We start from the raw sequence: 57,671 nt of genomic DNA, 5'->3' as shown, positions 1-57,671 counted from the left end.
AGGCTCACGTCTGTCTCCGTGGCGGGCGCAACCGCGTATTACGACTACGACGCGGCGGGCAATATAACGGCGATCCGTCGGCAGGCAATGGTGTCCTCCACATCTTCTGCGCCCGGCGCGACGGCTGCGCAATCTCCTGGCGCTCAAGTCCCTGTTTCCGCGCTCGCCTCTACGGCAACCAGCCTGCGCTAGCCGAGCGCGTCACCTCTTTTCCTCCCGGGAACCCCATGCAAGTCTTTGATGCCCTGGTGGCGCGTCGTGCGCTGCGGCGTCCGTTCGTTCTGTTGCTGTTCTTCATGTTGCTGTCGTGGTTCGTGGTGCCGCATGCGCATGCCAACGACTATTGCAACAGCCGATACATTGCCGCCGGTGCTTATCCCGCCGATCCGCAATGTCCGCTGAAGGCGGCGGCCGCAGACTTCGGCGGCATGGGCGGATACGTGTGTGGCGATCCAAACGTGATCGCGGAATATTGCAGCGGCCCGGCGGGGACCGACACCACCGAACCAGCGTCGCCTGAAGGCAGCATGCCCGACGTGGGAGGGAACGACTGTTCGAGCGACGCCACGGCCGGTTGCGGCAACAGCACCTCGGGCGCCGATCCGGTGAACCTGTACACAGGCCAGTTCTACCAGTACGCGCATGACCTGTCGGTTGCAGATACAGCCGGAAGCTTCGATCTCACGCGGGTCTACCGTAGCGGCGCTTACGATGCGTCGGGCAATCCGTTGACCGGTGCCTTTGGCGTCGGGATGAGTTTTACCTACGACACGATCCTTGCCATGAGCACTGATCGTCAGCGGTTCGAGTTGCGCGAGGCGTCAGGCATTCGCGTGCCGTTCACGCCGCGCGCGGGTAGCAGCAAGATCTGGGACGACCTGACAAGCCCGGGAGAATACTACCGCGCGCGGATCGATGCCGTCGGCAGTTCGGGCATGACGCTGACGTTGCGCGATGGGCGGACTCAGCAGTTCACGATGATTGCCGGCGTCTATCGTCTGGTCCGGTTGCAGGACCGCAATGGCAACGCTGTCGTGATCGCACGCGACAGCAAAACGGGCGCGGTCATGACCGTCAGCAGCCCGAACGGCCGATTGCTCGATTTCACTTCGGTCACTGGCAGCCGCGGCACGCCGCTGGTTTCGCGCGTCAGCGATCCGCTCAAACGTCAAGTGAACTACCAGTACGACGGTCAGGACCGGCTGATCCAGTTCACGGACGCGGGCGGTGGTGTATGGCGATACGGCTGGGACAACCAGAGCCGTCTTGTCACTGTCACCGATCCTCTGGGCAACGTTCAGGTGAACAATACTTACGGGAATGGGCGCGACCTGAAGGACCGCGTTGTTTCGCAGAAACTCGCTGACAACAGTACGTTCGGCTTCGCATACACGGTGGTCAACGGCAAGGTTGTGCAGACCGAAGTGACGGACCGCCGCGGCAGTGTTCGCCGGCTGGAATTCGATGCGAGCGGCCACGTCGTGCGCAATACCTATCCAGCCGGGCTCGACATTGTCCAGGTCCAGACCTATGCGTATGACGCCACCGGTCGGGTGACGAACCGCACATGGGCGGATCGCCAGTACAGCTACGCCTATGACACGAATGGCAACCGCATCGGCGAGGCCGATCAATACGGCACGCTGGTTACGCGTAGCTTCGACAGTTACAGTCGGCTGCTCACGGAGGCACAGGCCGGCGACCCGCAGCGCGGCGTGAGCACGATCTACGCGTACGACGCGAAAGGCAATCTCCTGACGGTCACGGACCGGCTCGGTAACCGTACGACGCTGACGAACGATAGCCGTGGGCGCCCTCTCACGGTGACCGATGCCCTGAAGGGCTTGACGAAATATGTCTGGACCGGCGCTGATCTGACCAGTGTCACGGATCCGCTAAACCGTACTACCCAATTCACGACTGATGCCGCCGGCCGGTTGACGGCGGTACAGGATCCGCTCGGCAATAGGACGTGGCGCACGCTCGATGCACTGGACCGGACTACGGATGTCACCGACGCCGCAGGCGGGGTGAGCCACTTTACATGGGACAGTGGCGCTCACCTGCTCAGTCAGGTCGATCCAAAGGGTGTCACGACGCGCTACACGTACGACGCGATTGGCCGCCCGCGGACTAAAACCGATCCGTTGGGGCACAGTGAAACGTATACGTGGAACAGCGCCGGACAGATCGAGTCGTTAACTGACCGTAAAGGTCAGGTGACGAGCTACACCTACGATGCCGCTGGCCGCGCTTTGCAGACGGACTTCCGGACGGAGCCTGGCGCGTTGCCGGTTCGAAGCTGGGCGTATGGCTGGAACGATGCACTCGACAAGCTGAACGGCACGCGCGACTTCATTCCTACCGCGGACGGGCGGCACCAGAAGGAAGTCGATACGGTATTCCACTACGACAGCCTTACCGGCAAGCTGGTCCGCGCATTGGAGATCCCGACGTTTCAAGGAATCTGGACGTATCGCTACGCGCCCGACACCCGTGATCTGGCCGGCATCGATATGGATCGCGCAACGGTGAACTACAGCCGTGACGCGGAACATCGGGTGACCCAGATCCAGTATGAGGTAAATGATGAAGCGCCACGCACGTTCAATTACGCGTACGACCCGCTGGGGCGGCCCGGTCAGGTCACGTTTGCCAATGGCATCGTGGCAACCTATACGTGGGACGCCGCGAGCCAGTTAACGGGCATCACCTACAGGCGTGCTGACGGAAACGTACTGGGCGACCTGACATATGGCTACGACCTTGCAGGCCGGCGTACCAGAGCAGGTGGCAGTCTTGCGAAGGTCAACCTGCCGCAGGCGGTGAGTGACGCGCAGTACAACGGCGCGAATCAGTTGACGCGCTGGGCGGGGAAGACACTGTCGTACGACCTGAACGGCAATCTCGCTAGCGATGGTGTGAATCAATTTGGCTGGAACGAGCAGAATCTGCTGAGGCAGATCAGCGGCGGCGTGACGGCCAGCTTCAGTTACGACATGTTCGGCCGGCGCAACGATCGCACGGTCGATGGCCACCGCATGCAGACGGCCTGGATTGGCGATGAACTGAACTTCATGGTGCAGGATGGTGACTGGTCACAGCGTATTCGCATGTTCTCGCCTTATCAGGCAGGCGGCCCGGACGAGCTGACGTTCCGGCGTATTGGTGACGACGCGAGCCTGGACAGGTATGTGCTGCGCGATGCGAATAATAATGTGATCGCGCTCACGGATGCGGATCAGCAAAGTCAGACGCAGTACAGCTATGAGCCATACGGCGCGACTGTTCAGACAGGTGTTGCCGATCCCAACCCGCAGCAGTACACCGGGCGGGAGAATGATGGGACGGGGTTGTATTACTATCGGAACCGGTATTACAGTCCGGCGACCGCACGGTTCATTAGTGAAGACCCCCTAGGCTGGGCGAGTGGGCAGACGAATGCGTATGCTTATGTGGGTGGGAATCCGGTTCAGTTCACGGATCCGTTTGGGCTTGGACCATGGGACCAGAAGTATGGCTTGTCGAATACTTATTGGAATTGGCTCCACCGGCAAGATGGCGGTTCGTTGATCAAAGAGCTTAAAGACCCACGGACCGGGCAGGTCCCGAAAGACACTGCGTTGGAGTACTACAAGATATATCTTTTTGAGACCGGGCAATGCGGGTGAAGGCTCAATATTTGTGAGGTGATGAACTTTATGCCTGGTTGCATTTTTTGTGGATCTGGTGCGGACTTCGATGTAGACGGATTCTTGGCGTCCTCTCCGTGGTCCGGTATAGCAGACATATTTCGACGCGGGCCGACTGGGAATGCATACCGCCCCATCAGAGAGTCCTCGTCCCTACAAATCGCGGTGTCGCCAATTGACGAGCATCTCCTTGAACCGCAGACTGATGCGACGCTCAGTTTCTTGCGAAGCTACGAGGCTGAAGTGAGGCGGCTGGTCAGGTTTCCCGGGGTGGACGCGGTCGAGTTCCGCATGGGCCTCTTCTGGTTGCCCGACACAGCTATTTACCCGATTTCGCTCACGCCATCGTTTCTCAAGGCAGTTGGCGACGTCGGTGCGACCGTTGACATATATGTTTATGCAAGTGACGGCGTAAATTAGGTTGAGCGTTGCCAGTGCAATCTGAAGTTGCAGCGACAGAAGGGGCCGCATTTGCGGCCCCTTCTGTATTTAAAGCGGCGTAATGATGAGTTTCTGGTGTTCGACGGTGATACGTACGCGTGATCCGGGTTCAAAGCCGGCGGTCTCGATCCAGCGGCCGGAGAGCTTCATCCACGGAAAGGGGGCCGGCTCCTCGCGCATATGGAAGGGCAAGCGTGTCGGCCTCTAATAGCTTAACGATTAAGCCTCACTTGTTTCGAGATACAAATCATTCGACAATGGCGTTTGGAAGAAATTCTTCTGCCCGGCGCAGGCGAAGTGCCGGAAAAAATTTGCCAAATAAGGGAAGCAGGCTGGGCGAGGGTGGGTCCGTGACAAGGCGTTGTCATTACCATTATTACCACTATTGCCACTCCAGCCCGACAACCGGACGATTCCTCATTGAGGATCCAATTGACCGGACCAGTGGGCAAACGAACTCGTATGTTTACTTGGATGACAATCCGCTTCCCATAGCTACCATCCGATTAAGCTGCGTACGGCAGCCGTACTGCTTGAGCCCAATACATTGCCCACGACTGATCGCAGTACTTTTGGTGATCTTACATGCACTGTCGGATCCTGGAATTAATTCGCATGACGAATGAAACGCCGGACTATGGATGGAGTGAGGTCGGCAATGCTATCTTGCTAAAGAAAGTATTCGGTTATTGGCCTGCTTTCCATGACGCATACCTCTTGTCTATCCATACGAAGCAACGAAGGTGTGGCGTCGCGATCATTGATATCACCATCGAGTTGCGCCACTGGGGGCAGGATGATCCAGACTGGACCGTACGTGGATCCGATTGCGTCATTACGCTGACGTTCTTCGATGTAAAGATTGTGGGCATCCCTATGGCCACATTTTTTGAAGATAATTCAATAGACGAAATTCACTATGCGAGGACAGACGACGACCTACTACTTTTCGAACTTGATCCTAATACCGGCTCAGGTATATTCCTCGCATGTGTGTCTGCAGAGATTTCTCGAATAGAACCGTATCAGCCGGGCGTCGCCTCTACAACGACATGACTTCTCAGATGCGACACGTTTCAGAAGCCCCAACGCACCCGCCAATCTCGACATCCCTCTACCCCGCCCGCCGCCTGCCCCCCTCGATAACCCACACACTCATCACCCCAGCACTCACGCACGCAACAATATCCGGTTTATAAATCGCCAACACCATCCAGACCAGATTCGCATACCCACGAAAAAACGCCGGTACAGCGCCGCGCAGATCGCTCCAATGCGTCGTCGCCAGCACGCCGCCCGCTGCCGACATCACCGCAAACAAGGCCCACGCATACTGTGTCGCACGCGCTTCGCGCTGCACCAGCAACACGATCAACGCTGAAAACCCAACGAACCAGAAAGGCGCGCAAGCCCAAAACACCCGTGGTCGACGCGCAACCCATTCGCGCCATTCCGCTTGCGAAAAAGAAATAAAGAACGCGAACAACACCCCATGCGCATAAGGCATCAACCACGCGCGCGGGTCCGCAGCGATCCAGTGGCCCGCAAAGCCCAGCGCCGTCGCACTGACGGCGGCAAGTATCGCGAGTTCCTTGACTGGCGGCCACCCATACACCAACGCAGCCCAGATCGTGCAGCCCCCCAACGTAGCCATCGCGATCGATGTCGACCTGCCGCTGCCGTCGTCGCACAGCGCAACGGCGGTGGCACCGAGCCACACGGGAACCCACCCATAACGCAGCCAACCGATCGCACGCAACGCCCGCAGCTTCTGTTGCTGGGGCTCGGATAGCAACACGGTGGTAGTGGCGATAGTCACCAGAGCGAGCATGAGCGTCGACAGAAGAATGCCCAGTTGAGCAGGCGACCACTGGTCGAACCATCGCCCACGGTTGTGGTTGAGCGAAGCACTGGCAAACAGCAAACCGCACCACGCATTCAGCGCAAGCGCCGGACCAAACAATCGGCCCGCGCCGATGCGGAATTTGAGGCAGCGTCCCCAGAAATCGACCTTTCCGGCATCCAGCCGCAGCCGCACGACATTCGGATGGTAGCGGCCGAGTGCGATCAGCAACTGCTCCATTTCGGCGCGCACCCCGGCACGAAGCAGCGCTCCTGCGCCTGCGGCCATTTGAGGCACCGGCCCTTCGAGCAACGCCATTGCGTTGGTGAAGCGCAGGCGCAGCGCGTCATAGTCCTCGTCGGCAAACACGCGGTCCAGCGCAAGCGCCGCGATGGCCGCGTTGCGCCGCCGCAGATGCATCGCGTTGTCCCGCCAGCCAAGAACCGCGCTCAGGTTCATGCGCAGCCTGGCCGGCGTGTCCTCGTTCAGACAATGACAGAGCGCTTGCCATTCGAGTTCGTCGCGCGTTGCAAGGTTGACGACGGCGGCGAACAGATCCTGCAGCGAACGACGCGACCCGAGGTCATCCGCTTGCGTGACAAAGTTTTGCCAGAGCTGGACGGCGATTTCGAAAGCGTCGGGCTCGCAAGCAGCCTGGACTTCAGACGCGTTGGCCGGGACAGGTTGCGTCGCCAACCGAATTGCAGGATTTTGCGCCGGCTCGATCAACACCGCAGCTTCGGCGCCTTCAGCATTCGCCTCTCCAGGCACAGTATCGGATCCCTTTGCAGCCCCACTGCCCACCATCTGCAACGCCGACTCATACGCGTAACGCAGACGCTGAAACGCCTCGGCATCTTCATCCGGGCGTTGCTGTTTCAACAGGCGTGCATACGCACGGCGCACCGCACGTTCGTCGGCATCCGACTCGATGCCGAGCACGTCCCACGGCCAATGCGTGTTCGAGATCGTATTCATGGCCGGTCAATAAGTCACATGCACGTCGAAACGATCCAGCAGCGTGCCCAGTTCGCCGCGCGCTTGCGCGATTTCGTCCGCATTCTGACGCTCGATCACCGCCTGGAAGCGAGCGATATGCGCGGCCAGATATTGCCGATGGTCGCCCAGCGTCTCTTCGTAGACACGGTCGGCGCGCGTCAGCAGCGTGCGGTTTTCGAGTTGATCGCGCGGATGGATCTTCAATGCACTCAACGCAACAAGGCGCTCGCGGATTTCTTCCGGCGTCATCACGCCGGGGTTTTCTTCAATTACCATCGCGCGCTTCCTGCCGTCCGGAAACGCAGTGGCTTCCACTTCGAGCACGCCGTTGATGTCGTAAGTGAAGCGCACGTCCGCGCCTGCTTCTCCCGCTGGTTTGGGCGGCACGTCGAGCGTGAATTCGCCGAGCGATACGTTGTCCGCGGTCAAACGCGCTTCGCCCTGAAACACCTTGATGCTGAGTATCGGCTGACGGTCGCGCACGGTGAAAATGCGCTGCATGCGGCTCACCGGCACAATCGTATTGCGTTCGATGATCGGCAGAAAGTGACCGGGCACGAACTGACTCGGGCCGATCTGCATGGCCGTATCGATGCCGAGGCTATACGGCGCGACATCGGTCAGCACCATTTCGTCGAGCCCGGCGTCGCGTCCCACAAGGCCGGCCTGCACCGCTGCGCCCAGCGCGACCACCTCGTCAGGGTTCAGGTGTGCGGTGGGCAGGCGACCGAACATCTTCGAGACCAGCTTGCGGACCATCGGCATGCGTGAAGCGCCGCCGACAAGGATGATCTCGTCGAGCGCAGCAACGGCGATCTTCGAATCGCGCAATGCGCGTTCCACCGGTTTGCGCAGCCGTTGCAGCAAATGCTCGCAGGTGCGCTCGGCGCTCGCCGCATCGAGTTCGAGCACGTACTCGTTGCCGTCGATTGTGAGCTGAAGCGTGACGCTTTCAACGCCGTTCTGCGTGAACTGACGTTTTGCACGTTCGGCCTGCTGATGCAGACGCTGTGCCGCAACCGGCGCGAGCGCCCTGATTTTCAGGCCGTTGCGCTGGCAGAACAACCCGGCCAATGCTTCGGTGAAGTCTTCACCGCCCAGGAAATTGTCACCGGTGCTCGCGCGCACTTCCATCACGCCTTCGAAGAAGTCGAGCACGGAAACATCGAACGTGCCGCCGCCGAGATCGAAGATCAGAAACTTGCGCTCGCTATCGCGTTGATGCACGCCATACGCAAGCGAGGCCGCGGTCGGTTCGTTGACGAGGCGCAGTACATTGAGACCGGCCAGTTCCCCGGCAATGCGCGTGGCTTTGCGTTGTGCGTCGCTGAAATAGGCGGGCACGGCGATTACCGCGTCGCTCACCGCTTCGCCGAGAAAGGCTTCGGCGTCGGCCTTCAGCGATTTGAGCACCAGCGAAGAGAGCTCTTCGGGGCGCAGCGTTTGCGCGCCGAGCGACACGGTGCGGCTCGTGCCCATGTAACGCTTGAAGTTCGCGGCGGTACGCTCGGGATGCGTATGCAAACGGTCGTGAGCAGGGCGGCCGACGAGGATCGAGCCGTCGTCGTCGATGGAAACGCATGACGGCGTGAGGGTCTCGCCCAACGCGTTCGGGATGAGGACGGCGTGGCTGTCGCGCCAAATTGCCGCGAGACTATGCGTGGTTCCAAGATCGATGCCGATGATCGAAGGCATGTACAGTTTCCGATTCGTTTGCGCCCCTCCATGAGGAGATCGCCCAAGGGTTCGCTGATGAAACGCGTGGAGCCGGGTGCAGCTCCGTCCAATGGCGATAACGGCAGACCGCACGCAAACTTGAGCGGCGTGGGCAGAGGCGACGGTGAGAATCGGATCGGACAATGCGCCGCGCAGGGCGGCCGGGTGATCGGCCGGACCTGCGAATGCGGTGGGCGGTGCGACCTACACGGCACAGTGCGACAAGCTGGAAGCGCGCCAGGCGAGCGCGCTGCGCGGCATCGACATCACAGCGCTTTGCGATAGACCACGAACCCCGAACGGTCCGCGACCTTGTCGTACAGCTTCATTGCCGTCTGATTGGTTTCGTGCGTTTGCCAGTAAACGCGTTGCGCACCATCGGTTCTGGCGCGCGCATAGACCGCCTCGATCAACGCGCGGCCGACACCCTTGCCACGCTCGGTATCGAGCGTGTACAGGTCTTGCAGATAGCAGATCGGTCCCGCCATCGTCGTGTGACGGTGATACAGGAAATGCACGAGGCCGAGCAGCTTGCCATTGCGCTCGGCGACCATTGCATGCATCGGCTCGTAGCCGTCGAAGAAACGCCCCCAGGTGATTTGCGTGATCTCGCGCGGCAACGCTGTCTCACCCGAGCGGCCATAGAACGCGTTGTACGCGTCCCATAGCGGCAACCAGGCGTCGAAGTCGGCGGGTGCGGCGGGGCGGATTTGAAGCGGGCCGGACATGTTTGATTCCTCGTTAAGTGAAGAGTCTCAAACCGTCAGCATAAGAAATTTGTCGCGCCATTGTTAGCTCCACCAAACGGCCAGATTCTGGAGCCACAGGCAGCGTGATTGCCAGCGCTATGACGCGTCAGGGCATCTCTGCCCTGAGCCATCGCGCGAGCATCGCGTCGTCGCGGGTTTCCAGCGACTCCGCGATCCGGCGCCCTACTGCCGCGCCGAATTTATACCCATGCCCGGAGCATGCGGACAGCACCAGCGTGTTGCCGATCCGCTTCGAAAAGAACCGTTTGTCCGCCGTGAACGTGTACGCGCAGGTTTTTACTTCGGATACCGTATATTCGTCGATGCGGCTGAACGGCGGCGAAAATAGCCGGCGCAAACGGTCGCCTTCACCGGGCGCCGCAATGCGGTTCGCGTCGGGGTCCGGCGCGAGCGTCTTATTGACGCCGGCGCCGAACTTCAGACCCATGCCGTCGATGGGCGGCAGCACATAGCCGTCACTCGCGCCGCCTATATCCACGATCGCGGGCGCCGCCGACCACGCGTCTTCCAGATCCGCGGGCGGCCGCAGATAAGCGACGGTATTGCGATAGGTCATCAGGTTTTCGGCGAGCGCGGGGAACAGTTGCAACGTCCACGCACCCGCGGCCACCACGAGCTGGTCGGCGCGTACGACAGTGTCGTTTTCAATGCGCACGGAGGCGGCGTGCGGATCCACAGCCAGCACTTTGGTGTGCATGCGGATGTCGGCGCCGCGCATCTTGAGCCACGCTTTCATGTCGCGTGCAATGCGTTCGCTGAACAGTGCGCCGCCGTCGTGATCGAGGTATGCGTAACGAAACGAGTTCGGGTCGAGAAAGGGGTAACGCGCGGCTGCTTCGACTGGTTCGAGCATTTCATACTCGAATTCCATGCGGTCGAGTCCGGCACGGAACTGTTCGGCGCCGTCGCCTGCGAATTGCGAAATGCCGAGTACGCCGCAATTCGCGTAGTGTGATACGCCCAGGTCGTTCCACAGCAGGTCCCAGCTATCGAGAGCCTCGGCAATGGTGTGTGCGTAACCGTCTGCATTGCCGTAGGCGCGGCGTATCATGCGGTGCTGGTCGCCGGAAGCGGCGAGCGGATTGGGAATCGAGCCTTGCTCGATCAGTGTGATGTCGTGTCCCTGTTTCGAGAGCGACCACGCCGTGCTCAAGCCGGCAATGCCCGCGCCCACGATTGTTACCCGCATGCCCACTCCCCCAGTCGATCGTCGTGGGTCAGAGTCTAGCAGCGGGAAAAATAATCGGCGCACATCATCTGTATCCGCGCTCGATTCGATCGCGGCGAAACGCCGTTCGGCAAGCGGTGGTCTCCGCGCGCCGCCGTGTCAGTGTTTGCGATCCGCGCTATGGCGAAGCTGGTTGCGGACTTTTTTCGCGGCAAAGAGCGGTACGTAATCGAATACACGCGCGTCCTGCCGGTAGACGGCCACGATGTCCGCGTACAACTTCGAGACTGTTTCCGTCGGCGTGTCGGTTTCCTCGGCGATGCTTCTCATCAATTCGTCTACGTTGGGCTCGGGTTGTGACATGGGCTTCTCCAAGGTGGGCAGGCGGGTTGGACGGACAAAGCGCGGACAGCAGGAGTTTCATTAGAGGATGCGATCCGCGACCGTGCCAATTGAATCGATCTATCGCATGATTCGATTCACAGAGATTTTTGTCTTGCAGTGCAGCAAGTGCCCGCGCGGCGTGGTTTGTCGGAAAATCAATGCGTATGCCGGTGGTGAATATCGGGGAAATGCGCGTGCGCGTGCGTTATTGGTGCATGACGGTGCGGATGCGTGTGCGGCTCGGCGCCGTCCCACGCAAAATCGTGCTCGTGCTGATGATGCGCGTCGTGCCGGTGACGGTGCGTGTGGTCGAGCGCATCGTGCGCGTGTTGATGCTCATGACGCTCGCGAATGTGCAGCCACACACCCAGCGTCATCAGCGCGGCGGCGATCCAGAACAACGGCGGCGGCAGCTCCGGCCAGAGCAGCCAGGACAAGGTCACGCCGAATAGCGGAGCGACCGAGAAGTAGGCGCCGGTTCGCGCGGTGCCAAGATGGCGCAGCGCGACGACGAACAGCACGAGACTGACGCCGTAGCCCGCAAAGCCCGTGAGCATGGCAAGCATCGTGATCGAGACCCTGGGCCATGCGGCGCCGAGCGTGAGCGCGAGCGCCACGTTGACCAAACCCGCTACGAGCCCCTTTATGCAGGCGATAAACATAGCGTCGTGCGCCGACACCTTGCGCGTGAGGTTGTTGTCGACGGCCCAGCACGCGCATGCGCCGGCCAGCAGCAATGTGCCGGGCGGCAGCCCCGCCGCGCCCGGCTGCCAGGACAGCGCCACGCCGCCCGCGACGATTGCGGCCATGCCGAGGAACACCTGCGTGTCGACGTTCTCGCGAAACACGATCCATGCGATCAGCGCGGTGAACACGCCTTCCAGATTGAGCAGCAAGGAGCCGGTGGTGGCCGGCGTCGTTTTCAAGCCCAGCATCAACAAAGCGGGACCCGCGACGCCGCCAGCCACGATCGCGCCGGCCAGCCACGGCACATCGTGTAGCGGGAAGCGGCTATGGCCGGCTGGTTGCCCGGCGCCTGTGCGTTTCAGCCGGCGAGCCAGAATCAGGGCGCCGAGGCCGCCGCCGCTGCCGAGATAGAACAGCCCGGCAAGCAGGAACGGCGAGAGCGAGCCGAGCAGCGCCTTGGCGAGCGGCGTGGTCGCGCCGAACAGGGCGGCGGCGAGCAGGGCGGTAAACGCTGCGTTGAAGCGGGTGGGCATGAGCGGGTAATTCGTGAAGGAGCGGGCGTTGCAGACACGTCAATGCTAACCGGATGCAGCGGCGGGCGCGCATCCATCCGGCTACATGGAACGTAATAGGTTGATTGTCGTCACGTTCGAGGCCATTGCCATGCGCCGTGCTGTCCATGTCACCATCGCTGTTGCCGCCGCGACCGTTCTGCTGCTGTCGTTCGCGGGTTGCTCCAACAATCCACCCAATCCCAATCCGCGCGCGAGCGAACCGCTTGCCACCGTGCCCGTCGACTTGCCGCGCTATATGGGCCGCTGGTACATCATCGCGAACATTCCGTATTTCGCCGAGCGCGACATGGTGGCGAGCCGTGCGGAATGGAAATTGCGCCCGGACGGCAAGATCGACGACTCGTATTACGGCCGCAAGAAGAGTTTCGACGCCGAAGAAAAGCATTATCAGTTCCTCGACACGCCCGTGCCCGGCAAAAATGGTGGCGAATGGAGCGTGCAACTGTTCTGGCCCGTCCACGTGACGCAACTGACGCTCTATGTCGATCCGGACTACCGCTACACGATCCTCGGTTATCCCGGCAAAAACCTCGGCTGGATTTTTTCGCGCGAGCCGGACATGAGCGACGACACCTATCGGGCCCTGCTTGGCCGGCTCGACGCGATGGGCTACGACACCTCGCGTTTCAGGCGCGTGCCGCAGCGGCCGGATCAGCTGGGCAAGGCGGGCTTCGCCTCGCCGGGCGACAAGGACTAGCGGGCGCCGGGCGCATCCGTTCCCGCTTTCGAAGCGTATAACCCGCATTGCCATTGACCGGGGGACCCATGCCGCCACTTGCCGCCGCCGTGATTGCGCTGCTCGGCCTCGTCGTGATTTTCAGCGCGGCCTGGGCGTGGCAGCTGAAGACGGAAAACGCCGGGATGGTCGATCCCATCTGGGCCTATTCGCTCGGTCTTGTGGCCGTGCTTTACGCCGTGCTCGGCACCGGCGACCCCATCGCGCGCGCATTGACCGCGCTGGGCGGCTTGATCTGGGGCGTGCGGCTCGGCACGCATTTGTGGAAACGCAACGCCGGCAAGCCGGAAGACGCGCGCTATCACCGTTTCCGCGAAGAATGGGGCGATCGCGCGGCGAGCAGGATGTTCTGGTTTTTCCAGTTGCAAGTGGTGATTTCGATGTTGCTTTCGATCGCGTTTCTGGTGCCGTCGTATCGCGGCACGGCGCCGGCCGTAGGGTGGGTCGTGCTGGCCGCGGCGGTGTGGATCGTCTCCGTGGCCGGCGAAAGCGCCGCGGACCGCCAGTTGCGAAACTTCAGGGCCGATCCGGCCAATCGCGACGCTGTGTGCCGCGTCGGCTTATGGCGTTATTCGCGGCATCCGAATTACTTCTTTGAATGCGTGCATTGGCTTGCCTATATCGCGCTGTCTGTCGGTACGCCTTGGGCCTGGTTCACGCTGTTGCCGCCGGTATTGATGGCTTTCCTGTTGCTGAAGCTCTCCGGCATCCCGCTGCTCGAAGAAGTCATGGCAAAGCGGCGCCCCGCTTACGCCGATTACATGCGCACCACCAGCGCGCTGATCCCGTGGCCGCCACGGCATTGAAGACCCGCGCAGGGCGCAAGCGCAGCACCTGCAAGAGAATCGCCCAAAAACGATAGGGAGTCAGCCTCATGAGTCTTTCCACAGCCGATCACACCATGCCGCCCCCGCCCGCCGAGCCCGGCGACGGCTGGCTCATCCAGTGTTGCGAACGCGGCTGGCTGCCCGACGGCGTGATCCGTTTCGGCATGCATCAGCTCATGCGCCAGCGTCTGCGTGACGAAGCGGTCAATAACGGCGAGGTGCGTTCGCAAAGGCTCAATCGTCTGCTCGACGATCTGCGCGCAAGTCCGATCGCGATCGAAACGCAAGCCGCCAATACGCAGCATTACGAGGTGCCGGCGTCGTTCTTCCACGCGCATCTCGGGCCGCGTCTGAAGTATTCGTGCTGCCTGTATCCCACCGGCAGCGAGACGCTCGCGCAAGCCGAGGCGGCCATGCTCGAACGCTACGCCGAGCGCGCGGAACTGGCCGACGGTCAGCGGATTCTCGACCTCGGCTGCGGCTGGGGTTCGCTGTCGTTATGGCTCGCGGCGCGGTATCCGAATTCGCGGATCGTCGCGCTATCGAACTCGCATGGGCAGCGCGCGTTCATCGAAGCGCGCGCGGCCGGGGCGGGCTTGCACAATCTCTCGGTGGTCACGGGCAACATCGTCGATTTCGAATTCGACGACGTCGACGACGCGCAGTCCGGTCGCGGCTTTGATCGCGTGGTGTCGATCGAGATGTTCGAGCACATGAAAAACTACGGCTTGCTGCTGGCAAAAATTGCACGCTGGATGCGCGATGACGCAAAGCTGTTCGTGCATATCTTCGTGCATCGCACGCTTGCGTACCACTTCCAGGTGCAGGACGGCAGCGACTGGATGTCGAAGTACTTCTTCACCGGCGGCACGATGCCGTCCGAGGCGCTGCTGCTCAATTTCCAGGACGACCTGCGCATGGAGCGGCAGTGGTGGGTGAGCGGCACGCATTACGAGCGCACGGCGAATCATTGGCTCGCCGCGCTCGACGCGGCGCGTGACCGGGTAATGCCGATGCTCGCCGACACCTACGGCGCGCGCGATGCGGCCGTGTGGCTGCAACGCTGGCGCATGTTCTATATGGCCGTGGCCGAGCTATTCGGCTACGCGAACGGAAACGAGTGGGGCGTTGCGCATTATCGGTTCGTGAAGCGTTGAATGGTAGCCGTCCGGATATGATTTGCCGCGCCGCCACGAAACTGCGCGGTCAAATAGATATCCAACCGGCAGGACCGATCCCGTCGCACGAACGCTGACCGGATCGAATTGCATGGCGACATCGGCGAAAATACGCCGCAGCAACGACAATGACGTTCTGTTCGCTGGCCTGTTGCCGCCGCCCACCTGCCTGGAACTGCCGATGACCGCACCGATTCCGTTCGTCCCCGACCGCTTCAAGACCAATGCCGCGCACTACCTGGCGGGCCGTCCACCCTATTCGCCGCGCCTGATTCGCCGCGTCGCGCAGTCCTGTGAACTCGGCGGTTCGCACCGGCTGCTCGATCTCGGCTGCGGGCCGGGGCAGTTGTCGCTGGCGTTTTCTTCGTGGGTCGGTTCGGGGCTTGCACTCGACCCCGAACCGGAAATGCTGCGCATCGCGGCGGACCTCGGCGCCGGGATTGCACCCAACATCGAGTATCGCGAGGGCAGTTCCTATGACCTGTCGCCGGCTTTGGGGCGCTTTCGCCTGGCGGTGATCGGACGGGCGTTTCACTGGATGGACCGGCCCGACACGCTCGCCCGGCTGGATGCGCTGATCGAACCCGAAGGCGCGGTCGCGCTGTTCTCGACCGCGATCGTCACCGACGCGCCGATTGCCTGGCTCGCGCCCTACCATGCGCTGTTCGAAGAGTATGCACACGACGACCCGGCGCGCATGCAGCGCAAGTCGGACGACTGGGCGAGCCACGACACGGTACTCGCGAAATCGTCGTTTCCGGCGCTCGAGCGCGTGTCGATTGTCGAAACGCGGCGGACGTCGGTCGAATCGTTGATCGAGCGCCCCCTGTCGATGTCGAGTCTGTCCCGCGAACGGCTCGGCGAGCGGCTGGACGAACTGCAGGCGCGCATCCGGCAGCTACTGGATGCGCACGCAACCAACGGCTGGGTCGAGGAACGGATCGAGTCGACCGCGTTGATCGCGCGGCGCGAGACAAACCGCCAGGCTGCAGCCGCGGCCTTGGGCCGGGCGCGCGAAATAATCTGAAACATACTGTCAAGCGCCCGGCGGAATAAAGCCGCACACTGGGGCGTTTGACTATTGCTGCGCGCGTGAATCTGCTCGGCATCGCCGGATTTTCAAACAGCTTTCGCAGCAACGCATCTGCGGACGGAACTACCATGAATACGCACGCCGACTCCTTGACCGATTCGAGCGGCACGCCAGTGCCGTCGCGATACACCCGCACGGCCATGCTTCTGCACTGGCTGATCGCGCTGCTGATGATCGGCAACGTGGTGCTCGGCCTGAGCGCGGATTCGTTGCCGGACGACTGGGTGCGCCCGGTGGTCGATACCCATAAGTCGATCGGGATCACGGTGCTCGGTCTCGCGCTCATGCGCATCTTGTGGCGTGTGTCGCACAGGCCGCCGCCGTTGCCGCGCGAGTTTCCGTCGTGGGAGAAGATCGCCGCGCATGTCGCGCATTTTCTGCTGTATCTGCTGATGATTGCGCTGCCGCTGTCGGGCTGGCTGCACGATTCCGCGTGGAAGGACGCGGCGACGCACCCCATGCGCCTGTTCAACCTGTTTCCCTGGCCGCGCATCGGTTACGTGATGAATCTCGATCCGGCGCTCAAGGAGAGCTTGCACGATCGCTTCGGCGCCTTGCACACCTGGCTCGGCTACGCGCTGTATGCGCTGCTGGCGATGCATATCGGCGGCGCGTTGAAGCATCAGTGGATCGATCGCAAGTCGGTTCTGAAGCGCATGGTGCCTTGAGCGCCGCGTCCCCCTTATCAACCGCACCACCGACTAACCCGGCCGTCACCTTGAAGAAAACTCTGGAACAGGCTCTCGCGCTCGCGTCGCCGCGCATCGTGCCGCGTCGCACGACGGCGTTGAGCGCGGTGATTCATCTGAGCGTGGTCGTGCTGTGGCTGCTGCTGTTCGCGCGCGCTTTCTTTCTGCAGGGGGCGCTGGCCTGGTCGACGGGCATTGCCTACGTGGTGTACGACACCTTGCTGCTGGCGTTCGTCACGTGGAAAACGCTGCCGCTGATGCGGCGTACCCCGCCGCTTGAACCTGAGTTCGAGCGGCGCAGCCTGCCGGGCATGGGCGTGATCGTCGCGTCGCACAACGAGGCGGCCGTTCTACCGGTGACGCTCGCCGCGCTGCTGCGGCAAACGCACGGGCCGGCGCAAATCGTCATTGCCGACGACGGCTCCACCGACTCCACCCGCGAGCTGCTCACCGGGCGCTTCGGCCTTACCGCGGCCGCCGACGGCGTGCTGAGCGCGCCGAGCTCGCTGTATCCGAACCTGTTCTGGCTGCGCGTGCCGCACGGCGGCAAGGCGCGCGCGCTGAACGCCGCGATCACCGTGATGACCACGGAAACCGTCATGACAGTCGACGCCGACACCCTGCTCGACGACGACGCCACCTACGCCATGCGCGCCGCTTTCGCGAGCGATCCGAAGCTGGTCGCCGCGGCCGGCATTCTGGTGCCGGTGTGCGGCAAGTCGGTGTCGGGGCGCGTATTCCAGTGGTTTCAGACCTACGAGTACATGCGCAACTTCATCGCCCGTTTTGCGTGGATGCGCGCCGACAGTCTGCTGCTGATTTCGGGCGCCTTCGCTTCGTTCAGGCGCGACGCGCTGGTCGACGTGGGCGGTTTCGATCCGCAGTGCCTGGTCGAAGACTACGAGCTGATTCACCGGCTGCGCCGCTATTCGGTCGACCACGACCTCGGCTGGGACGTGCGCGTGGTTGGCGACGCGCATGCCCGCACCGACGCGCCGGACAACCTCGCCAGTTTTCTGCGGCAACGGCGGCGCTGGTTCGCGGGCTTCCTGCAGACGCAGTACTGGAACCGCGACATGACCGGCAATCCGCGCTACGGCACGCTCGGTATGCTGATGCTGCCGGTCAAGGCGATCGACACCATGCAGCCCATCTACGGCCTGACCGCGTTTGCGCTGCTGCTCGCCTTTCTGTTCGGCGGACACGGCGCGATCGTCGTGTCGATCTTCGGCGTGATCGGTCTGAAAACGGCGATCGATCTCGCGTTCTATCTGTGGAGCATTCATCTGTATCGGCGCTGGACCGGCGAGCGCACCGCCAACAGCGTGTGGATGGCGGTGTTCGCGGCAATCGCCGAGCCATTCACGTTTCAACTGGTGCGGCATGTGGGCGCCACGCTGGGCTGGCTGCATTTCCTGCGCGGCGGGCGCTCGTGGGGCGTGCAGCGCCGCTCCGGGCTGGTGGCGCCGGACGAAGGCTGACGCGGCGCGGCGTCTCTTCAACAAGCTGTTCAAGGTGGGCGGTGCGCTTGCGCAGGCAGGCGCTGCCGGGGGTAGTTGCGCGGTCCCCGAACCCATACGGTGTCGGGTTCTAGTAGACTGGCAACGATGCTGCCCGCAATCTGCTGGGTGGCAACCTTCTTTCCGCTCGTGCACGGAGACCCACCTATGCATGCTGTTCCCCCGCTAGAACAAGACACGGGTGATGCAACCGTCGATGTGTCGCCTGCCCAGGCCGCATCGCAGAAAAGCGCTCACGCGCCCGCCCAGGCGGCCAACGACGCGCCGGTGCGCGATCTGCGCCGCGTCGGCATCCACCCTGACTACTGGTATCCGCTCGCCTGGTCGCACGAGGTGAAGCGGGGCAAGACGCATGGCGTGACGTTCGCGGGCGACCCCATCGTGCTGGCGCGCACGGAGGGCGGCAAGGTGTTCGCGCTCGAAGACCGCTGCGCGCATCGTCAGGTGCCGTTGCATCAGGGCGTGGTGGATGGCGAATCGATTCGCTGCGGCTACCACGGCTGGACTTACGACTGTTCGGGCAAGTGTATCGACGTGCCGTATCTGGGCCGCGAACGTCTGCCGAACGGTGTGCGCTCCTATCCATGCCGCGAAGTGGAAGGCCTGATTTTCGTGTTCCCCGGCAACGCCGCTCTGGCCGAACAACGGCCCCTGCCGGATCTCAGCTCGGTGTCGGACAAGAAGTACAAGACGCGCCGCTTCGGCCGTCCGGTGAACTGCCACTACTCGTTCATGCACGAGAACCTGATGGACATGAACCATCAGTTTCTGCATCGCAAGCAGATGGGGCAGATGCGGGCGCGCTCACTTGGTCGCCGCACCGGCGAGGGCTGGGTCGAAGTCGATTACACGTTTGCGCGCATGGCCGGTCAGCAGCCTATCGGCGAAGCCATCGTGTTCGGCCAGAGCCGTAAAACCGGCGGCGACAACGACAAGGACGTGATGACGATCCGCACCGAGTATCCGTATCAGACGTTGCAGATTCGCACGTCCGAGCAGACGCTGGTGATGAATCTGTGGATCGTCTACGTGCCGCTCGATCGCGAGCAGCGTACCAACCGCACGTTCGGCCTGCTGTCGATTCGCAAACCGGGCGTCCCCGGCGTGCTGAATCTCGCATGGCCGCTGCTGGTGTGGTTCACCGAACGCATTTTCAAGGAAGACCGCGAGATCGTCGAAGCCGAACAGCGCGCCCACGATTCCCAGGGCGCGGACTGGAACCACGAGGTGTTTCCGGTCATCAACGAACTGCGCGCGTTGCTGCGCGAGCGCGGCGCGCCGGATCAGGTGGTGGGCGCCGGCACGGGCGACACCGAGGTGATCCGCTTCTGGGATTCGCGCAACGGCAGCCCGCTGGCGAAGAGTTGATATCCGGGGCTATCGCAGGAAAACTTTCCCCCTCAAGGGGAATTAATCCATCTCCGGACGGTAGGGAATCCCGGGCGATCGGGCGGCGATAATGGCAGCTAATGCACGGCGGTTTGCGCTAATCGACATGCGCCGGCCGCGGACCCGTGTACCATTTCGCTTTTTCCGATCTTCAAGAATAGCCCGTGACTACGCAACAAATCCCTACCGCATCCCGTAAATCCCTCACGCTGCTGCAACTGCTGGGCCTCATCGGCGCTGCCGGCCTGGTCGCCGCCATCGTGCTGAACCAGTTCGTCTGATCTCTGCGCGAAGCCTCGTCGCGAAGCTTCCGACCCATGCCGGCACGTCCCGAAGGAAGTCCCTCGGGGACGCGCTGCCGGCTTCATCGATATTCCGATTTGCCATGTACAAGAAGGGCGTAGCCGTAGAAATCCAGTTTTCCCCCGAGCGGCTCAACGACGGCGCCGGCGATCCCTACTGGATCGATCTGACGCAGGCCGAAGCGCAGCGGCTGCTGGAAAGCCTGCAGGCGCGTCTCGCGGAAACCGGCGTGGGCACTGCCGCGCCGTTGGTGGTGAGCCTCGATGAATCGCCGGCGCCGCACGCGCCCGATGCGCAGCCTGCGGGCGCCAGTTCCGCCGCCACGGCGGACGACTTCAAGCAATGGGTCTGCGTGATCTGCGGCTGGGTCTACGACGAAGCCGCAGGCTTGCCGGAAGAAGGCATCGCGCCGGGCACGCGCTGGGCGGATATTCCGCCCGACTGGCGCTGCCCGCTCTGCGACGTCGGCAAGGAAGACTTCGCGTTGGTCGAGTTCTAACCGGCCAACGGATGACTCGCGCGGCTTATCAGCCCGCTCCCTCCGGAAAATCCGCGCCGACTGTGGTGGCTTCCCATGCATCGAAGTCGCCGCGCATGAAGTCCAGCTTCTTGCGGGCCAGTTCGAGTGCGGTCTTGCCGAGCAGCAAACGCAGCGGCGGTTTGTCCGATAGCGCGGCGTCGATGATAGCCTGCGCCGCGCGCACCGGGTCGCCTGCCTGCTTGCCGCTGCGCGCGCCGGTCTGCGCGCGGCGCTCGCCGGCCGTGGCCGCGTAGTCGTCGATCACCGTGGCCGACTGTTTGATCGACGGACCCGCCCAGTTCGTGCGGAACGGACCCGGTTCGACGATCAACACGTCGATGCCGAGCGGCTTCACCTCGGTTGCCAGCGATTCGGACAGGCCCTCCACCGCGTATTTGGTGGCGTGGTAATAGCCGGTCGCCGCAAAGCTCGTGATACCGCCAATAGACGACACGTTCACGATCAAACCACTGTGCTGTTCACGCATGATCGGCAAGACCGCCTTCGTCATGTCGATCAGGCCGAATACGTTGGTTTCGAACATGGCGCGGACTTCGTCGTCTTCGCCTTCCTCGATCGCGGCCAGATAACCGTAACCCGCGTTGTTGACGAGCGCATCGACACGGCCGAATCGCTGCTTCGCCTGCGCGACCACGTCTTCGATCTGCTTGGGATTCGTCACGTCGAGCGGCAGAACCAGTGCGCGGTCGGCGTGGCCTTCAACGATATCTTTCACTTTCGACGGGTCGCGCGCGGTGACTACCGCGCGCCAGCCGCGTTCCAGCACCAGTTTTGCCAGCTCGCGGCCGAAGCCGGTGGAACATCCTGTGATCAGCCAGACGGGATTGTCTCGATTCATCATTTGGGAAACTCCTGTTGATGGTCTACGACGTAAAGAAGACTCCATGCGGCGCGAGGGCGCTGTGCGCCGCTCGCCTTCGCAATCGGTTTGCTGCTGTGCTTAGCTTGAAGCGTGCCCGGACTTTTTTTCGGTGGGTGCCGGCGGCCGTTCGCATACGTGGATGTTCGAACGGCGCCGTTAGTGCTGCTTGCGTCCGGTGTGGATCTTCGATTGTAGCCGCAGCGCGGCGGCTTCGCTTGGCAGCACCGCTTCAACGCGCCCGCACCGTGCGCGTGTACGAAGCGATCATGGTCGCGAGTTCCTGCGCGGCAGGCGTGAGCGGAATCGCCGCACGCTGCAGCAGGCAGACCTTCTGTTCGACCGCGCGCTCGCGCACGGGAATGGACGTGAGCGTGCCCGCAAACGGCCCACGCTTCGCCACGATCGACGACTCCAGCGACAGGCAATCCGTTGCGCCCACCAGATGCAGCGTCTCGTACAAACCTTCCACCGTCGCGACGATTTTCGGCGGCGGCAAGCCGTGGCTCTCGAACAGATGGCTCAGGCGATTGACTTGCGGATCGGCCGTGAGATTCGGCGAGCGCGTGGCCACCCACGTGCAGTCGACCAGTTCGGCCAGCGAGGTCGCGCCGGCCTTCGGATGCCCCTGGCGGCAGACGACCACTGGATCGGACGGATAAAGCGGCATGACCGATAGATCGGCGGTATCCGTGTGCTTCGAGACGAGGGCAACCGCGAAGTCCAGCGTGCCTTCGCGAATCCACGAGATCATCATGCGCGAGGTGCCCGTACGCAGATGCACCGCGACCCGCTCGAAGCGCGTGTGGAATTCCATTAGCACCGGCGCGAACGCATCGACGAGCGGTTCGGTTGTCATGCCGAACGTGACCTCGCCGACATAGTCGCCGCGCAGTTGCTGCACGTCCTGCTCCGCGCGTTCGCATTCGCCGATGATCGCGCCGGCCCGCTGCAACAGCCGCTGGCCGAGTGCGGTCAGCGCAATGCCCCGATTCGTGCGGGTAAAGAGCGTGGCGCCGAGCATCGATTCGAGGTTCTGCAATTGCTGCGTGATACCGCTTTGCGCGATACCGAGCGCCCGCGAAGCCGCGCGGATGCTGCCGTGCTCGGCCACGGCGGTGAATGCGCGAAGCTGGGAGATGGTCAACGCCATGAGGGCTGTGCCGTCCGGTGATCGGTAAAAGTGATCATGATAGTCTCAACGGGGCTTCTTTGAGGCGCGGGCGCGGCATAGGATTGCACCGTAGCAATCCGCCCACCCCAAACTCCGTCCTCCCATGAAAATCTCGCTGATGATCCTGAGCGCCGCGCTGGCTTTCAGCAGCGGCGCGTTTGCCGCTGATTCCACCACGCTGCGCCTCGGCATCGATCCGACCTATCCGCCGATGGACTCCAAGGCGCCCGACGGCAGCTTCAAAGGCTTCGACGTCGATCTCGGCAACGAAATCTGCAAGCGCATTCACGCGCGCTGCCAGTGGGTGGAGCTCGAATTTTCGGGGATGATTCCGGCGTTGCAGGCGCGCAAGATCGACGCGATTCTGTCTTCAATGGCGATCACGGAAAAGCGCGAGCAACAGATTCTGTTTTCGTCGAAACTGTTCCAGTTCAAATCGCGGCTGATCGCGCGGCAAGGTTCCGCGCTCGCGGGCAGCTTGAACGCGCTGGCCGGCAAGGCAATCGGCGTGCAGTCGGGCACGCAGTTCGAAGGGTACGCGCTGAAGAACTGGGCGCCGCTCGGCGTGCACGTGGTGGCGTACAAGAGTCAGGAAGAAGTCTTCGCCGACCTGGAGAACGGGCGTCTCGACGGCGCGCTGCTCGGTTCGGTGGAAGCAGACTACGGATTCTTGCGCACGCCGGCGGGCAAGGGCTTTGCGTTCGTCGGCGAACCGCTCTCGATGGGCGATCGCGGCGTAGGCATCGGCTTGCGTAAGGACGAGACCGCAGTGCAGGCCTCCATCAACGAGGCGATCGCCTCCATGCGCAAAGACGGCACGTACGCGCAGATCGCGAAGAAGTACTTCGACTTCGATCCGTACGGAAACTGATTCTCCGACTTTCTTTTAAAGACTCCCGCTCATGAACAGGCAATCCATTCCGCTTCTCTCGCCGGCTATCGGCACGCACCGCGAACTGGTGTCGTTTCATTTCGGTCCGGCGGATAGCGGGCAGAAGATTTATATCCAGTCGTCGCTGCATGCCGATGAAACACCTGCGATGCTGACGACGGTATTGCTCAAGCGTCGCTTGATCGAACTGGAAAAGCAGGGTGCGTTGAACGCGGAAATCGTTCTTGTGCCGGTAGCGAATCCGGTCGGGCTCGGTCAATACGTGCTCGGCCAGTTTCTTGGACGCTTCGATCTGGGCAGCGGGAAGAACTTTAATCGCCACTTCCTGCAGTTTCCGAAGCTGGTGGCGCAAGCTAAAGAAGCGTTGGGTTCCAATGCCGCCGAGAATGTACGGATTGTTCGCCGGTTGATCGGCGAGGAACTGGCCGCTCAGAAACCGCTGACCGAGTTCGAATCGCTGCAACTGGCTATGTTGAAGCTCTCGTTCGACGCAGATGTGATTATCGATCTGCACTGTTCGCTCGAAGCGGCAATGCACCTCTATACCAGCGAGGCCGCGTGGCCCGAGTTCGAACCGTTATCGCGCTATCTCGGAGCGCAGGCGTCGTTGCTCGCCACCAATTCAGGCGGCGAGGCGTTCGATGAAACGCACAGCCTGTTGTGGTGGCAGTTGCAACAGGCTTTGCCGGCCGACAAGCCGGTGCCGAACGGCGCGATTGCCGTAACGGTGGAGTGCCGCGGACAGCGCGACGTTTCCTATGAAGTTGCTCAGCAGGATGCCGACGCGCTCGTGGATTATCTGGTGTGGCGCAAGGCGATTCAACTCGACGCCAGGCCTTTGCCGCCGTTGTTGACGCCCGCCACGCCGCTCGCAGGCAGTGAGCAGTTCTATGCGCCGGTGAGCGGGATTCTCATTCACCGCGCGAAGATCGGCGACACGATACGCGTCGGGCAGGCGCTGTTCGATATCGTGGATCCGCTGACGGATGAAACCACAACGATCGCCAGCAAAACCGAAGGTGTGTTTTATATGCGCCGCGCGATCCGTTTCGTGACGGCCGGTGCACCGCTTGGGCGTGTGACAGGCACGCAGCCTTTCAGGACTGGCGTTCTGCTGGGCGCCTGACGTTCTTCTTTCTATCGGCGCGTGCTGTTTTTCAGGCCGCGCCTTACTGCTTCCTTCCTACCAGATACGTGACACCATTCGGGCCATAGCGCTCCGAATGCGGCTTGTTGGGCAGCAGGTGGAAGACTTCGCCGACGTGATATGCCCGCTCTTCGTCGCCTACGCGTATGCTCATTTCGCCTTCGAGGATCAGGGCTTTCGCTTCGAACGGATGCTCGTGAACGGCCATCTCGGCGTTCGCCTCGCGCGTGACGACCACGGCGTCGGGGAAGCCTTCTTTCGTCAGGCTTTCGGTGAATGCGTTACGGTTCATTACGGATTCCTCGGTAATCGATGTGGGAACTTCACTGTAACGCTGCGCGGGATTTTCTGCAGGCGAGGCTCGTGCAACCGCGCTTCGATCGAGCATTCCAAACCAGACACTTACCCGATCGAAGCCCGGCGCGCGCCAACCGCTCTTAAATCGCCACCAGCACCGGCGCAACCGCCGCCGGATCGCTGATGCTCGGCCGCCCATTCTCGACGTGACCCGCAAGACGGCGTGAGAAGCTGGCGTCGTCATTGCTCGTCACCGTCAAGTCGTACCAGTGATGGCTCGACGCCAGCACCCATGCTTCTTCGATTTGCGCGCCAGCCGGCACCAGCACCGGTCGCGGACGCGCACCGTACGCGTTGTCCGTCACCGTCAACCGCGCAATGCCGCCGCCCTTGTTGCTGAACTTGAGGAACACGTTGCCGTTCGCGACATCGTATTGCACCTTCACTTCCGGTTCGGCCGGCTTGTTGTTGCCGTGGCCGCCGCCGAACGGCGCGTTATGTGCCTTCGGCTGCTGCGTGTTGCCCGCGAATTTGCGCACGAAACCATTCGGCCCGAAGACTTCGAACGTGTACGCGCCGCTCGTCACGGTCAGGTCGAATGTCTCGCTGAGCGACTTGCCCGCTTCGACCGTGTAGCGCCACGGACCATCCGTGCGGTTCGTCGAATACACGTAGAAATGCGCGCCCTGATCGCCGGTGTTGCCGATCGAGAGTTCGAACGTGTTCTTCTTCGCGTCCGCGTGTCCGTTCACATGCAGTTCATACGGCAGCGCGCGCGCAAAACGGATGCCGCTTTCCTGCGGATCGATCGCGCCCGGCGTTGCGGGAACGGTCGGCTTCGGCTGCGTCGCGCACTGGTTGTCGGCAATGCTCTTGTAGTTGCTCGTGTCGGGCAGCGGCGGCACCTTCGAGTCCGGCGTGCGGAAGTCGAATGCCGTGGTCAGGTCGCCGCACACCGCGCGGCGCCATGCCGTGATGTTCGGCTCATACACGCCAAAGCGCGCTTCGATGAAACGGATCACCGACGTGTGGTCAAACACCTGCGAGCACACAAAGCCGCCCTTGCTCCACGGCGACACGATCGTCATGGGCACGCGCGGGCCGAGGCCGTAGGGCAGGCCGTCGGCGGTGTAGCTGCCGCCGCGCAACGGATTGACCACGTTGTGAATCTCGCCTTCGGTGCTGACCGTCGACTGGCCTTGCGCAGCCGTCGTGGCCGGTTGCGGCGGCACGAGGTGGTCGAAGAAGCCGTCGTTCTCGTCGTACATGATGAACAGCACGGTCTTGCTCCAGACCTCCGGATTCGACGTCAGCGCATCCAGAATCTGCGACGTGTATTCCGCGCCGTATGCGGGCGTATAGCTCGGGTGTTCCGAGTACGCGGCCGGCGGGCACAGCCACGATACTTGCGGCAGCTTGTTGGCCAGCACGTCGGCCTTCAGGTCGTCGATGGTGCGCACGGTTTGCGCACGCTCGTACAACGGCGAACCGGGTTGCGCGTTGATGAAGTTGGTGAAGTTCTGCAGGATGTTGGTGCCGTAGTTGCCGTTCAGCGGATCGGAGCCGGTCAACCCCTGTTGATACACCTGCCACGAGATGCCCGCGGCCTGCAGGCGCTCCGGATAGGTGGTCCACGAGAGCAACTGGTAATTCGGCGGACCGTCGCCGTCGACGAAATCGTTGTTGTCGAGCAGCGGGCCGCCCAGTGTGCCGGACGGATCGACCATGCCGGTCATCAGATACGCGCGGTTCGGGTGCGTGGGTCCCGGCAGCGAGCAGAAGTAGGCGTCGCAAACGGTGAATGCATCGGCCAGCGCGTAGTGGAACGGAATGTCGCTGCGCAGGTGATAGCCCATCGTCATGTCGGTCTTGTTGGCCGGCCACTGGTCGTAGCGGCCGCCGTCGATCGCGGCATGGGTCTTGTACCAGGAGTGATCCAGATCGCCGACGCATTGCGCACTGGTGGTCGCCGTGTCCAGATGGAACGGCAGCACAGGCTGAGCCGGATTTTCCTTCGACGGTTGATACCACACCGGCTTGCCGCTCGAAAGCGGAATCGGGAAACGGTCGTTGTAGCCACGCACACCGCGCAAGTGGCCGAAGTAGTGGTCGAACGAGCGGTTCTCCTGCATGAACACGACGATGTGCTCGACATCGCGGATCGTGCCGGTGCGCGAAAACGCGGGAACGGCAAGCGCATTGCGAATCGACTCGGGCAGCGCGGTCAGTGCGGCAGCAGCGCCGGCGGATGAAGCCACGGTCTGCAGGAAACGGCGACGGCTAGTTGATGTCATCGAATATCACCTTCTGCGTGGGGGAAGAATAGCGCGCCTCGCGCGCCGGGAGAAACGGGTCAGTTGCTGCTGGCGCTGTCGCCGGGTGCGTAATGCATGACGGGCGATACTTGCTGGCTGTCCGCGGCGAGACTGGCTTGCATGTTCTGGGTGATCGGATCGGAGGCTGCGGTCGGGTTCGCCGCGAGCGTCGAGGATGCATCGAGCATTGCCGCGGCGGGCGCCATCGCCGCATCTGGCGCGGCATCGTTATGGGCAACGGCCGGCGATGAAGACGTTGCAGAAGGCGCGGAATCATCCGCACCGCAACCGCTCAACGCTACGGTTGCAAGCGCAACCAGAGCGGCACTCGCGAGGCGTTTGTCTCTTCTCATGTTTGCATCCAGTTTCGTGAAGGCGGATGCAGTCTCTAATCCTTTCAAGAAATAATTGTGAAACGTTTGCGAGCGGTAAAACTTGCGCGTTTGAGTTGGTTTTCCGAAAGGCAGTGGAAAGTGAGAAGTAGGAGAATGGTCACTGCAACGCCATGTGACCGGTAATCTTGGGCACACCGAACGATTCACCGCTACGTACAACCGGTAAGTTCATGACACGCATCGAACCACCTTTCGACATCACGCGTCTTGAAGACGAATGGCTGGAGGCGGACGGCTTCGGCGGTTTCGCGTCGGGCACTGTCGGCACGCTGCGCACGCGCCGCTATCACGCGTTGCTGCTCGCCGCGACGCGCGCGCCCGGCGGGCGCGTGGTGCTTGTCAACGGCGTGGAGGCGTGGCTTGAAGCGAACGGCAAGCGTTATCCATTGAGCATGCAGCGATACGTGCCGGACCTGATCTATCCGGACCTGACAGCGAATCTCATTGCGTTCGACACCGCGCCGTGGCCGACATGGCGTGTGCAACTCGACACGCGTCTCGCATTGACCGCCGATGTGTTCGTCAGCAAAGCGACCCGCGAAACGGTTTTGCGCTGGCGTCTGGAGGGCGCTGGAGATGCGGCTGCAACAAGCGCGCTCACATTGAAAGTCAGGCCGCTGATATCGGGCCGCGACTACCACGCGCTGCATCATGAGAACTCCGCGTTCAACTTTACCGCACAGACAAGCGGCGATCAGGCGTGCGTGAGCTGGCAACCGTACGGCGATCGGCCGGTGATCCACTGCGCGACGAACGGCGTTTATACACACGCGCCGGATTGGTATCGCAACTTCTGCTACGTTCGCGAGCGGGAACGCGGCCTCGACTTCAGCGAGGATCTGGCAACGCCCGGCGTGTTCAGCTTCAATCTCGCCGATGGTGAAGCGGTGATGATTCTCAGCGCTTCCGGCGCCGCGAGCGGCGCGCAATCGGCCGGCGCAAAACCCGCGCTCGCGCACGCAACAGAACTCGCGCGTATCGAGCAACAACGCCGCAAGGCGCTCGGCTCGCGCCTGCAACGCTCGGCCGATGCCTACGTGGTGGAGCGCAACGAAGGCCGCACGATCCTCGCGGGCTTTCCGTGGTTCACGGACTGGGGACGCGATACATTCATCGCAATGCGCGGGCTGCTGATCGCATCGGGCCGGCTCGACGACGCCGAAGCGATCCTGCTCGAATGGTCAGGCACGCTCTCCGAAGGCATGCTGCCGAATCGTTTCCCCGATTATGGCGACACGCCGGAATACAACTCCGTCGACGCGTCGTTGTGGTTCATCGTCGCCGTGCACGACTATCTGGCGACGCATCATGCGAGCGCCGCCACGCAGCAGCGCCTGCAACAGGCAAGCGAGGCCATCCTCACGGGCTACACGAAAGGCACGCGCTTCAACATCCAGGCATCCGCCGACGACGGCCTGCTCAGCGCGGGCAGACCCGGCGTGCAACTCACGTGGATGGATGCAAAAGTCGGCGACTGGGTGGTCACGCCGCGTATCGGCAAGCCGGTCGAAGTGCAGGCACTCTGGATCAACGCACTGCGCATTGCAGCAGGCTGGAATCCGCACTGGCAGCCGGCCGCCGACCGGGCGTTGCAAGCGTTTCATGAACGCTTCATCGACCCGTCCACGCAAGCGCTGTTCGACAACGTGGACGTCGGTCACGTCAAAGGCGCGATAGACCGCTCGATTCGACCCAACCAGATCTTCGCCATAGGCGGCCTGCCTTTTCCGCTGCTCGACGGCGCGGCGGCGCGCGCGGTGCTAGACCAGGTCGAAGCGCAGCTGCTCACGCCGCTGGGACTGCGGACGCTCGCGCCTTCCGATCCTGCCTATCGCGGGCACTACGGCGGTTCGCCGCTGGAGCGTGACGGCGCCTATCATCAAGGCACCGCGTGGCCGTGGCTGCTCGGTCCGTTTGTCGACGCGTGGCTGCGATTCCACGGCGGCGCGGCGGAGGCCCGCCTGCAAGCGAAAACGCGCTTTCTCGACCCGCTCTACGCGCATCTCGATCATGCCGGGCTCGACCATCTCTCTGAAATCGCCGATGGCGATGCGCCGCACGCGCCCGCCGGCACGCCTTTCCAGGCCTGGTCGCTGGGCGAACTGCTGCGCATGGAGATGCTGCTTGCCCGGTTACCGTCCGCCGGCGCCTAAACCGCGCTACGATGTGTGTCCCACCGCCAAGCCCGATGCAAGGATGTAGTCATGCCACCGTTGCGCGCTGCCAATCTGCTCGCCACCATTGAAGGTTCACGGCTCCATTCGGCCGACTGTGCGCATTGGCAACGCTGGGGACCGTATCTCAGCGAACGTCAATGGGGCACCGTGCGCGAGGATTACAGCGCCGACGGTACCGCCTGGGACTCTTTTCCGCACGACCATGCGCGCAGCCGCGCTTACCGCTGGGGCGAAGACGGCATTGCCGGTTTCGGCGACGACAAGCTGAGCTGGTGCGTTTCTCTCGCGCTATGGAATCGCAAGGACGCGATCCTGAAGGAGCGCCTGTTCGGTCTCACGAATGCGCAGGGCAATCACGGCGAAGACGTGAAAGAGCTGTACTTTTACGTGGACGGCACGCCAACGCATTCCTACATGCGCATGCTCTACAAGTATCCGCACTCCGCCTTTCCGTATAACGACCTGGTTCAGGAAAACGCGCACCGCGGCGGCGACATGCCGGAGTACGAAATTCTCGACACGGGCGTGTTCGACGATTTGCGCTACTTCGACGTGCAGGTGGAATACGCGAAACACGCGCCGGACGACATACTCATGCGTGTGACCATCGAAAATCGCGCGGACCAGGCGGCTTCGCTGGATGTGCTGCCGCAAATCTGGGCGCGCAATTCGTGGTCGTGGAAAGAGAACCGGGACAAGCCGTCGCTCGTCGCCGGCACGGATCGCAATGGCAATGCGTATCTGGTCGGGCATCAGCATGGCCAGGAGCCGATCGTCGTCACGGCCTGGTCGAAAGACGCGCCGGTGACGTGGCTCTTCTGCGAGAACGACACCAACGTTAAGCGTCTCTTCAATATGGACGGCGCGGGTCCGTTCAAAGACGGCTTCAACGATTATCTCGTGCACGGCGATGAACACGCGATTCGCCGCAACGCGGGCACCAAGGCCGGCGCGCATGCGTCGATCGAACTCGGACCGCATGGACGCGCCGTGGTGTACATGCGCTGGCGTCCCCAATCGAGCCCCGACGACGCGCAGCTCGACGCCGAAGCGATATTCGCGCACCGCATTGCCGAGGCCGACGAATTCTACGGGGCGCTGCAACAGGACATCACCGACCCCGACGCGCGCCTGGTGCAGCGGCAGGCGCTGGCCGGCATGCTGTGGTCCAAGCAGTACTACCAGTACGACGTGCAGCGCTGGCTCGAGGGCGACCCGCTGCAACCGGCGCCGCCTGCAAGCCGCAAACGCGGCCGCAACATGGACTGGCGGCACCTGTGCAACGCGGACATCGTGTCGATGCCCGACAAGTGGGAATACCCGTGGTACGCATCATGGGACCTGGCGTTTCATGCCGCCGCGTTCGCGCTGATCGACCCGGCGTTCGCGAAACGGCAATTGCTGTTGCTGGTGAAAGACCGCTATCAGCATCCGAACGGTCAGATCCCCGCTTATGAATGGGCGCTTGGCGACGCCAACCCGCCCGTGCATGCGTGGGCCGCGTGGCGTGTGTATGAAATCGACCGCGCCCTCACCGGCAAGGGAGATCGCGATTTTCTCGAGCTGGTCTTCCATAAACTGCTGCTGAATTTTTCCTGGTGGGTGAACCGCAAGGACGCCGACGGTCACAATATTTTTCAGGGCGGCTTTCTCGGACTGGACAACGTCGGTATCTTCGACCGCTCGTCGCCGCTGCCGACCGGCGGCCATATCGATCAGGCCGACGGCACCGCGTGGATGGCGGCGTATGCGCTCGACCTGATGCGCATTGCGCTGGAACTTGCGTACGCCAACCATGTTTTCGTCGATATCGGCGTGAAGTTTTTTGAGCACTTCCTGTATATCGCCGAGGCCGTGAGTTGCGACGACGGCTGCGATACAGGCCTGTGGGACAGCGAGGACGAGTTCTTCTACGACAAGCTGCGCCTGCCGGACGGCAGCAGCGTTCCCATGCGGTTGCGCTCGATCGTGGGTCTGATTCCGCTGTTCGCCGTGCACGTGCTGGAAGAGCGTCTGCATGGCGGCCTGCCGGGTTTGCGTGAACGGCTGATCTGGTTCCTCGAACATCGTCCCGATCTGGCGAAGCTGGTCTCGCGCTGGAACGAGCCGGGCAAGGGCAACGCGCTGCTGCTCTCGCTGCTGCGCGGGCACCGGATGAAAGCATTGCTGCGCCGTGCACTCGACGAAAGCGAATTCCTTTCCGATCACGGCGTGCGGGCGCTTTCGCGAGTCCATCGCGATCAGCCGTTCGTGTTCAATCACAACGGCGACAGTTTCACCGTGAAGTATTTGCCGGCCGAATCGGATACGCGGGTGTTCGGTGGTAATTCCAACTGGCGCGGCCCGGTGTGGATGCCGGTGAACTATCTGCTCATCGAATCGCTCTACGAATTCCACCGCTACTATGGCGACGATTTCAAGGTCGAGTACCCGACCGGCTCGGGCGAGGCGTTCACGCTGAGCCAGATTGCCGACGAACTGGCACGCCGGTGCACCACGCTGTTTCTCAAGAACAGGGATGGCGAGCGGCCGGTGATGGGCGCTTATCCTCTGTTGCAGACCGACCCGCGCTCGCGCGATCTGATTCTGTTCCATGAGTATTTTCATGGCGATAACGGGCGCGGTGTCGGCGCTTCGCATCAGACCGGCTGGACTGGGCTGGTTGCCTTGCTGTTGCAACCGCGCGTGATGGGCGTGTCGGGCAACGTGCCGTTGGCGGGCGAACCGGACGGCGCGCCGGTGCCGACTTCCCCTGCGGCGCACGCCACAGCGGCAAGCGCGCCCGAATCCGCTTCCGCACCTGAGCCAGCGCACGCATCGGTAAAGTAGGTCGCGGCGGCGCGAGCGGGCATGAGGCTGTTCAGGTTACGTTAGGCATACAAGATGGCATGGCGAACAGGTCGCGTGGTTGTTTTTGAACTGTGTGGGTTCCGGCGTGGTCTTTCATGTATCACCACGTTCGTTCCGTTGGTTTCCAAAAGTGAATCCCATGTCGACTACACCGAATACCCGAGCATCCGATCATCCCGCCGCCAGTCAGCCGCCGAGCTGCAAAGTCAGCATGAACCCGCAGCAGGCGCCGGCATCGCCGGCCGGCAAGCGGCCCGCGCCGCCTTGCACGCTGGTGATCTTCGGCGCAGGCGGCGATCTGACCAAACGGCTCCTCATGCCGGCGCTGTACAACCTGGCGGTGGATAGTCTGCTCGACGACGGCATGAAAATCATCGGCGTGAATCACGGCGCGCGCGAGACGAGCGAGTGGCGCGACGATCTGCACAAATCGCTAGAACAGTTCGCCGCCGACAAGGCCAGCACCTTTCACGCCGGCAAGCTCGACGACCAGGCATGGGACTGGGTTGCGCAACGGCTCGAATACATGGCCGGCGAATTCGAAACCGACGATACCTTCGCGCAAATCAAACAGAAGCTCGAGCAAACGCCGGGCGGCAACGTGATCTTCTATCTCGCGGTCAGCTCGCGCTTTTTCGAGCCGATCGTCGAGCGTCTCGGCAACGCGGGTTTGCTGAAAGAGGGCGATGTCGGCGGCTTTCGCCGGCTTGTGATCGAGAAACCCTTTGGTAGCGATCTCGCTTCGGCACGCGATCTGAACGCGCATATCCTGTCGTTCGCGAAAGAAACGCAGGTGTATCGCATCGATCACTTTCTCGGCAAGGACACCGTGCAGAGCATTCTCGCGGTGCGTTTCGCCAATGCGCTGTTCGAACCGATATGGCGGCGCGAATATATCGACAGCGTGCAGATCACCGCTTCGGAAACGATCGGCGTGGAGGGACGCGGCAAGTTCTACGAACAGACCGGCGCGTTCCGCGACATGGTGCCGAACCATCTGTTCCAGTTGCTCGGCATGGTTGCGATGGAGCCGCCCAATTCGTTCGACGCCGAAGCCGTGCGCGACAGGAAAGCTGAAATCTTCGACGCGATCAAGCCGTTGACACCCGACGACGTGGTGTTCGGCCAATACGAAAAAGGCCCGGCCGGTGTCGGCTACCGTGAAGAGCCGGACGTCGCGCCGGACAGCACGACGGAAACCTATGCCGCGGCGCGGGTGTTCGTCGAGAACTGGCGCTGGGCCGGCGTGCCGTTTTATCTGCGCACGGGCAAACGGTTGGCTGGACGTCGCACGGAAATCTCGGTGCAACTGAAGCCCGTGCCGTTCCGCCTGTTCCGCGACACACCCGTGGACGCGCTCACACCGAATGTGCTGACCCTGCGCATCGATCCCGCACACGGTACGAGCTTCGACTTCAATGTGAAAACGCCTGGGCCGGTCATGCAGATCGGTGCGGTGCAGTCGTCGTTCGATTACGGCGACTTTTTTGCGGAGCGCGCCAACGTGGGCTACGAGACCTTGCTCTACGACTGCATGCTCGGCGACGAGACGCTGTTCCAGCGCGCTGACAGCATCGAAACGAGCTGGTGCGCGGTAGACGACGTGTTGCACCCCGAATCCGGCGGCGCGATGCCGGTGCATGGCTATCCGGCAGGCAGCGAAGGTCCCGCGGAAGCAGACGCGCTATTGGCGCGCGGCGGTCACGCATGGCGCCCGTTGCAACGGGACGTCGTGGAGAAAAAGTAAGTCAACGAGCCGCACCAACATAACCGGGGGACACCGTGGCAACACGTAAGACGAAAGTGACAAGCAGTACCGAACGAATTCTGGCGATCGACGTTGGCGGCACGGGTTTGAAAGCCGCGATCATCGACGCGGACGGCAAGATGAAAACCGAACGCGTGCGGGTGGCGACGCCGCATCCTTGTACGCCGGATCAACTGGTGGACGCGCTGGCGAAACTGGTTGCGCCGCTCGTCGAGCAGGAGCCGCCTACGCGGATGTCGATCGGCTTTCCGGGCGTGGTGCGCAACAACCGTATTCTGACCGCGCCGCACTTCGGCGTTGAAGGCTGGCACGATATTGCACTGGCTGATTCGCTGGCGCAGCGGCTGGGCGGTTTGCCGGTTCGCATGATCAACGACGCCGAGATGCAAGGTTTCGCCGCGATTTCAGGCCAGGGCCTCGAATTCGTGCTGACACTCGGCACGGGCGCGGGTACGGCGATGTTTCGGGACGGTGAGTTGATGCCGCATCTGGAGCTTGCGCATCATCCGGTCAGCAAGAAGGGCGTGGCGTACGACGAATATATCGGCGATGCTGCGCGTAAAAAAGTCGGAAACAAGCGCTGGAACCGGCGCGTTCAGAAGGTGATCGGGATTCTGGCGGCGCTGGTGAACTACGACAAATTGTGGATTGGCGGCGGCAACGCCGCGCGCCTCACGATCGATCTCCCGGCAAACGTGGCGACCGTTTCGAACGATGCCGGCATTGAAGGCGGGGCGCGTCTATGGCATGCGAAGTCCATGCGTGAGACGCGCCAATTGCCGGAAGCAAATGAGCGGACGGGCCGCTTCAAGTGATCTTCACGCGGCGCGGTGCGGTGCGGCGCGGATTGCGCGGTTGCCGCCGCGACAGGTAACTCCGCTTATCGCGCCGCGTCGCCCCAACGGTATTCCATGCTCGCTTCATCGAGTTGCGTCCTGATCTGCGGATCGAGCACGAAATCGGCAGCCGCGAGCGTATCGCTCAACTGCTCGGCGCGGCTCGCACCGATGATCGCCGACGTGATGAGCGGGTTCGCCAGCACCCAGGCGAGCGAGACGCGCGTCAGCGATTCGCCGGTCGGCGCCGCGATGGCTTTCAGCTGTTCGATCGTTTCGAACTCGCGCTTATGCCAATACCGCTGCTGATACATCGCGCCGGCCTTGCCGACGGCCTCGGTGAAGCGGCCGGATGCCGGCGTGACATCCAGTTGATGTTTGCCCGTGAGCAGGCCGCCCGCGAGCGGGTTGTACGGCATCACGGCCAATTGCTCTTCGCCGGCGAGAGGCAGCAACTCCCGCTCGATCTGGCGGAACAGCAGGTTATAGCGGGGCTGCACGGAGACGAAGCGCGCCACGCGCAAAACGTCGGCGCGACCCAGGGCGCGCGCGAGTCGATAGGCAAGAAAGTTCGATACGCCGATATAACGCGCCTTGCCCGAACGCACGATCACGTCCAGTGCTTCGAGCGTTTCGTCGAGCGGCGTGTTCGCGTCGTCGGAGTGGAGCTGGTAGAGGTCCACGTAATCCGTGCCGAGGCGCTGCAACGAGGCGTCGATGGCATCCAGCAGATGTTTGCGCGAGGCGCCCTGGTCCCACGCCGACGGTCCCATCTTGCCGACCGCTTTGGTCGCCAGAATGAAGCGGTCGCGCTTGCCCTTCAGCCAGCGCCCGACGATCTCCTCCGTGCGCCCGGCAATACTCTCGCCGCCGCCGAGCGGATACACATTGGCCGTATCGATGAAGTTCACGCCGGCATCCGCCGCCGTGTCGAGAATGCGATGCGAGACATCTTCTTCGGTCTGCAAGCCGAAGGTCATCGTGCCGAGACAAAGACGCGAAACGGTCAGGCCGGTGCGGCCGAATTTGCGGTATTGCATGGTCAACTCCGGGGATGAACGGAACAGTTCGATATGCAGTGTTGCAAAAAGGATAAACCGTGTCGGGATTTAGTGCCGGCGCCGCTCGCCACAAACTGTTATTGATCTGAAAGTTTTACGAACAGCTATTTGCCCCTTACGACTCCGCAAGCCTTTTGTTTCCATGCGCGTCAGATTACAAACAAGTAATGATCTACCGCGAAACAGGCTCAAAACATTACATAAACCATACATTCGTAAAATACAGAAACAATTCTGTTACGAGGGGTAAGCGAGATCGCGATTGATGCAGATTTATGCGTATGGAATGATAGCGATTCTCATTTAACCACAGCCAGCCATCCCGTCATCGGTGCCATGCGCACGAGACCGGCAGCCAGCCAATTTGCGACTTCGTCATCGATTCCATCTCAGGTATGCGAATCGGGCAAGCGCATCTCTGACGGGATTTCCCATGTTCAACCACACGCCGCTTGCGACTGCGTTAGCGCTAGCATTTGCCGTTCCCTTTGCGACTCCGGCGGTCGCGCAGACTGCTCCGCAATCCGCGTCGCAGCCGTCGACCGCGAATACGAATTCAACCGCGACGACCACTGCCGACAGCGGTACCTTGCCGGCCATCGGTGTCTCGGCGCAGGCAGAACAACAGGACTTCCAGGCAGAGCGTGCGACGGTCGGTGCAAAGACGCCCACGGCATTGCGCGATATTCCGCAAACCGTCACCGTCATCAACAAGGCTGTGCTGCAATCGCAAGGCGCCACCTCGTTCCAGGACGCGCTGCGCAACGCGCCGGGCGTGACCATCGGCGCGGCCGAAGGCGGCCAGATCGGCAACAACATCAACCTGCGCGGCTTTACCGCACAGAACGACATTTACCTGGACGGTTTCCGCGATCGTAACCAGTACTATCGCGACACGTTCGACCTCGAAGAACTCGAAGTGCTGTACGGTCCGTCGTCGATGCTGTTCGGCCGCGGCTCGACGGGTGGCGTGATCAATCAGGTGAGCAAGAAGGCGAACCTGAAGGACTCGGCGGAAGTCACCGGCATGATCGGCACCGACGACAAATATCGCAGCACCATCGACGTGAACCATAAGTTGACCGATACATCGGCGATTCGCCTGAACGCATTCGGCCAGAGCCTCGGTTCGACGCGCGACGAGATGAAAAACAAGGACTACGGTATCGCGCCGGAAGTGCGCTTCGGGATCGGCACGCCGACCGAAGTCACGATCTCCGCGCTGATCCAGCACAACTACGACATGCCCGACTACGGCGTGCAGGCGTTGAACGGCCACCCGTCGCCGGTGCCGAAGAATACGTTTTACGGCTTGACCACCGACCGCACGATTCAGGACGTGCAAACATTCACCGCCGCGGTCAAGCACAAGTTCTCGGACAATCTGGTCCTGACCAACCAGACGCAGTTCTCGCACTCGATGACCGACGCGCGCGAAACCGCGCCGCAATCGGTGTTGACAGGGCCGCTCGCCACCAGCCCCGCATTGAGCAACGGCAATTTCACGACGCTCTCGCCGTCGCAACTGTTCATCAAGTTGCAAAGCCACGACCGGGTGATCGAGAACCACTCGCTGTACAACGACACGATGCTCGAATACAAGTTCGTCACCGGCCCGATCAAGCATGACCTGATCGCCGGTGTCGACCTCGGCCACGACAGCTATTCGAATCAGGCGTACACCCGTAACAATCTGCCGGTTGTTTCGATGGTCAATCCGGCGTATCTGTCGTCGCCCGCGGGTGTGACGACGACGGTCGGCAACTACGCGGACTCCGGATCGAACGAAATCGGCGCGTACCTGAACGACACCGTATCGATTGGCCGGCAGTGGAAGGTGATTGGCGGTCTGCGCTGGGATCGCTTCCAGGCGCAGATTCACAACTCGATCAGCGCGCCGGGCTACGCGACCCAAACCAACTTCTTCACCAGCGTGCGCGCGGGCGTGATCTATCAGCCGACCGACTGGCAGTCGTACTACGTGTCGTACGGCACGTCGTTCGACCCGTCGCTCGAAGCGCTGACGGTGACCAATCTCACGCAGAACCTGGCGCCCGAGTCGACCAGGTCGTACGAAATCGGCGGGAAATGGGATCTGCTCGGCGGCAATCTTTCGGTGACGTCGTCATTCTTCCGCGAAGAAAAGACCAACGCGCGAACGCAGGTTTCGCCGACCGAATACGAGCTCGACGGCGACATCCGTGTCGATGGCTTCCAGGCCGGCGTGACGGGCCACATTACCGACAAGTGGCAAGTGTTCGGCGGCTACACGTACATGGACGCCGTCATCCTGAGCGCGCGCGACGGTACGCAAGGTCACGTGCCGGCCAACACGCCGCGCAACACGCTGACGTTCTGGACCACTTACGCGCTCACGCCGCACTGGGAAATCGGCGGTGGCCCGACTTATATGTCGCCGCGCTATGCGTCGAACACGAACTACGTGCAGGTGCCGGGCTACACGCGCTGGGATGCGACCGCCGCGTATCACGCGAAGAAATACGACGTCCGCCTGAACCTGCTGAACCTGACCAACAAGCAGTACTACGATGCGCTGATTCCGTCGGACGGTGGCCGTTCCGTGCCGGGTATCGGACGCACGTTGCTGGCGACGTTCGACTACCGCTTCTGATACGCGCTGGGCACATGCGTTAGGCTTGCCGTTTTCGAACACGGCAAGCCGACGCGAAGGAAACACCATGTTGCTGCATATCCCCAATGTACTGAATGCCGAGCAGTTGCGTATCGTGCGCGAGCGGCTCGACACGGCCGGCGACGCGTGGGTCGACGGCCGCGCGACCGCCGGCTATCAGGGCGCGCCGGTCAAGCGTAATCAGCAGATCGCCGAGCACACGCCGATTGCGCGCGAGCTCGGCGACGTGATTCTCGCGTCGATCGAGCGCAATCCGCTGTTCATCAGTTCGGTGTTGCCGAACCAGGTGTACCCGCCGCTTTTCAATCGTTACGAAGGCGGCATGCAGTTCGGCAGTCACGTCGACGGCGCAGTGCGCGTGCTGCCCAACGGCGTGAAGCTGCGCACCGACGTCTCGGTGACGCTGTTCATTTCCGACCCCGCCGACTACGACGGCGGCGAACTCGTGATCGAAGACACGTACGGCGTGCAGCAGGTCAAACTGCCGGCCGGCGACATGATCGTTTATCCGGCCACGAGTCTCCACCAGGTCACGCCGGTCACGCGCGGCGTGCGGGTCGCGAGTTTCTTCTGGGTGCAAAGCCTCGTGCGCAGCGACACGCAGCGCGCCATGCTGTTCGACATGGACACGGCGATTCAAAGGCTGAATGCCACCAACGCCGACGACGCCGCGCGCCGCAGCCTCGTCGGCATCTATCACAATCTGTTGCGTACCTGGAGTGAACCGTGAGCGTACCCGAGGCAATCGACATTCAATCGCCCGCGGGCATCGATCACGCGTCGCGTGAACCGCAGCGGCTCGACGAGGGCGAATTGAAAGCGCGGCAGCAGCGCTCGCGCCGCGCCACCTTCGTCAAATGGTTGCGCAAAGTGCATGGCTGGATTGGCTTGTGGGGCGCGGCGCTGGGTTTGCTGTTCGGCACCACGGGGTTTCTGCTGAACCATCGCGGCGGCCCGCTGCGGGTGTCGACCGGTGAGCCGCAAGTCGCGGTGTTACAGGTGCCGTTGCCGCAACCGGCGCCGCAGACGCCGCGCGAGCTCGGCAAATGGCTCAAGCACGAACTGAAACTGGCGGGCACGCCGGGGCGCGTTCAGAAAGAACCGGCGCATCCGGTCGCGTGGGGCGATCGCAGCATCGTCCAGCCGGAGCACTGGCAGCTCAACTTCGCGTCGCCTCGTGAGAACACGTCCGCCGAATATTGGGTGGGCAACGGTTATGTGACCGTCAAGCGCAGCGAGAACACCTTTCTCGCGATGCTGACGAATCTGCACAAAGGCGTTGGCTTGAGCGTCGGCTGGGTACTGCTGATCGACACGCTGGCCGGCAGCATCATTCTGCTGTCGCTCACCGGTGTGCTGCTCTGGACGGAACTGAATAAACGCAAGACCGTCGGTGCGGTACTGGTGCTGGGGTCGATCGTCGCCGCCGTGTGTGTCGGGTTGATATAAAAGCCGCTGCGGGCAGGGCCTGGTCGAGAGAAATCGACCGCCCTGTCTGACTTGCGATCGGGAGGATCGCCTGGCCTGCGCCTTTGCGTCAACGTACGTTTTACCGGTATTTCAGTTCGCTTCGCGGCATCTCTCTCCGCCAACGCCGCCCCGTTCTGCACAAGCCTTCGCCGCGTGCCGCGAAAGGCCGGCTCATTGGGCCGCGGCGTAACCTCTCACCTTCCTCCAGCATCCCGCTACGTGCGAGAATCGCGCTACGTCGGTTGCGCGATGATCGTTGGCCATCCGTCGTATCAGGCATCGCTTTTGCAACGGCGGTTTGCACGAATATGAGCCGTCGCGTCGAGGAGATCGCGTTGAAAGAGCCGGACCGTTTTGTGTCGGATGAATCGCCCGACGGCTTTGACGCGCCGTCCTTCCTCGCCGGCGGCGGCGAGCTGGGCGCGCTCATTCGCGCTTACGACTGGACGCAGACGGCGCTCGGCCCGCCCGAGAACTGGCCGCAAGGGCTGAAGATCGCGATCCGTATCATGCTCACGTCGCGCCAGCCGATCTGGATTGGCTGGCGCGACGAGCTACTCTATTTTTACAACGACCCATATAAATCGATCATTGGCGGCAAGCATCCGGCCGCGCTCGGGCAGCCGACCAAAGTCGTGTGGCGCGAAATCTGGACCGATATCGAGCCGCTTCTGAATACCGCGCTGGCGGGCGCCGAAGGCATCTTCGTCGAACAGAAGCTGCTCATCATGGAGCGCAACGGCTTTCCCGAAGAGACGTATTACACCTTCTCGTACAGCCCGATTCCCGGCGACGACGGCGAACCCGGCGGCATCATCTGCGCCAACAGCGACGGCACGGCGCAGGTGGTGGGCGAACGGCAACTGGCGCTGCTGAAGGAACTGGCGGCGGTCAGCCCGAACGGCCGCGACTGGCGCCACGCGTGCGAGCTCAGCGCGCGGGCCTTGCAGGCTAACCCGCAAGACCTTCCGTTCGCTCTGTTGTATGCCGCCGAGCCGGGCAGCGACACCGTCGCGCTGGTTGGCGCGTGCGGCATCGAGCCGGGCCACGCCGCGGCTCCGCAAACCATGAAGCTCGACGGCGAGGCGCTGTGGCCCGTCGTCGACGTGTTCGATACCCAGGCGCCGCGGCTGGTGGGTGATCTGACCCAGCGTTTCGGCACCGCGTTGCCGAGCGGTCCGTGGCATATCCCGCCGCAGCAGGCGGTCATCCTGCCGGTGTCGCCCGGCAGCGAATCGACGCAAACGGTGGTTCTGGTCGCCGGCCTGAATCCTTGCCGTCTTTTCGACGACGCCTATCGCAGTTTCCTGAACCTGGCCGCCGGTCAGATCGGCGCGGCGATCGGTTACGCGCGGGCGTACGAGGAGGAGCGGCGGCGCGCGGAAGCGCTGGCCGAAATCGACCGCGCGAAGACCACGTTCTTCTCCAACATCAGCCACGAATTCCGTACGCCGTTGACGCTGATGCTCGGCCCGCTCGAAGAACTGCTTGCCAAGCCGCAGCTGGCCGCAGGCGGCGACAACGCGCGGGTAGGCAGCGACATCGAGGACCGCGCGCTGATCGAGATCACGCATCGCAACGGCTTGCGGCTGCTGAAGCTCGTCAATGCGCTGCTGGACTTCTCGCGCATCGAGGCGGGACGCATGCAGATTCACATGCAACCCACCGATGTCGCGTCGTTCACGGCCGAACTCGCTTCACTGTTCCAGTCCGCGATCGAGGCGGCCGGCCTGCGGCTCGAAGTGGAGATTCCGGCCGCACCCGTGGTCGTGCAGCTCGACCGCGAGATGTGGGAAAAGGTCGTGATGAACCTGCTGTCGAACGCGTACAAGTTCACGTTCTTCGGCACGATTCGCGTCGCGGTTCGCGTGGTTGCCGGCGCCGGTGTCGAGGTCAGTGTGACGGATAGCGGCATCGGTATTGCCGAGGAAGAAGTGCCGCGCCTCTTCGAACGCTTTCATCGCGTGGCGGGCGCGCCGGGACGCTCGGTCGAAGGCAGCGGCATCGGGCTCGCGATGGTGCAGGAACTGGTGAAGTTGCACGGCGGCACGGTGCGGGTGGACAGTGCGCTCGGCGAAGGCGCGTGCTTCACTGTCTCGCTGCCGCACGGCGCCGTGCCGGCCCAGCCCGATGAAGAATCCGTGCATGCCGCCATGAGCAGGCACGCGCGCACCTATGTCGATGCCGCGTTGCGCTGGAGTCCCGAGAACGAGATCGTCGCCGACGCACCGGCCGAGACGGCACTGGCCGGCGCGGCGCCGCCCATAGCCGCGCCCGTCGCCGCCGCGCGGCTGCTGGTCGTCGACGACAACGCGGATCTGCGCGAGTACATGAGCCGTATCCTGCGCGCGGCGGGCCACGAGGTGCGGCTTGCCACCGACGGCCAGGCCGCGCTCGAAGCCGCGCGGCAGGAGCGCCCCGATCTCGTGCTCTCCGACGTGATGATGCCGCGCCTCGACGGCTTCGGCCTGCTGCGCGCGTTGCGCGCCGATCCGGAGTTGCGCGATACGCCGGTGCTGATGCTGTCCGCCCGCGCGGGCGAGGAAGCGCGCGTGGACGGCATCGAGCACGGTGCCGACGACTATCTGACCAAGCCCTTCTCGGCGCGCGAACTGCTGGCCCGCGTGTCGGGCAACCTGCAACTCGCGCGCCTGCGCCGCGAGACCGAGACGAAGCTGCGCGAAGAATCGCGCACTCTGGAGATTCTCAATCGCGTCGGCTCGACGGTGGCGGCCGAACTCGATCTGAACCGCGCGGTGCAGATCGTGACCGACGCGGCCACCGAACTGACCGGCGCCGCGTTCGGTTCGTTCTTCTACAACGTGCTCGACGATAAGGGCGGCAGCTACATGCTTTACACGCTGTCCGGCGTGCCGAAGGAAACCTTCGGGCAGTTTCCGATGCCGCGCAACACGGCGGTGTTCGCGCCTACGTTCATGGGCGAAGGCATCGTTCGTGTCAGCGACATCACGCAGGATCCGCGCTATGGCCACAACGCGCCGCATCGCGGCATGCCGGAAGGTCATCTGAAGGTGCGCAGCTATCTGGCCGCGCCCGTGCAGTCGCGCAGCGGTGAAGTGGTCGGCGGGCTGTTCTTCGGTCATCCGGAGCCCGGCGTGTTTACCGAACGCGCCGAGCGGATCGTGGCCGGCGTCGCCGCGCAGGCCGCCATTGCCATCGACAACGCGCGTTTGTACCAGGCCGCGCAAACCGAAATCGCCGAGCGCACCAAGGCCCAGAGCGCGCTGCACGATCTGAACGAAACGCTGGAGCGCCGCGTGATCGAGACGGTGGCGGACCGCGACCGTCTGTGGGAATTGAGCGAGGATCTGCTGGTGGTGGCCGATATCGAAGGCCGCTTGCAGCGCGTGAGTCCGTCATGGAGCAACGCGCTCGGTCACAATACGCATTGGCTGATGTCGCGTTCCTATGTCGACCTGGTTCACCCGGATGATGTAGAGGTGGTCCGCGCCCATCTGGCCGAACTGCGGCGCACGGGCGTGCCGGTGCGTTATGAAAACCGCTTCAAGCGGATCGACGGCACGTGGCGCTGGGTTGCGTGGACGCTCGCGCTCGATCCCGACACGGCGCGCATTCACGGCGTGGGCCGCGACGTCACGGCCGACAAGGAAACCACCGAGGCCTTGCGGCACGCCGAAGAAGCGCTGCGCATGGCGCAGAAGATGGAAGCGATCGGCAAGCTCACGGGCGGCGTCGCGCACGACTTCAACAACCTGCTGCAGGTGATAGGCGGCAATCTGCAACTGCTGGCGAAAGACGTCGCCGGTTCCGAGAAGCCCGAGCAGCGCGTGCGCAATGCGCTGGCAGGCGTGGCCCGCGGCGCGAACCTCGCCTCGCAACTGCTGGCGTTCGGGCGGCGTCAGCCGCTGGCGCCGAAGGTCGTCAATCTGGGCCGCTTCGTGCGAGGGCTCGACGACATGCTCAGACGCGCGCTTGGCGACGGCGTCGAAATTGAAACGATCGTCTCGGGCGGCTTGTGGAATACGCTGGTCGATCCGTTCCAGGTCGAGAACGCGCTGCTGAATCTGGCAATCAACGCGCGCGACGCCATGAACGGGCATGGCAAGCTCACCATCGAAGCCGGCAATGCCGCGCTCGACGACGCCTACGCCAAGCGCAACGCCGAGGTCACGCCGGGGCAGTACGTGATGCTGGCGGTCACCGACACGGGTGCCGGGATGCCGCCGGAAGTGCGCGAGCGCGTGTTCGAGCCGTTCTTTACGACCAAGCCCGAAGGTCAGGGCACGGGTCTCGGCTTGAGCATGGTGTATGGCTTCGTCAAACAGTCCGGCGGCCACGTGAAGATTTACAGCGAAGAGGGTCACGGCACGACGATTCGCATCTATCTGCCTCGGGTGCGCGAGCAGGAAGACCTCGAAACGAATATCGACGCCGGTCCCGCCAAGGGCGGCACGGAAACCGTTCTGGTGGTCGAAGACGACGAGGAAGTGCGCACCACGGTGGTCGAAATGCTTTCCGATCTCGGCTACCGTGTGCTGAAAGCGAAAGACGCGCAAAGCGCGCTCGCGATCGTCGAAAGCGGCGTGCCGATCGACGTGCTGTTCACCGACGTGGTGATGCCCGGCCCGCTGCGCAGCACCGAACTCGCCCGCAAGGCGCGCGAACGCTTGCCTGCGATCGCGGTGCTGTTCACGTCGGGCTATACGGATAACGCGATCGTGCATTCCGGGCGACTCGACGAAGGCATTGAACTGCTCAGCAAGCCCTACACGCACGAAGCGTTGGCGCGCAAAATCCGCTACGTGCTGCAAACGCAGAATCCGCAGGCGGCCGAAATCGCCGAGGCCGGCCAGCACCTTCTCGATATCGATCCGCCAGCCATGCCGGATAGCGCCGATAGCGCCGATAGCGTCGCCGCTCAGCCGCGGCCGCGGATTCTGCTGGTGGAGGACGACGAGCTGGTTCGCGCGAGCACCGCTGAATTGCTGCGCATGTTCGAATTCGACATTCTGGAGGCCGAAGGTGAGCACGACGCAAAGCAGATTCTCAGCGAGCATGCGATCAGCGTAATGCTGACCGACGTGGGGCTGGCGGGCAAGTCGGGTGTCGATCTCGCGCTGGAGGTGTGTGCCGGGCGGCCCGATCTGCGCGTGATCTTTCTGACCGGCTACGACCTCGTGCTGACCCCGGAGCAGCGCAAGGTTTTGCCGCACGCTATCCTGCTGCGCAAGCCGTACGATCTGCTCGATCTCATCGATGCGCTGAAAACGCCGCTGCGCTAGTGGCACTGTGCAAAGCCAGGTCCGCTGCGCAAAGCCGGTGACGCCCGGTAGGCGCTTGCCGGCCTCCCAGCGCACAAGTGCGCGCTCGCGCTAGAATTCCCGCAGACCGCCACACTGCTGGCTCAGCCGGAATTCGCCGATGACCACACCCGCCAACGCCGTCGACACCGCGCTCATCACGCGGCGTTCCATTCGCGCTTTTCTGCCCACACCCGTGCCGCGCGCCGATATCGAAGCCATTCTCGAAGCGGCCAGCCGCGCGCCTTCCGGCACCAACACGCAGCCGTGGAAAGTCTACGTGGTGACGGGCGAGTCGCTTGCGCGTCTTTCGCGGGCCTTGCTTGCCGCTTACGACGATCCGCAACGCGATGCACTGTACCAGGAAGAGTATCCGTACTACCCGCATCAATGGGTTTCACCGTACATCGACCGGCGCCGCAAAATCGGCTGGGATCTGTATGGCCTGCTCGGCATCACGAAAGGCGACAAGGCGCGCATGCATGAGCAGCATGCGCAGAACTACCGCTTCTTCGGCGCACCGGTGGGCTTGTTCTTCACCATCGACCGGGTCATGGAGCGCGGCAGCTGGCTCGACTACGGCATGTTCCTGCAGGCGATCATGACCGCCGCGCGCGGCCGTGGTCTCGATACCTGTCCACAGGCAGCGTTTACGCAGTTTCACCGGGTGATTGCGGAGCATCTCGGCTTGCCGCCCGAAGAACAACTGGTGTGCGGCATGTCGCTCGGTTTCGCCGACGAAGACGCGCTGGTCAACACGTTGCGCACCGAGCGCGAACCGGTTGAGCGGTTCACGCGATTTCTCGATTGACGGCGGTTGATCGCGATCGAGGCAAGTCCCTACCCACAATCGGACCTATATGAAAACATCGCGCCGCCATTTTCTGCTGCTGGGCGTGAGCGCGGGCTCAGTGCTCGCACTCGCCCGTACTGCCTTCGCCGAGCCTGCGAACACGCTCAGCGAAAGCGATCCGAAGGCGCAAGCCGTCGGCTACAAGGAGGACGTTTCCAGGGTCGACAAAACGAAATTCCCCAGTTACGCCGCCGGACAAACCTGCGGTAACTGCTCGCTGTTCCAGGGTAAAGCCACGGACGCATACGGCGGTTGCACACTGTTCGGCGACAAGCAGGTTGCCGCGCGCGGCTGGTGCAGTTCGTATTCGAACATGTGAAGCGCAACAGCGGGCGGCGCGCTATCCGGTTCGCCGCGCGTCGCGTTCACGGCGCTCAGTTCAGCGCGCTCAGCACCAGTTCGTGTGAATGGCCGATCCATACGGCTGCGTCGCGGTGATCGCGGAGCGCGTCGCCGGTATTCGGGTGCAGGAAGATATCCAGTGCGCCGTGATTGAGCGTTAGCCAGCCGACCAGGTCGGCGAACTGCTCCTGCGTGAACGCGAGCTGATACGACCACATGGGATGCGGTCCCACCGGGCGCTCATGAAAGCGGCCCAGTTGCAGTTTGCCGCTCCAGTGTGCTTCGATCTGCTCGCGCAAGGTCCACGCGGCGTCGCGGCTGCTCGCATCGAAATACACATGGGCATGCCAGCTTGCAATGGCGGAGGTGTCGCGAAAGGTCATAACAGGTCCGTTGCGTATCAGTCTTTATCCGACATTCATTCTGCTTCAATTTCCGTCGGCGCGCGTGGCGCGCGCCTCATGTAAAACTGTCGGTCATCTGCGCCGACGATCTCGAAGCCGAGACGTTCGTACAGGCGCTGCGCGGGATTACCTTTGAGCACCTTAAGGGTGACCGGCAATGCGTCGGCTTGCGCGGCGCGCAACACCGATTGCAGCGCGCGTTCGCCGATACCGCGCCCTTGAAGCGACGGCATGATCTGCAATTGCACGACGACCCATTCGGTTTGCGTGCGATGCGCTTTGAGCAAACCGGCCGGCTCGCCGTCGATGCAAATCACGCGCGCCGTGTCATAACGATGCAGCAGACGCGCGCGATGCTCGATATCGTCCGATGGTTCGCCGACGCGCGCGAGGTGCTCCGTCATGGTCGCCTTGCGTAGCTCGAACAGGAAGGCCTCGTCCGTGTCTAGCGCCGGGCGCAGGGTGAAAGCGGGTTCTTGAACGGACATGTGGGTCACGTTGCCGGCGTGCCGGCGGCTAGTAAGAATGGTCGTGAATTGTCGCGCCAGCAGCGCTTTTTTACCACGCGGTTATGTTTGTGCCTCTCGACCCGGCTGTTCGCCGGTCGCGCCAAGGCCGACGCTGGGCAGTCCGCGAGGCTGCGGATTCGCCTGCTCGCGTGCGCGCCGCTTCAGGCGCGACCGATGTTTGCGGCGCGCCTGAAGCAGGGCGCGGCCTGTCGGCGCTGCGCGCGCTACGGTTAATGCGGCACGGTTTATGTCGATTGGCATGCGCTTTGCTTTTGCCTCATCCGCGAATTGCAGGCGGCGTGGGTTCGAAGCGGAACCGCGAGGCAACGATGCCGGCGAAGCATAACAACGACACATGCTGAATACGAAGCCACACATTGTCACGTACGGGGTTGATAGCGACGCGATGACGCTCGTCTTTTATCCCCACACTGTTTGTCTGCGCTTTGCCGATACGCACGGCATTTGCCACGAGCGCTGGCCGCCGCATTCCTGGTTCGCGATGTCTTGCGGATCGCGAGGTGCGCGCTGTGGCTTTGCGTAGCTATTCAGTTTCTTCCGGTGTCGTTCGTTCAACACGGCGAGCGGCTTAACGAACTTTGCGAGGTGGGCTATGGAGATTATCGAGCTCGAACCCAGCGTCTCGGCAGACGGACGCGCGGTGATTTTCCAGCTTTCGACGCGAGGACGGGACCTCGAGTGCGCCGTCACGCGTGAGGCGTTGGAACAGCATTTCTGGTTGCAACGCGACGCCGGCGAGGAACGCGTCTTGAAGACGTTCGCGGACGGACGCAAGCGCATTACCGCCGTGGCGGAAAGAAAAATGCTGGCACGTCCGGGCGAAAAAGTGCTGCTGACGATCGCCGATTTTGCCGCCCGGGGTTGAGGAGGCGGCTCGATGCCATTGCGCGTTTCGTTCGCGTTCGCGGTCGTGTGATATGTCGTCGTGCAACCGCACGTCCCCGACATCCAGCGAGCGACGGTGACAGTACCGTTGCTCGCTGAACGTTGCCGACCTTTGCCGGCTCGATTCACTTCCAATCGGTCCGGCCATTGAAGTCGCCGGCAACAGATCCGCCCTCGTAAATAGCCGTATTTATCACTCTGGACGGCGCCGCGCGCGCCCGCTCACGTCTGAGGAAATCGGCCTGTTACGCTGATTCGCCAAACTGGCCTGCCAATTCCCCTCGCTTCGCGCAATTGCATTGGCAAGGGCCGGCATACACTGTTTTTCATGGAGCGACAGATGACCGAGCCCCATCGACGCGGTCTTCCCCCGCGTTGTTTTGAACCGTACCGTTGATGGCAGTTTGCCGCGGTTTGTCGAACGCGGCAGGGCAGTAAAGCAGTAGGTAGTAGAAGCAATGCAAACAGCGCGCAATCCATGCAATTGGCGCGTGAATCAGCAGGGGGTTGCAGCCAGGTGATGTTGAAGGCGAGGGACCCGGCTGTGATGCAGTGGTAGTTCAAGCAACAACAGCTCAAGTAACAACGGCTTTGCAGATGTAGTTCAAGTAGCAGCTCTGATAGTTTGTGGTGGGTAAAAGTCGGCAAGCATCCACGCGCGAGTACGACTGTTCCATCCTGTCCGGCCCTGTTCCTTCACGGGAACAGGGTTTTTTTTCGTCTCGTTGCGCGGCACGTCTTGCAATTGGCGGGTTCGCGCCGATATGCGGACGTTGCATCGCGTTTTGCGGTTTGTCGGTGGATATTCGATACCCGGCCGGCCGCATGGTGTGAGACGCTGCACATGAACGGGACTTGATGTAGTTTAAGTCTGTCTTAATAGTTGCTTGCCATGATGGCCACACAGACTCGCATCAGGGCCTGTTCAAGCCGCCGGCGTATCGGCGGCGTTTGCCACGGTAGAGCAGACGCGTCCGGTGGCGAAGCCGAGAGCCAGAGAAGGAGTTGAATCGATATGTCCAGTAAATCGCGAGTCCGCAAGCACAACCAGTCGGCCATGTCCCCGCTGTTGCGCGCGTTGACCTATAGCCGCACCGCCCATGAGCCGGTTACGTCGGCGATGCTTCTGCAGTGCTATACCGCCCTCGATGCATTCCGGAACGGTCACGGTTCGCGGAATCTGCATATGACCTTGAGCCGGCATTTGCTGGTGTCGCAAGAGCTCGAGCGGCTCGGCCTCGGCGAGGACGTGCTGTCCGACATCGAAAGCGCGCATGCGGCGATGGTTCAGCTCGACACGCGTGAACACAGCGAAGGCGCATGGGCACTGCAAGACGGCGAATACACCCGCCTGTGCACGGCGCTGGCGATTCTCGACGGCCAGCTGAGCGTGGCATCGCTGAGCGAGATTGCGAGCGCGGAAGCCAGGATGATAGAAGGATTGATGAGGTCCGCGCAGGTGCAGGCAATTGCGGAAGCCGTGGTCTGAGCGGCACGCACGGGTTTCTCCATTCTCCGGCAAACAGACGAAACGCCCCATGTGGGGCGTTTTTCGTTCAGCCGGTTGGATGTGCCATTACGTGGCGCTAATCGTTGTACTTCGTAATGTCGTAGAACGCGATCCCGTTCTGCCCGCCGCTCAATTGCACGAGCCGCGAATTCCCCGAGATCAGCGGCGGGAATGGGCAATTCGAGCAAGTCACCACGCCGAGCGAATTGACGCCTGCGCTCACTGTAGTTTGATACTGGCCGAACGTGGTGTTGTTCGGCGCGCCGACAGAAAAGCCGTCCACTTCCGTTACCGAACCCAAGGCCGTCAGACCGGTTGCCTGAATCTGCACGGACGTCACCGGATAGGCGAGGTCCTGTCCGTTCACGAGGCTCGACCACGTCACGCTCATCGCGTACTGCGTGCCCGCGAGCGAGCCGGCCGGCGTCAGGAATTCAGTCGCGAAATCTGGCAGCAGCGTCGGCCATGCAACCGAGCCACCGGCCGCTGCGCTCAGCGGGCTGCCTGGATTGATGATCGACGACTGGCCGAGTTGCGCGCCGTTTCTGTCGTAGAACGTCACCGTGTAGGTCGAATAGAGCGGCACGCTGCTCGCATCGATTGATTGCGGCGAGTAATAGCCGCTCGCGGCAGGCGCCGTGAAGTTCGCCGTAGACGACAGCGACTGCCATGACCAGCGGTACAGCGACGTGTTGCTGCTGGTCGTGGCAGGCGATACCGGCGCGGCGTTCAGAACTGTGTCCGAGAGACCCAGCGTGCTGCTGCCCACCGCATTGCGCGGCATCAGCCAGACGGGCGCAGCGAGACCGGGGCCGGTGACGGAGGCCGAATAAACCGTGGGATTCGACGCGGTCGGGATCGCGATCGTGAGGCCCGACTCATAACGGTTCACGTCGCTCAATCTCGAATCGAGGAAGGTTCGCCGCGCGATCTGCGAGTCGATGGATACGGCGAATTGCGACTGATTGCCGACCAGGTCCCAGCCAAGCTGCGTGCCGTCGGCCAGCGTGGCGGGCGTCGCGCGTTGCTGCGCGATGCTGTAGAGCACGCCGGCCGCCGTGCCGCTCGCGAGCGTGAACGGCAATTGCACGAGCGCCTGCTGCTTGCCGTTGCGCGTGAAGAACGCGAGCGTCTTCGGCGAACCGAAGACGGCGCCGGCCAACGCCGCATCCGTCGAGCCGTGGCCGACGGCGAGATCGGTCGAGCCGTTTTCCAGGTACGTGGCGTCGATGGCGGGCGAACACGATGTATTGAGCGTGCCGTTTGCCGCGCAGGTGGTGAGCAGCGTCGCGAGCGGGGCCAGATAATTCGCGGCCACTGGCGGCGCGGCGAGCGTCACCGATTGTGCGGTCTTGTTGTTCAGCGCCACGGTCGTGCCCGGCGCGGCATTGGACAGCAGCGACAGGCCACCGTTAGCGGACGTGACGAGCGACACCGTGTCGATGACCGCGTCCGCGCCGGTATGGTTCGGCGTGAACGCTGCGCCGATAGGATCGAAACCGGCCAGTTGCAGGCCGTTCTGCGCGAGGATGTTCGCCAGCATCGTGTCGAGCGTGATGGTGGCGATCTGCACGGCGGGCAATGTGACCTTGGTCAGCGCCGTGATCGACGCAAGGTCGAGCGGGCTGCCGGAGGCTGTGAGCATCGCGGTAATCGCGGTGGTCAGCGTGGTGACGTTGACGACAGCCGGCGCGGTGCCGGTCGGCAACTTCGCGAGCACCGAGACGAGCGGGGCGGACAGACGGGCGGCGTCGCTGGCGACGATCAGGAACGGCGCGGTCATGCCCTTCACCGGGATCGAGTACGCGCCTTGCGCGTTGGTGGTCGCGGTGGCCTGCGCGCCGGTCGCATCGATCAGCGTGACGTTCGCGCCGACCAGGGCGCTGCCCGCGGCCACGGTCCCGCCGACCGCGGTCGCCGTAACGGCCGGCGGGTTCGACGATCCCGAATTGGAGCCGCCGCCTCCACAGCCGCTGAGCTGGAAAAAGGCAAACGCCACAGCGGCGGCAGCGCCGCTGCGCACTAACGATCGATGCATGAATTTCCCCGACGCTTTGATTATTCGATTGCTTGTGAATGGTTATCTATAGCCGGCAGCTTTCGCCGATGAATGCGCACGATCTGAATCGCCCGGCGTCGTTAAATTGAAAGCTGATTTCCCGCGCCTGCCAAAACGATAAAACGGCAATTTCACGACACATCTTTAGCGCGTAGGGAGAATACTTCAACGCGGCATTATCGCGTCGCGCGGTAAAAAAACAATGATGATGCCGCGCGGTTATTACGAGTGTCCGTAAGGCGTGCGGCTGGGCGCCTCGCCAGCGCCGGATCAGGTTTGCCGGAGTCTTTCATGCTTGTTAGACTGCCTTTCGCCAACCCACCGCGAGCGCGACCTTTGCCTCTTACGCTTCCAGGGCGTTCACGTTAGCGGCGCGATCAAATCGGAGACGCCATGTCTTATATGCTGCTCATCGTCGAACCCCCGAATCAGCGCACGGAACGCGGTGAAACTGCGGGCCGCGAGGTCTACGACCAGATGGTCCGTTTCGCGGCCGATCTGAAAGCGCGCGGCAAACTGCTCGCGGTCGAATCGCTCACGTCGTCTAGCGACGCCGTGCGCGTACAGATACGCGACGGCCAGCCGAAACTGCTCGACGGCCCCTTCGCCGAAGCCAAGGAAATGGTCGGTGGCTTCTTCCTGCTCAATTGCGAAACCCGCGAAGAAGCCGTGGCAATCGCGCAGGCCTGTCCGGCGGCAACGTGGTGCACGGTCGAAGTCCGCAAGCTCGGGCCTTGTTTCGCCTAGCCGGTTCGCGCATCCACAGCATGTGTTCTCGGGGTTTTCCCTGGCGGATCGGCGTGCATGTCGATCCGGTCGCGCATTGTTCGTCGTGTGGGTAGAAAGCCTGTCAACGTGCGCGGCTTTCCCTCTCACAACAAAAAGGAGTAACGGCAATGCGATTCATGATCCTCGTAAAGGCAACGGCTGCCAGCGAAGCCGGCGAAATGCCGGAAGCGTCCCTCATGGCCGCGATGGGCGCCTATCACGAAGAACTGGCCAAAGCCGGCGTGCTGCTCGACGCCACCGGCCTGCAACCGAGCTCGAAAGGCTGGCGCGTTCGCTACAGCGGCGGCCGGCGTTCAGTGGTGGACGGCCCGTTTGCCGAAACCAAGGAACTGATTGCCGGCTATACGCTGATCCAGGTGCGCTCGCGTGAAGAAGCGATGGAATGGGCGCGGCGCTTTCCGGCGCCCTTCGGCGAGCAGGCCGACGGCGAAATCGAAGTGCGTCAGTTGTTCGAACTCGACGACTTCGAACCCAGCCCCGAGTTGGACCGGTTCCGTGAGCTGGAAGCAGGCAAGCGCTGAAGCGTGAATCGGGACTTCGCCGAACGCGGCGCATGGCGGCTAAGCAGCGCGACGCACCGGACATGGCGCGCTGAAGCCGTCCGGCCACAACCTCATCAACGGACTGCATCATGCACAAGCAGATCTACGTCAATCTCGCAGTGGATGATCTCGAACGGTCGAAAGCTTTTTTCAGCGCGATCGGGTTGAGCTTCGAGCCGAGATTCACGAACGGGCAGGCGGCCTGCCTGATCCTCGGCGAGGACATCTACGCGATGTTGCTGGTCAAGGACCTGTTCAAGTCGTTCACGCGCAAGTCGCTGTGCGACCCGAAGGAGAGCACGGAAGCGCTGGTGGGCCTGTCGTGCGAAAGCCGGCAGGAGGTGGATGCACTGGTTGCCAGGGCGCTCGCCGCCGGCGGCACGGTACCGCGCGCGCCGCAGGATTATGGTTTCATGTACGGGCACGGCTTCGAGGATATCGACGGCCACATCTGGGAGCTCATCTACATGGACCCGAACGCCAGGGCGGTGGGCTGAGGCTGTGACCACGGCAGCCACCCACCATGCCATCGAGGCAGTCTGGCGGATCGAATCCGCCAAGGTCATCGCCCACGTCGCGCGAATCGTGCGTGACGTGGGGCTCGCCGAAGAGCTGGCGCAAGACGCCCTGGTGGCCGCGCTTGAGCATTGGCCCGATGCGGGCGTGCCCGACAATCCGGGAGCGTGGCTGATGGCGACTGCAAAGAACCGTGCTCTCGACCGTTTGCGTCAGGAGGCGCTGCATGCCCGCAAGCACCAGGAGTTGGGTCACGACCTCGACGCGCTGGAGGCTCATGTCGTGCCCGATTTCGTCGATACCCTCGATGCCGCCCGCGCCGACGATATCGGCGACGACCTGCTGCGACTCGTGTTCACCGCGTGCCATCCGGTGTTGTCCACCGACGCGCGCGTCGCGCTCACCCTGCGCCTGCTCGGCGGCCTCACCACGGAAGAAATCGCGCGCGCGTTTCTCGTGCCCGAGCCGACCATCGCCCAGCGAATCGTGCGGGCCAAGCGCACGCTCTCGGCGGCCAGGGTGCCGTTCGAGGTGCCCCAGGCGGAGGCGCGCGCGCCGCGGCTCGCCTCGGTGCTACAAGTCATCTATCTGATTTTCAACGAAGGCTATTCGGCCACTGCCGGCGACGACTGGATGCGTCCGGCGCTATGCGAGGAAGCGCTGCGGCTTGGCCGCGTGCTGAGCGGTCTCGTGCCGAACGAAAGCGAAGCGCACGGCCTCGTCGCGCTGATGGAGATTCAGGCGTCGCGCACGCATGCTCGCACGGATGCGCAAGGCCGCCCTGTGCTGCTGCTCGAACAGGACCGCAGCCGCTGGGATCCGCTGCTGATCCGTCGCGGACTTGCCGCGCTCGACAGCGCGCATGCGCTGGGCGGCGCGAGCGGCCCCTATGCGCTACAGGCGGCGCTCGCGGCCTGCCACGCCCGTGCGCGTCGCGCGGACGATACCGACTGGGCGCAGATCGTCGCGTTGTATGACGCGCTGTCACAGGTTGCGCCTTCGCCGGTGGTCGAGCTGAACCGCGCGGTGGCGGTCGGCATGGCGTTCGGCCCCGCTGCCGGTCTGGAGATTGTCGACGTGCTGGCAGCGGACGCCGCGCTCGCGAACTACCACTGGCTGCCGAGTGTACGCGGCGACCTGCTGGCGAAGCTCGGCCGCGAGGAAGAGGCGCGCGCCGAATTCGAACGCGCTGCCGGGATGACGCGCAATGCGCGCGAACGCGAGTTGTTGCTCGAACGCGCGCGCGGCATTGCGCATTGAGATTGACGGCATGCGATGCAAGCGCGGAGCGCCGTGTCAGACGGCGCACGCCCGCAGCAGATAAAACTCACGCGGGCCATACGCTTGCGGCGGGTCGCCGAGCGGCTCGACATAGCGGGTAATGCCGATCCGATCGAATCCCGCGGCCACGCAGGCGGCCTCCAGTGCTGCTGCGTCATGCACCGTGAAGCCGTACTCGGCGAAAGGCATTTCGATGGCGGCCTCCGGCGTGATGGCTGCGATCACCAGCGTGCCGTCCACCTGCAGCACACGGCGAATTTCTGCCAGGCCGGCCGTCAGGTTGGGCCAGAAATAGGTGCTGTTGATCGTGACTGCCTTGTCGAACGAGGCGGCTGCGAACGGCATGGCGACGACATCCCCGTTTCGAGCCTGACCTGGCCGTCGCGCACGAAAGCCGCGTTGCGGCAACGAGCGGCGGCGATCATGGTGGGCGATAGATCGATACCGGTGAAGCGCAGCCGCGCGGCCTGATCGAGCACGTAGCCGATATGGCCGCCGTTGCCGAGGCCAACTTCGAGAACGCGCTCGTTTGCGTGCAGATCGAGCAGATCGAACGACGTTGCGATAACCGCGCGATTCGAGCGTTCCAGCATATCGCCGACCGCTATGCCGATTTTTCCCGCAGGGCAGCCGAGCTGGGGAAGGAGAATGCTTTCCTCCAGGTTGGCGGTCGCCACCTCGCCTGACAATTCAGTAGTTTCTCTCACAGCGATTCCTCCATGACAGATCGTGCCGGATGCGGTGTTCGCCGTAGAAGCGCGAACAGTAATACGGCATCCTTAATTTATGTCATGAAGCGGCGCGGCGCTTATCTCTTTAATGCGCCCGTTCGGGACGAGCCGACATGCAAAACATTATTGACCCGCATCTCACGGGCAGTGAAAGCCGCGCCGTGTTGCGCGGCCACTCATTCATCAAGCCGAGAAAAACGCCAGCGCGCCGGTGATCACGCCGGCTCCCGCCACCACGAACGAGAGATTGCGCAGCCATTTCTTGCGGGTCAGCAGCGTGATCGCGCACAGGGCGATCGCCACCTGAATCAGCGTGGTGGCCTGCGCCCAGCGATGATGGCCGTGCAGGAGCGTTTCACTCCTGGCGTCGTTATCCACGACTTCCTTTTCGATCGCTTCGGCCTTCGCGCGGATCGGCTCTTTCTGCTGCTTGTACTTGTCGACGTCGGCGAGGAATTTCGCATGCGCGTCGGCGTTGCCGGCGGACAGCGCGGCGCCGAGTTCAGCGAGGTTTTCCTTCTCGCCCTTCGCCTGGTAATAGTTCCACTGGTTCGACGCTTCGGTCTTCCTGATGGCGGCTTCGTTCTTGTAGTACAGCGCGAGGTTTTCGCTGTTGCCGCTCTGATAGGCGCACAGCGCGCCGATTGTCGCGAGAATGGCCGTGATCACGGCCATTCGGCTCGCGAACGGATCCGCGTCATGATGGCCCGCGTGTTCCACGGCATGGTCGTGCGGACCATGTACTTCGTATTCTTCAGGCATCTGATTCTCCGAGGCAAAGCTTTTCTTGTCGTTTCCAGACGGCGCACGGGCCCGTTGGGGCTCAATCTTAGCGTGCGGCGCACGGTGACAGAAAAGGTGACGGCCTGGAGAGCCTGAAGATGCGGTCGCGTTGGCTCTTTTGATCAACGCGCTGAACTCAACGCGAACGACGTGCGGCGGCATGCAGCGTGTCAATGAATGCCCGACGCCAGCCACGTGCGCACCAACGGAATCACATGTTCGCCGCCCAGCATGCCGAGCAGTCCGACCAGCGCGATGGTTGGCGGCGCGGGCGATTTCACTTCCATCACGCTGTAGAGAAGGCCGACCACCACGCCGGCGGCCAGCGAGATCAAATACGCTTTCATGACTGTTGTACCTTGGTGAGGCGTTTCGTAAAAAGCGGGCCGCTACGCCCGCCAATCGTTCCGGCGATTACATCGTAATGACGACCCGGCCGCGCGTGCCGGCGGCAACGGCTTCGTACGCTTCGCGAGCACGTTCGAGCGGGAAGGTCTGCGCGATCACTGGTCCGGTCAGCTTGCCGGTTTCGAAGCCTTCGACCAGCGCTGTCATCAACGGCGCCGAGTCCGCAACGCCGAGCTTCGCGCTATCCACGCCGAGCAGTTGGGTCTCGTTGTGATAGAAGTCGATCAGATCGAATTCGACGCGGCGCTTGCCGGTCGCGCTGATTTCCAGCACGCGGCCACGCCGTTTGACGAGGCTCAATGCGGTCTCGA

Annotated in this window: 51 protein-coding genes (2 of these 51 running past the window's edge); 30 read left to right on the top strand and 21 right to left on the bottom strand. The window is 62.7% G+C overall.

All coding sequences use genetic code 11. From position 1 onward, the window contains the following. Together BXE_RS35890 and BXE_RS35885 are read left to right on the top strand one after the other, a co-directional pair. Positions 1-192 carry the 3' portion of an RHS repeat domain-containing protein gene (locus BXE_RS35890; protein ID WP_011493026.1) on the top strand. Its footprint begins 159 nt before the window's first position, so only the last 192 of its 351 coding nucleotides appear in the window; its start codon lies off the left edge, out of view; its stop codon occupies positions 190-192. A gap of 35 nt (positions 193-227) precedes the next feature. After that, complete coding sequence (locus tag BXE_RS35885; protein ID WP_011493025.1) at positions 228-3,671, top strand: RHS repeat-associated core domain-containing protein; 3,444 nt, start codon at positions 228-230, stop codon at positions 3,669-3,671. A 510-nt stretch (positions 3,672-4,181) separates the two neighbouring features. Here BXE_RS35885 and BXE_RS44810 read toward each other — a convergent pair. After that, positions 4,182-4,313, bottom strand: coding sequence for a SymE family type I addiction module toxin (locus BXE_RS44810; RefSeq protein ID WP_081435602.1), 132 nt, complete (start codon positions 4,311-4,313; stop codon positions 4,182-4,184). 435 nt (positions 4,314-4,748) lie between these two features. Between BXE_RS44810 and BXE_RS35875 the strand changes: the two genes are divergently transcribed. After that, on the top strand, positions 4,749-5,189 hold the full coding sequence (locus BXE_RS35875; RefSeq protein ID WP_233518993.1) for an immunity 50 family protein: 441 nt from the start codon (positions 4,749-4,751) through the stop codon (positions 5,187-5,189). A gap of 58 nt (positions 5,190-5,247) precedes the next feature. On the opposite strand, the gene BXE_RS35870 is transcribed toward BXE_RS35875, so the two are convergent. The 6 genes from BXE_RS35870 to BXE_RS35845 all read right to left on the bottom strand — a co-directional run bounded on the left by BXE_RS35870 (position 5,248) and on the right by BXE_RS35845 (position 12,233). Beyond that, entirely contained in the window at positions 5,248-6,954 is a 1,707-nt protein-coding gene (locus BXE_RS35870) for a J domain-containing protein (RefSeq protein WP_011493022.1), read from the bottom strand. Between the two features lie 6 nt (positions 6,955-6,960). Then, positions 6,961-8,670 (bottom strand): molecular chaperone HscC, encoded by a 1,710-nt coding sequence (locus BXE_RS35865; RefSeq protein WP_011493021.1) that lies wholly within the window; start codon positions 8,668-8,670, stop codon positions 6,961-6,963. 287 nt (positions 8,671-8,957) lie between these two features. Further along, a complete protein-coding gene (locus BXE_RS35860; RefSeq protein ID WP_011493020.1) occupies positions 8,958-9,419 on the bottom strand; it encodes a GNAT family N-acetyltransferase in 462 nt (153 codons plus the stop codon). A 127-nt stretch (positions 9,420-9,546) separates the two neighbouring features. Beyond that, on the bottom strand, positions 9,547-10,650 hold the full coding sequence (locus BXE_RS35855; RefSeq protein WP_011493019.1) for an NAD(P)/FAD-dependent oxidoreductase: 1,104 nt from the start codon (positions 10,648-10,650) through the stop codon (positions 9,547-9,549). Between the two features lie 138 nt (positions 10,651-10,788). Continuing rightward, complete coding sequence (locus BXE_RS35850; RefSeq protein WP_040124290.1) at positions 10,789-10,992, bottom strand: DUF3562 domain-containing protein; 204 nt, start codon at positions 10,990-10,992, stop codon at positions 10,789-10,791. Positions 10,993-11,168: 176 nt separating this feature from the next. Beyond that, positions 11,169-12,233, bottom strand: a complete 1,065-nt coding sequence (locus BXE_RS35845; protein WP_011493017.1) for a DMT family transporter — start codon at positions 12,231-12,233, stop codon at positions 11,169-11,171. A gap of 130 nt (positions 12,234-12,363) precedes the next feature. Between BXE_RS35845 and BXE_RS35840 the strand changes: the two genes are divergently transcribed. From BXE_RS35840 to BXE_RS47475, 8 genes are all read left to right on the top strand, one after another. Continuing rightward, on the top strand, positions 12,364-12,972 hold the full coding sequence (locus tag BXE_RS35840) for a lipocalin family protein (protein ID WP_011493016.1): 609 nt from the start codon (positions 12,364-12,366) through the stop codon (positions 12,970-12,972). 68 nt (positions 12,973-13,040) lie between these two features. Beyond that, on the top strand, positions 13,041-13,817 hold the full coding sequence (locus BXE_RS35835) for a DUF1295 domain-containing protein (RefSeq protein WP_011493015.1): 777 nt from the start codon (positions 13,041-13,043) through the stop codon (positions 13,815-13,817). Between the two features lie 68 nt (positions 13,818-13,885). After that, entirely contained in the window at positions 13,886-14,995 is a 1,110-nt protein-coding gene (locus tag BXE_RS35830) for an SAM-dependent methyltransferase (protein ID WP_011493014.1), read from the top strand. 202 nt (positions 14,996-15,197) lie between these two features. Then, positions 15,198-16,043 carry a class I SAM-dependent methyltransferase gene (locus BXE_RS35825; protein ID WP_040125130.1) on the top strand — a complete coding sequence of 282 codons (846 nt, stop codon included), beginning with the start codon at positions 15,198-15,200 and terminating at the stop codon, positions 16,041-16,043. A gap of 134 nt (positions 16,044-16,177) precedes the next feature. Continuing rightward, a complete protein-coding gene (locus BXE_RS35820; protein WP_040125131.1) occupies positions 16,178-16,777 on the top strand; it encodes a cytochrome b in 600 nt (199 codons plus the stop codon). Positions 16,778-16,827: 50 nt separating this feature from the next. Further along, on the top strand, positions 16,828-18,279 hold the full coding sequence (locus BXE_RS35815; protein ID WP_011493011.1) for a glycosyltransferase family 2 protein: 1,452 nt from the start codon (positions 16,828-16,830) through the stop codon (positions 18,277-18,279). Positions 18,280-18,465: 186 nt separating this feature from the next. Continuing rightward, the gene (locus tag BXE_RS35810) at positions 18,466-19,686 is read left to right on the top strand and encodes an aromatic ring-hydroxylating oxygenase subunit alpha (protein ID WP_011493010.1); all 1,221 of its coding nucleotides are present in this window, start codon (positions 18,466-18,468) and stop codon (positions 19,684-19,686) included. Positions 19,687-20,092: 406 nt separating this feature from the next. Further along, complete coding sequence (locus BXE_RS47475) at positions 20,093-20,509, top strand: rubredoxin (protein ID WP_081435601.1); 417 nt, start codon at positions 20,093-20,095, stop codon at positions 20,507-20,509. Positions 20,510-20,537: 28 nt separating this feature from the next. Here the strand turns inward: BXE_RS47475 and BXE_RS35800 are convergent, their stop codons facing one another. Beyond that, entirely contained in the window at positions 20,538-21,392 is an 855-nt protein-coding gene (locus tag BXE_RS35800) for an oxidoreductase (protein WP_011493007.1), read from the bottom strand. A 250-nt stretch (positions 21,393-21,642) separates the two neighbouring features. Beyond that, entirely contained in the window at positions 21,643-22,563 is a 921-nt protein-coding gene (locus BXE_RS35795) for a LysR substrate-binding domain-containing protein (protein WP_011493006.1), read from the bottom strand. 124 nt (positions 22,564-22,687) lie between these two features. Here BXE_RS35795 and BXE_RS35790 point away from each other — a divergent pair, with 124 nt between their 5' ends. Both BXE_RS35790 and BXE_RS35785 read left to right on the top strand, forming a co-directional pair. Next, a complete protein-coding gene (locus BXE_RS35790) occupies positions 22,688-23,455 on the top strand; it encodes a transporter substrate-binding domain-containing protein (protein WP_011493005.1) in 768 nt (255 codons plus the stop codon). Positions 23,456-23,486: 31 nt separating this feature from the next. Continuing rightward, positions 23,487-24,602: a succinylglutamate desuccinylase/aspartoacylase family protein gene (locus BXE_RS35785; protein ID WP_011493004.1), complete on the top strand. Its 1,116-nt coding sequence runs from the start codon at positions 23,487-23,489 to the stop codon at positions 24,600-24,602. A gap of 43 nt (positions 24,603-24,645) precedes the next feature. On the opposite strand, the gene BXE_RS35780 is transcribed toward BXE_RS35785, so the two are convergent. The 3 genes from BXE_RS35780 to BXE_RS35770 all read right to left on the bottom strand — a co-directional run bounded on the left by BXE_RS35780 (position 24,646) and on the right by BXE_RS35770 (position 27,588). Further along, positions 24,646-24,915: a cupin domain-containing protein gene (locus BXE_RS35780; RefSeq protein ID WP_040124293.1), complete on the bottom strand. Its 270-nt coding sequence runs from the start codon at positions 24,913-24,915 to the stop codon at positions 24,646-24,648. Between the two features lie 145 nt (positions 24,916-25,060). Further along, positions 25,061-27,214 carry a phosphocholine-specific phospholipase C gene (locus BXE_RS35775; RefSeq protein WP_011493002.1) on the bottom strand — a complete coding sequence of 718 codons (2,154 nt, stop codon included), beginning with the start codon at positions 27,212-27,214 and terminating at the stop codon, positions 25,061-25,063. A gap of 59 nt (positions 27,215-27,273) precedes the next feature. After that, a complete protein-coding gene (locus BXE_RS35770) occupies positions 27,274-27,588 on the bottom strand; it encodes a hypothetical protein (protein WP_040124295.1) in 315 nt (104 codons plus the stop codon). 212 nt (positions 27,589-27,800) lie between these two features. Here BXE_RS35770 and BXE_RS35765 point away from each other — a divergent pair, with 212 nt between their 5' ends. The 4 genes from BXE_RS35765 (at position 27,801) to BXE_RS35750 (ending at position 35,240) form a co-directional block, all read left to right on the top strand. Further along, positions 27,801-29,783, top strand: a complete 1,983-nt coding sequence (locus BXE_RS35765; protein WP_011493000.1) for an amylo-alpha-1,6-glucosidase — start codon at positions 27,801-27,803, stop codon at positions 29,781-29,783. 51 nt (positions 29,784-29,834) lie between these two features. Further along, positions 29,835-32,636: an MGH1-like glycoside hydrolase domain-containing protein gene (locus BXE_RS35760; RefSeq protein WP_011492999.1), complete on the top strand. Its 2,802-nt coding sequence runs from the start codon at positions 29,835-29,837 to the stop codon at positions 32,634-32,636. Positions 32,637-32,796: 160 nt separating this feature from the next. Further along, the gene (gene zwf, locus BXE_RS35755; protein ID WP_011492998.1) at positions 32,797-34,404 is read left to right on the top strand and encodes a glucose-6-phosphate dehydrogenase; all 1,608 of its coding nucleotides are present in this window, start codon (positions 32,797-32,799) and stop codon (positions 34,402-34,404) included. A gap of 35 nt (positions 34,405-34,439) precedes the next feature. Beyond that, positions 34,440-35,240 (top strand): ROK family protein, encoded by an 801-nt coding sequence (locus BXE_RS35750; RefSeq protein ID WP_011492997.1) that lies wholly within the window; start codon positions 34,440-34,442, stop codon positions 35,238-35,240. A gap of 65 nt (positions 35,241-35,305) precedes the next feature. Here BXE_RS35750 and BXE_RS35745 read toward each other — a convergent pair whose 3' ends face one another. Then, positions 35,306-36,301 (bottom strand): aldo/keto reductase, encoded by a 996-nt coding sequence (locus tag BXE_RS35745; RefSeq protein WP_011492996.1) that lies wholly within the window; start codon positions 36,299-36,301, stop codon positions 35,306-35,308. A gap of 454 nt (positions 36,302-36,755) precedes the next feature. On the opposite strand from BXE_RS35745, the gene BXE_RS35740 reads away from it, so the two are divergent. The 6 genes from BXE_RS35740 (at position 36,756) to BXE_RS35715 (ending at position 46,899) form a co-directional block, all read left to right on the top strand. Further along, entirely contained in the window at positions 36,756-38,954 is a 2,199-nt protein-coding gene (locus tag BXE_RS35740) for a TonB-dependent receptor (RefSeq protein WP_011492995.1), read from the top strand. A 67-nt stretch (positions 38,955-39,021) separates the two neighbouring features. Further along, a complete protein-coding gene (locus BXE_RS35735) occupies positions 39,022-39,705 on the top strand; it encodes a Fe2+-dependent dioxygenase (protein ID WP_007178512.1) in 684 nt (227 codons plus the stop codon). Beyond that, positions 39,702-40,424 carry a PepSY-associated TM helix domain-containing protein gene (locus BXE_RS35730; protein ID WP_011492994.1) on the top strand — a complete coding sequence of 241 codons (723 nt, stop codon included), beginning with the start codon at positions 39,702-39,704 and terminating at the stop codon, positions 40,422-40,424. Before BXE_RS35735 ends, BXE_RS35730 begins: the two co-directional genes overlap by 4 nt. A gap of 329 nt (positions 40,425-40,753) precedes the next feature. Then, complete coding sequence (locus BXE_RS35725; protein ID WP_011492993.1) at positions 40,754-45,709, top strand: response regulator; 4,956 nt, start codon at positions 40,754-40,756, stop codon at positions 45,707-45,709. Between the two features lie 139 nt (positions 45,710-45,848). Next, positions 45,849-46,538, top strand: coding sequence for a nitroreductase (locus tag BXE_RS35720; protein WP_011492992.1), 690 nt, complete (start codon positions 45,849-45,851; stop codon positions 46,536-46,538). A 49-nt stretch (positions 46,539-46,587) separates the two neighbouring features. Beyond that, the gene (locus tag BXE_RS35715) at positions 46,588-46,899 is read left to right on the top strand and encodes a high-potential iron-sulfur protein (RefSeq protein WP_011492991.1); all 312 of its coding nucleotides are present in this window, start codon (positions 46,588-46,590) and stop codon (positions 46,897-46,899) included. A 55-nt stretch (positions 46,900-46,954) separates the two neighbouring features. Here the strand turns inward: BXE_RS35715 and BXE_RS35710 are convergent, their stop codons facing one another. Together BXE_RS35710 and BXE_RS35705 are read right to left on the bottom strand one after the other, a co-directional pair. Then, positions 46,955-47,305: a DOPA 4,5-dioxygenase family protein gene (locus BXE_RS35710; RefSeq protein WP_011492990.1), complete on the bottom strand. Its 351-nt coding sequence runs from the start codon at positions 47,303-47,305 to the stop codon at positions 46,955-46,957. A 35-nt stretch (positions 47,306-47,340) separates the two neighbouring features. After that, complete coding sequence (locus tag BXE_RS35705) at positions 47,341-47,814, bottom strand: GNAT family N-acetyltransferase (RefSeq protein WP_011492989.1); 474 nt, start codon at positions 47,812-47,814, stop codon at positions 47,341-47,343. 634 nt (positions 47,815-48,448) lie between these two features. Here BXE_RS35705 and BXE_RS35690 point away from each other — a divergent pair. Together BXE_RS35690 and BXE_RS35685 are read left to right on the top strand one after the other, a co-directional pair. Continuing rightward, complete coding sequence (locus tag BXE_RS35690) at positions 48,449-48,721, top strand: DUF1488 domain-containing protein (protein ID WP_007178505.1); 273 nt, start codon at positions 48,449-48,451, stop codon at positions 48,719-48,721. A gap of 1,035 nt (positions 48,722-49,756) precedes the next feature. After that, positions 49,757-50,230 (top strand): hypothetical protein, encoded by a 474-nt coding sequence (locus tag BXE_RS35685; RefSeq protein ID WP_011492986.1) that lies wholly within the window; start codon positions 49,757-49,759, stop codon positions 50,228-50,230. A gap of 97 nt (positions 50,231-50,327) precedes the next feature. Here BXE_RS35685 and BXE_RS35680 read toward each other — a convergent pair whose 3' ends face one another. After that, positions 50,328-52,289 (bottom strand): hypothetical protein, encoded by a 1,962-nt coding sequence (locus BXE_RS35680; protein ID WP_011492985.1) that lies wholly within the window; start codon positions 52,287-52,289, stop codon positions 50,328-50,330. A 414-nt stretch (positions 52,290-52,703) separates the two neighbouring features. Between BXE_RS35680 and BXE_RS35675 the strand changes: the two genes are divergently transcribed. The 4 genes from BXE_RS35675 to BXE_RS35660 all read left to right on the top strand — a co-directional run bounded on the left by BXE_RS35675 (position 52,704) and on the right by BXE_RS35660 (position 55,417). After that, on the top strand, positions 52,704-53,057 hold the full coding sequence (locus BXE_RS35675; RefSeq protein ID WP_011492984.1) for a YciI family protein: 354 nt from the start codon (positions 52,704-52,706) through the stop codon (positions 53,055-53,057). 149 nt (positions 53,058-53,206) lie between these two features. Further along, positions 53,207-53,620, top strand: coding sequence for a YciI family protein (locus BXE_RS35670; protein WP_011492983.1), 414 nt, complete (start codon positions 53,207-53,209; stop codon positions 53,618-53,620). Between the two features lie 110 nt (positions 53,621-53,730). Further along, the gene (locus tag BXE_RS35665; protein ID WP_011492982.1) at positions 53,731-54,138 is read left to right on the top strand and encodes a VOC family protein; all 408 of its coding nucleotides are present in this window, start codon (positions 53,731-53,733) and stop codon (positions 54,136-54,138) included. Positions 54,139-54,142: 4 nt separating this feature from the next. Next, positions 54,143-55,417 (top strand): RNA polymerase sigma factor, encoded by a 1,275-nt coding sequence (locus BXE_RS35660; protein ID WP_011492981.1) that lies wholly within the window; start codon positions 54,143-54,145, stop codon positions 55,415-55,417. A 36-nt stretch (positions 55,418-55,453) separates the two neighbouring features. Here BXE_RS35660 and BXE_RS47470 read toward each other — a convergent pair whose 3' ends face one another. Together BXE_RS47470 and BXE_RS48310 are read right to left on the bottom strand one after the other, a co-directional pair. Continuing rightward, the gene (locus BXE_RS47470) at positions 55,454-55,783 is read right to left on the bottom strand and encodes a class I SAM-dependent methyltransferase (protein WP_233518994.1); all 330 of its coding nucleotides are present in this window, start codon (positions 55,781-55,783) and stop codon (positions 55,454-55,456) included. Continuing rightward, a complete protein-coding gene (locus BXE_RS48310) occupies positions 55,714-55,917 on the bottom strand; it encodes a hypothetical protein (RefSeq protein WP_407668647.1) in 204 nt (67 codons plus the stop codon). The genes BXE_RS47470 and BXE_RS48310 overlap by 70 nt, the downstream gene beginning before the upstream one ends. A gap of 9 nt (positions 55,918-55,926) precedes the next feature. Here BXE_RS48310 and BXE_RS47460 point away from each other — a divergent pair, with 9 nt between their 5' ends. Then, the gene (locus BXE_RS47460; RefSeq protein WP_233519024.1) at positions 55,927-56,124 is read left to right on the top strand and encodes a hypothetical protein; all 198 of its coding nucleotides are present in this window, start codon (positions 55,927-55,929) and stop codon (positions 56,122-56,124) included. Between the two features lie 228 nt (positions 56,125-56,352). Here the strand turns inward: BXE_RS47460 and BXE_RS35650 are convergent, their stop codons facing one another. The 3 genes from BXE_RS35650 to BXE_RS35640 all read right to left on the bottom strand — a co-directional run. Then, positions 56,353-56,931: a DUF4337 domain-containing protein gene (locus tag BXE_RS35650; RefSeq protein ID WP_011492980.1), complete on the bottom strand. Its 579-nt coding sequence runs from the start codon at positions 56,929-56,931 to the stop codon at positions 56,353-56,355. 191 nt (positions 56,932-57,122) lie between these two features. Continuing rightward, complete coding sequence (locus BXE_RS35645; protein WP_007178496.1) at positions 57,123-57,299, bottom strand: DUF1427 family protein; 177 nt, start codon at positions 57,297-57,299, stop codon at positions 57,123-57,125. Positions 57,300-57,366: 67 nt separating this feature from the next. Further along, positions 57,367-57,671 carry the 3' portion of a quinone oxidoreductase family protein gene (locus BXE_RS35640; protein WP_011492979.1) on the bottom strand. The gene runs 661 nt beyond the window's last position, so 305 of the gene's 966 nt are visible here — the last part of the coding sequence; its start codon lies beyond the right edge, outside the window; the stop codon is at positions 57,367-57,369.

It is taken from the genome of Paraburkholderia xenovorans LB400 (assembly GCF_000013645.1).
Lineage (GTDB): Bacteria > Pseudomonadota > Gammaproteobacteria > Burkholderiales > Burkholderiaceae > Paraburkholderia > Paraburkholderia xenovorans.
This window is presented reverse-complemented; position numbering and strand designations above follow the sequence as displayed.

Excerpts from the sequence above, each read along its gene's own strand:
- BXE_RS35885 (WP_011493025.1), top strand. The coding sequence starts at position 228 with ATGCAAGTCTTTGATGCCCTGGTGGCGCGTCGTGCGCTGCGGCGTCCG.
- BXE_RS44810 (WP_081435602.1), bottom strand. The coding sequence starts at position 4,313 with ATGCGCGAGGAGCCGGCCCCCTTTCCGTGGATGAAGCTCTCCGGCCGC.
- BXE_RS35875 (WP_233518993.1), top strand. The coding sequence starts at position 4,749 with ATGACGAATGAAACGCCGGACTATGGATGGAGTGAGGTCGGCAATGCT.
- BXE_RS35870 (WP_011493022.1), bottom strand. The coding sequence starts at position 6,954 with ATGAATACGATCTCGAACACGCATTGGCCGTGGGACGTGCTCGGCATC.
- BXE_RS35865 (WP_011493021.1), bottom strand. The coding sequence starts at position 8,670 with ATGCCTTCGATCATCGGCATCGATCTTGGAACCACGCATAGTCTCGCG.
- BXE_RS35860 (WP_011493020.1), bottom strand. The coding sequence starts at position 9,419 with ATGTCCGGCCCGCTTCAAATCCGCCCCGCCGCACCCGCCGACTTCGAC.
- BXE_RS35855 (WP_011493019.1), bottom strand. The coding sequence starts at position 10,650 with ATGCGGGTAACAATCGTGGGCGCGGGCATTGCCGGCTTGAGCACGGCG.
- BXE_RS35850 (WP_040124290.1), bottom strand. The coding sequence starts at position 10,992 with ATGTCACAACCCGAGCCCAACGTAGACGAATTGATGAGAAGCATCGCC.
- BXE_RS35845 (WP_011493017.1), bottom strand. The coding sequence starts at position 12,233 with ATGCCCACCCGCTTCAACGCAGCGTTTACCGCCCTGCTCGCCGCCGCC.
- BXE_RS35840 (WP_011493016.1), top strand. The coding sequence starts at position 12,364 with ATGCGCCGTGCTGTCCATGTCACCATCGCTGTTGCCGCCGCGACCGTT.
- BXE_RS35835 (WP_011493015.1), top strand. The coding sequence starts at position 13,041 with ATGCCGCCACTTGCCGCCGCCGTGATTGCGCTGCTCGGCCTCGTCGTG.
- BXE_RS35830 (WP_011493014.1), top strand. The coding sequence starts at position 13,886 with ATGAGTCTTTCCACAGCCGATCACACCATGCCGCCCCCGCCCGCCGAG.
- BXE_RS35825 (WP_040125130.1), top strand. The coding sequence starts at position 15,198 with ATGACCGCACCGATTCCGTTCGTCCCCGACCGCTTCAAGACCAATGCC.
- BXE_RS35820 (WP_040125131.1), top strand. The coding sequence starts at position 16,178 with ATGAATACGCACGCCGACTCCTTGACCGATTCGAGCGGCACGCCAGTG.
- BXE_RS35810 (WP_011493010.1), top strand. The coding sequence starts at position 18,466 with ATGCATGCTGTTCCCCCGCTAGAACAAGACACGGGTGATGCAACCGTC.
- BXE_RS47475 (WP_081435601.1), top strand. The coding sequence starts at position 20,093 with ATGTACAAGAAGGGCGTAGCCGTAGAAATCCAGTTTTCCCCCGAGCGG.
- BXE_RS35800 (WP_011493007.1), bottom strand. The coding sequence starts at position 21,392 with ATGATGAATCGAGACAATCCCGTCTGGCTGATCACAGGATGTTCCACC.
- BXE_RS35795 (WP_011493006.1), bottom strand. The coding sequence starts at position 22,563 with ATGGCGTTGACCATCTCCCAGCTTCGCGCATTCACCGCCGTGGCCGAG.
- BXE_RS35790 (WP_011493005.1), top strand. The coding sequence starts at position 22,688 with ATGAAAATCTCGCTGATGATCCTGAGCGCCGCGCTGGCTTTCAGCAGC.
- BXE_RS35785 (WP_011493004.1), top strand. The coding sequence starts at position 23,487 with ATGAACAGGCAATCCATTCCGCTTCTCTCGCCGGCTATCGGCACGCAC.
- BXE_RS35780 (WP_040124293.1), bottom strand. The coding sequence starts at position 24,915 with ATGAACCGTAACGCATTCACCGAAAGCCTGACGAAAGAAGGCTTCCCC.
- BXE_RS35775 (WP_011493002.1), bottom strand. The coding sequence starts at position 27,214 with ATGACATCAACTAGCCGTCGCCGTTTCCTGCAGACCGTGGCTTCATCC.
- BXE_RS35770 (WP_040124295.1), bottom strand. The coding sequence starts at position 27,588 with ATGAGAAGAGACAAACGCCTCGCGAGTGCCGCTCTGGTTGCGCTTGCA.
- BXE_RS35765 (WP_011493000.1), top strand. The coding sequence starts at position 27,801 with ATGACACGCATCGAACCACCTTTCGACATCACGCGTCTTGAAGACGAA.
- BXE_RS35760 (WP_011492999.1), top strand. The coding sequence starts at position 29,835 with ATGCCACCGTTGCGCGCTGCCAATCTGCTCGCCACCATTGAAGGTTCA.
- zwf (WP_011492998.1), top strand. The coding sequence starts at position 32,797 with ATGTCGACTACACCGAATACCCGAGCATCCGATCATCCCGCCGCCAGT.
- BXE_RS35745 (WP_011492996.1), bottom strand. The coding sequence starts at position 36,301 with ATGCAATACCGCAAATTCGGCCGCACCGGCCTGACCGTTTCGCGTCTT.
- BXE_RS35740 (WP_011492995.1), top strand. The coding sequence starts at position 36,756 with ATGTTCAACCACACGCCGCTTGCGACTGCGTTAGCGCTAGCATTTGCC.
- BXE_RS35735 (WP_007178512.1), top strand. The coding sequence starts at position 39,022 with ATGTTGCTGCATATCCCCAATGTACTGAATGCCGAGCAGTTGCGTATC.
- BXE_RS35725 (WP_011492993.1), top strand. The coding sequence starts at position 40,754 with ATGAGCCGTCGCGTCGAGGAGATCGCGTTGAAAGAGCCGGACCGTTTT.
- BXE_RS35720 (WP_011492992.1), top strand. The coding sequence starts at position 45,849 with ATGACCACACCCGCCAACGCCGTCGACACCGCGCTCATCACGCGGCGT.
- BXE_RS35715 (WP_011492991.1), top strand. The coding sequence starts at position 46,588 with ATGAAAACATCGCGCCGCCATTTTCTGCTGCTGGGCGTGAGCGCGGGC.
- BXE_RS35710 (WP_011492990.1), bottom strand. The coding sequence starts at position 47,305 with ATGACCTTTCGCGACACCTCCGCCATTGCAAGCTGGCATGCCCATGTG.
- BXE_RS35705 (WP_011492989.1), bottom strand. The coding sequence starts at position 47,814 with ATGTCCGTTCAAGAACCCGCTTTCACCCTGCGCCCGGCGCTAGACACG.
- BXE_RS35690 (WP_007178505.1), top strand. The coding sequence starts at position 48,449 with ATGGAGATTATCGAGCTCGAACCCAGCGTCTCGGCAGACGGACGCGCG.
- BXE_RS35685 (WP_011492986.1), top strand. The coding sequence starts at position 49,757 with ATGTCCAGTAAATCGCGAGTCCGCAAGCACAACCAGTCGGCCATGTCC.
- BXE_RS35680 (WP_011492985.1), bottom strand. The coding sequence starts at position 52,289 with ATGCATCGATCGTTAGTGCGCAGCGGCGCTGCCGCCGCTGTGGCGTTT.
- BXE_RS35675 (WP_011492984.1), top strand. The coding sequence starts at position 52,704 with ATGTCTTATATGCTGCTCATCGTCGAACCCCCGAATCAGCGCACGGAA.
- BXE_RS35670 (WP_011492983.1), top strand. The coding sequence starts at position 53,207 with ATGCGATTCATGATCCTCGTAAAGGCAACGGCTGCCAGCGAAGCCGGC.
- BXE_RS35665 (WP_011492982.1), top strand. The coding sequence starts at position 53,731 with ATGCACAAGCAGATCTACGTCAATCTCGCAGTGGATGATCTCGAACGG.
- BXE_RS47470 (WP_233518994.1), bottom strand. The coding sequence starts at position 55,783 with ATGCCGTTCGCAGCCGCCTCGTTCGACAAGGCAGTCACGATCAACAGC.
- BXE_RS47460 (WP_233519024.1), top strand. The coding sequence starts at position 55,927 with ATGGCCGCCGTTGCCGAGGCCAACTTCGAGAACGCGCTCGTTTGCGTG.
- BXE_RS35650 (WP_011492980.1), bottom strand. The coding sequence starts at position 56,931 with ATGCCTGAAGAATACGAAGTACATGGTCCGCACGACCATGCCGTGGAA.
- BXE_RS35645 (WP_007178496.1), bottom strand. The coding sequence starts at position 57,299 with ATGAAAGCGTATTTGATCTCGCTGGCCGCCGGCGTGGTGGTCGGCCTT.